The sequence below is a fragment of the Pseudomonas sp. FA-1 genome, assembly GCF_056856075.1.
Genome location: NZ_JBWXTH010000006.1, coordinates 163,213 through 217,311, shown reverse-complemented (window position 1 = coordinate 217,311; position 54,099 = coordinate 163,213). Strand labels below are relative to the sequence as shown.

The 54,099-nt window shown below is 64.3% G+C and carries 57 protein-coding genes and 3 tRNA genes (2 of these 60 cut by a window edge); 25 read left to right on the top strand and 35 right to left on the bottom strand.

Features of this window, described 5'->3' with window-relative positions; genetic code table 11:
• The 6 genes from pheT to thrS form a co-directional block, all read right to left on the bottom strand.
• Window positions 1–1,936, bottom strand: partial view of a phenylalanine--tRNA ligase subunit beta gene (gene pheT / locus AC1MHZ_RS13520; RefSeq protein ID WP_482966484.1) — the 5' portion only. The gene continues 446 nt to the left of window position 1, outside the view; the window shows 1,936 of its 2,382 coding nt (coding positions 1–1,936); its start codon is at window positions 1,934–1,936; the stop codon falls past the left edge of the window.
• 31 nt (window positions 1,937–1,967) lie between these two features.
• Complete coding sequence (gene pheS / locus AC1MHZ_RS13515) at window positions 1,968–2,984, bottom strand: phenylalanine--tRNA ligase subunit alpha (protein ID WP_084855587.1); 1,017 nt, start codon at window positions 2,982–2,984, stop codon at window positions 1,968–1,970.
• 111 nt (window positions 2,985–3,095) lie between these two features.
• Window positions 3,096–3,452, bottom strand: coding sequence for a 50S ribosomal protein L20 (rplT, locus tag AC1MHZ_RS13510; protein WP_003250671.1), 357 nt, complete (start codon window positions 3,450–3,452; stop codon window positions 3,096–3,098).
• Window positions 3,453–3,480: 28 nt separating this feature from the next.
• Window positions 3,481–3,675, bottom strand: coding sequence for a 50S ribosomal protein L35 (gene rpmI / locus AC1MHZ_RS13505; RefSeq protein ID WP_003250667.1), 195 nt, complete (start codon window positions 3,673–3,675; stop codon window positions 3,481–3,483).
• 60 nt (window positions 3,676–3,735) lie between these two features.
• Window positions 3,736–4,287, bottom strand: coding sequence for a translation initiation factor IF-3 (infC, locus tag AC1MHZ_RS13500; protein ID WP_172402975.1), 552 nt, complete (start codon window positions 4,285–4,287; stop codon window positions 3,736–3,738).
• Entirely contained in the window at window positions 4,287–6,209 is a 1,923-nt protein-coding gene (thrS, locus tag AC1MHZ_RS13495) for a threonine--tRNA ligase (RefSeq protein WP_084855588.1), read from the bottom strand. The genes infC and thrS overlap by 1 nt, the downstream gene beginning before the upstream one ends.
• A gap of 337 nt (window positions 6,210–6,546) precedes the next feature.
• On the opposite strand from thrS, the gene AC1MHZ_RS13490 reads away from it, so the two are divergent.
• Both AC1MHZ_RS13490 and AC1MHZ_RS13485 read left to right on the top strand, forming a co-directional pair.
• Window positions 6,547–6,849, top strand: coding sequence for a hypothetical protein (locus AC1MHZ_RS13490; RefSeq protein ID WP_084855589.1), 303 nt, complete (start codon window positions 6,547–6,549; stop codon window positions 6,847–6,849).
• A gap of 161 nt (window positions 6,850–7,010) precedes the next feature.
• Window positions 7,011–7,223, top strand: a complete 213-nt coding sequence (locus tag AC1MHZ_RS13485; RefSeq protein WP_084855590.1) for a cold-shock protein — start codon at window positions 7,011–7,013, stop codon at window positions 7,221–7,223.
• 148 nt (window positions 7,224–7,371) lie between these two features.
• On the opposite strand, the gene AC1MHZ_RS13480 is transcribed toward AC1MHZ_RS13485, so the two are convergent.
• On the bottom strand, window positions 7,372–7,695 hold the full coding sequence (locus AC1MHZ_RS13480) for an I78 family peptidase inhibitor (RefSeq protein WP_084855591.1): 324 nt from the start codon (window positions 7,693–7,695) through the stop codon (window positions 7,372–7,374).
• A gap of 263 nt (window positions 7,696–7,958) precedes the next feature.
• Between AC1MHZ_RS13480 and AC1MHZ_RS13475 the strand changes: the two genes are divergently transcribed.
• Window positions 7,959–8,171: a hypothetical protein gene (locus tag AC1MHZ_RS13475; RefSeq protein ID WP_084855592.1), complete on the top strand. Its 213-nt coding sequence runs from the start codon at window positions 7,959–7,961 to the stop codon at window positions 8,169–8,171.
• On the opposite strand, the gene AC1MHZ_RS13470 is transcribed toward AC1MHZ_RS13475, so the two are convergent.
• From AC1MHZ_RS13470 to AC1MHZ_RS13440, 7 genes are all read right to left on the bottom strand, one after another.
• Window positions 8,143–9,150: a nucleoside hydrolase gene (locus tag AC1MHZ_RS13470; protein ID WP_324812627.1), complete on the bottom strand. Its 1,008-nt coding sequence runs from the start codon at window positions 9,148–9,150 to the stop codon at window positions 8,143–8,145. The two genes, AC1MHZ_RS13475 and AC1MHZ_RS13470, sit on opposite strands and share 29 nt — an antisense overlap.
• A 138-nt stretch (window positions 9,151–9,288) precedes the next feature.
• Entirely contained in the window at window positions 9,289–9,687 is a 399-nt protein-coding gene (gene rbsD / locus AC1MHZ_RS13465; protein ID WP_084855594.1) for a D-ribose pyranase, read from the bottom strand.
• Window positions 9,684–10,592, bottom strand: coding sequence for a ribokinase (rbsK, locus tag AC1MHZ_RS13460; protein ID WP_324812630.1), 909 nt, complete (start codon window positions 10,590–10,592; stop codon window positions 9,684–9,686). Before rbsK ends, rbsD begins: the two co-directional genes overlap by 4 nt.
• A gap of 9 nt (window positions 10,593–10,601) precedes the next feature.
• Window positions 10,602–11,624, bottom strand: coding sequence for a LacI family DNA-binding transcriptional regulator (locus AC1MHZ_RS13455; protein ID WP_084855596.1), 1,023 nt, complete (start codon window positions 11,622–11,624; stop codon window positions 10,602–10,604).
• Window positions 11,625–11,628: 4 nt separating this feature from the next.
• Entirely contained in the window at window positions 11,629–12,624 is a 996-nt protein-coding gene (locus AC1MHZ_RS13450) for an ABC transporter permease (protein ID WP_084855597.1), read from the bottom strand.
• Entirely contained in the window at window positions 12,621–14,174 is a 1,554-nt protein-coding gene (locus AC1MHZ_RS13445) for a sugar ABC transporter ATP-binding protein (RefSeq protein ID WP_084855598.1), read from the bottom strand. Before AC1MHZ_RS13445 ends, AC1MHZ_RS13450 begins: the two co-directional genes overlap by 4 nt.
• Window positions 14,175–14,192: 18 nt before the next feature.
• Window positions 14,193–15,149: a substrate-binding domain-containing protein gene (locus AC1MHZ_RS13440; protein WP_482966483.1), complete on the bottom strand. Its 957-nt coding sequence runs from the start codon at window positions 15,147–15,149 to the stop codon at window positions 14,193–14,195.
• A 354-nt stretch (window positions 15,150–15,503) separates the two neighbouring features.
• Here AC1MHZ_RS13440 and AC1MHZ_RS13435 point away from each other — a divergent pair, with 354 nt between their 5' ends.
• The 3 genes from AC1MHZ_RS13435 to AC1MHZ_RS13425 all read left to right on the top strand — a co-directional run bounded on the left by AC1MHZ_RS13435 (window position 15,504) and on the right by AC1MHZ_RS13425 (window position 17,727).
• The gene (locus AC1MHZ_RS13435; RefSeq protein WP_084855600.1) at window positions 15,504–16,592 is read left to right on the top strand and encodes an asparaginase; all 1,089 of its coding nucleotides are present in this window, start codon (window positions 15,504–15,506) and stop codon (window positions 16,590–16,592) included.
• A 193-nt stretch (window positions 16,593–16,785) separates the two neighbouring features.
• Complete coding sequence (locus tag AC1MHZ_RS13430; RefSeq protein WP_084855601.1) at window positions 16,786–17,028, top strand: DUF1654 domain-containing protein; 243 nt, start codon at window positions 16,786–16,788, stop codon at window positions 17,026–17,028.
• Between the two features lie 6 nt (window positions 17,029–17,034).
• Window positions 17,035–17,727, top strand: a complete 693-nt coding sequence (locus AC1MHZ_RS13425; RefSeq protein ID WP_084855602.1) for an endonuclease — start codon at window positions 17,035–17,037, stop codon at window positions 17,725–17,727.
• 3 nt (window positions 17,728–17,730) lie between these two features.
• On the opposite strand, the gene AC1MHZ_RS13420 is transcribed toward AC1MHZ_RS13425, so the two are convergent.
• The gene (locus AC1MHZ_RS13420; RefSeq protein ID WP_084855786.1) at window positions 17,731–18,156 is read right to left on the bottom strand and encodes a GTP pyrophosphokinase; all 426 of its coding nucleotides are present in this window, start codon (window positions 18,154–18,156) and stop codon (window positions 17,731–17,733) included.
• 133 nt (window positions 18,157–18,289) lie between these two features.
• Window positions 18,290–18,859, bottom strand: a complete 570-nt coding sequence (locus tag AC1MHZ_RS13415; RefSeq protein ID WP_084855603.1) for an SPOR domain-containing protein — start codon at window positions 18,857–18,859, stop codon at window positions 18,290–18,292.
• A gap of 179 nt (window positions 18,860–19,038) precedes the next feature.
• Here AC1MHZ_RS13415 and AC1MHZ_RS13410 point away from each other — a divergent pair, with 179 nt between their 5' ends.
• The 5 genes from AC1MHZ_RS13410 to AC1MHZ_RS13390 all read left to right on the top strand — a co-directional run bounded on the left by AC1MHZ_RS13410 (window position 19,039) and on the right by AC1MHZ_RS13390 (window position 25,133).
• A complete protein-coding gene (locus AC1MHZ_RS13410; RefSeq protein WP_324812649.1) occupies window positions 19,039–20,460 on the top strand; it encodes an MFS transporter in 1,422 nt (473 codons plus the stop codon).
• A gap of 83 nt (window positions 20,461–20,543) precedes the next feature.
• Window positions 20,544–21,950, top strand: coding sequence for an NAD(P)/FAD-dependent oxidoreductase (locus AC1MHZ_RS13405; RefSeq protein ID WP_482966482.1), 1,407 nt, complete (start codon window positions 20,544–20,546; stop codon window positions 21,948–21,950).
• Between the two features lie 10 nt (window positions 21,951–21,960).
• Complete coding sequence (locus AC1MHZ_RS13400) at window positions 21,961–22,296, top strand: cupin domain-containing protein (protein WP_084855606.1); 336 nt, start codon at window positions 21,961–21,963, stop codon at window positions 22,294–22,296.
• Between the two features lie 45 nt (window positions 22,297–22,341).
• Complete coding sequence (locus AC1MHZ_RS13395; protein WP_324812658.1) at window positions 22,342–23,574, top strand: amino acid permease; 1,233 nt, start codon at window positions 22,342–22,344, stop codon at window positions 23,572–23,574.
• A 62-nt stretch (window positions 23,575–23,636) separates the two neighbouring features.
• Complete coding sequence (locus AC1MHZ_RS13390) at window positions 23,637–25,133, top strand: PucR family transcriptional regulator (protein ID WP_482966512.1); 1,497 nt, start codon at window positions 23,637–23,639, stop codon at window positions 25,131–25,133.
• A 23-nt stretch (window positions 25,134–25,156) separates the two neighbouring features.
• On the opposite strand, the gene AC1MHZ_RS13385 is transcribed toward AC1MHZ_RS13390, so the two are convergent.
• From AC1MHZ_RS13385 to AC1MHZ_RS13375, 3 genes are read right to left on the bottom strand one after another with little or no spacing between them, the layout of a single operon-like run.
• Entirely contained in the window at window positions 25,157–26,032 is an 876-nt protein-coding gene (locus tag AC1MHZ_RS13385; RefSeq protein ID WP_482966481.1) for a metal ABC transporter substrate-binding protein, read from the bottom strand.
• A gap of 9 nt (window positions 26,033–26,041) precedes the next feature.
• Window positions 26,042–26,902, bottom strand: coding sequence for a metal ABC transporter permease (locus tag AC1MHZ_RS13380; RefSeq protein WP_084855609.1), 861 nt, complete (start codon window positions 26,900–26,902; stop codon window positions 26,042–26,044).
• The gene (locus tag AC1MHZ_RS13375) at window positions 26,903–27,571 is read right to left on the bottom strand and encodes a metal ABC transporter ATP-binding protein (protein ID WP_465002093.1); all 669 of its coding nucleotides are present in this window, start codon (window positions 27,569–27,571) and stop codon (window positions 26,903–26,905) included. It abuts the gene before it with no gap.
• Between the two features lie 190 nt (window positions 27,572–27,761).
• Here AC1MHZ_RS13375 and AC1MHZ_RS13370 point away from each other — a divergent pair, with 190 nt between their 5' ends.
• Window positions 27,762–28,253, top strand: coding sequence for a GNAT family N-acetyltransferase (locus tag AC1MHZ_RS13370; protein ID WP_482966480.1), 492 nt, complete (start codon window positions 27,762–27,764; stop codon window positions 28,251–28,253).
• Between the two features lie 170 nt (window positions 28,254–28,423).
• Here the strand turns inward: AC1MHZ_RS13370 and AC1MHZ_RS13365 are convergent.
• From AC1MHZ_RS13365 to AC1MHZ_RS13340, 6 genes are all read right to left on the bottom strand, one after another.
• A tRNA-Val gene (locus AC1MHZ_RS13365) sits at window positions 28,424–28,500 on the bottom strand.
• Between the two features lie 107 nt (window positions 28,501–28,607).
• Window positions 28,608–29,543 (bottom strand): Dyp-type peroxidase, encoded by a 936-nt coding sequence (locus tag AC1MHZ_RS13360; RefSeq protein ID WP_084855612.1) that lies wholly within the window; start codon window positions 29,541–29,543, stop codon window positions 28,608–28,610.
• 73 nt (window positions 29,544–29,616) lie between these two features.
• Entirely contained in the window at window positions 29,617–31,131 is a 1,515-nt protein-coding gene (locus AC1MHZ_RS13355; protein WP_482966479.1) for a glucose/sorbosone family PQQ-dependent dehydrogenase, read from the bottom strand.
• 67 nt (window positions 31,132–31,198) lie between these two features.
• Entirely contained in the window at window positions 31,199–31,270 is a 72-nt protein-coding gene (gene pqqA / locus AC1MHZ_RS13350; protein WP_482966511.1) for a pyrroloquinoline quinone precursor peptide PqqA, read from the bottom strand.
• Between the two features lie 136 nt (window positions 31,271–31,406).
• Complete coding sequence (locus tag AC1MHZ_RS13345; protein ID WP_482966478.1) at window positions 31,407–32,333, bottom strand: SphA family protein; 927 nt, start codon at window positions 32,331–32,333, stop codon at window positions 31,407–31,409.
• 134 nt (window positions 32,334–32,467) lie between these two features.
• The gene (locus AC1MHZ_RS13340; protein WP_368829109.1) at window positions 32,468–33,106 is read right to left on the bottom strand and encodes a TetR/AcrR family transcriptional regulator; all 639 of its coding nucleotides are present in this window, start codon (window positions 33,104–33,106) and stop codon (window positions 32,468–32,470) included.
• Between the two features lie 293 nt (window positions 33,107–33,399).
• On the opposite strand from AC1MHZ_RS13340, the gene AC1MHZ_RS13335 reads away from it, so the two are divergent.
• The 6 genes from AC1MHZ_RS13335 to AC1MHZ_RS13310 all read left to right on the top strand — a co-directional run bounded on the left by AC1MHZ_RS13335 (window position 33,400) and on the right by AC1MHZ_RS13310 (window position 39,956).
• Window positions 33,400–34,266 carry a fumarylacetoacetate hydrolase family protein gene (locus AC1MHZ_RS13335; RefSeq protein WP_084855789.1) on the top strand — a complete coding sequence of 289 codons (867 nt, stop codon included), beginning with the start codon at window positions 33,400–33,402 and terminating at the stop codon, window positions 34,264–34,266.
• A 193-nt stretch (window positions 34,267–34,459) separates the two neighbouring features.
• Window positions 34,460–35,455, top strand: coding sequence for a 2,4,5-trihydroxytoluene oxygenase (locus tag AC1MHZ_RS13330; protein ID WP_084855616.1), 996 nt, complete (start codon window positions 34,460–34,462; stop codon window positions 35,453–35,455).
• Between the two features lie 20 nt (window positions 35,456–35,475).
• Window positions 35,476–36,087 (top strand): malonic semialdehyde reductase, encoded by a 612-nt coding sequence (locus AC1MHZ_RS13325; RefSeq protein ID WP_324812673.1) that lies wholly within the window; start codon window positions 35,476–35,478, stop codon window positions 36,085–36,087.
• A gap of 125 nt (window positions 36,088–36,212) precedes the next feature.
• On the top strand, window positions 36,213–37,445 hold the full coding sequence (locus AC1MHZ_RS13320; protein ID WP_324812676.1) for an MFS transporter: 1,233 nt from the start codon (window positions 36,213–36,215) through the stop codon (window positions 37,443–37,445).
• Window positions 37,446–37,523: 78 nt separating this feature from the next.
• Window positions 37,524–39,026, top strand: coding sequence for a CoA-acylating methylmalonate-semialdehyde dehydrogenase (locus AC1MHZ_RS13315; protein WP_084855619.1), 1,503 nt, complete (start codon window positions 37,524–37,526; stop codon window positions 39,024–39,026).
• 75 nt (window positions 39,027–39,101) lie between these two features.
• Entirely contained in the window at window positions 39,102–39,956 is an 855-nt protein-coding gene (locus AC1MHZ_RS13310) for a hypothetical protein (RefSeq protein WP_368829111.1), read from the top strand.
• 94 nt (window positions 39,957–40,050) lie between these two features.
• Here the strand turns inward: AC1MHZ_RS13310 and AC1MHZ_RS13305 are convergent, their stop codons facing one another.
• Window positions 40,051–41,475: an OprD family outer membrane porin gene (locus AC1MHZ_RS13305; protein WP_437176849.1), complete on the bottom strand. Its 1,425-nt coding sequence runs from the start codon at window positions 41,473–41,475 to the stop codon at window positions 40,051–40,053.
• An 11-nt stretch (window positions 41,476–41,486) separates the two neighbouring features.
• On the bottom strand, window positions 41,487–41,660 hold the full coding sequence (locus tag AC1MHZ_RS13300; RefSeq protein WP_482966477.1) for a hypothetical protein: 174 nt from the start codon (window positions 41,658–41,660) through the stop codon (window positions 41,487–41,489).
• A gap of 255 nt (window positions 41,661–41,915) precedes the next feature.
• Between AC1MHZ_RS13300 and AC1MHZ_RS13295 the strand changes: the two genes are divergently transcribed.
• Entirely contained in the window at window positions 41,916–44,474 is a 2,559-nt protein-coding gene (locus tag AC1MHZ_RS13295; protein WP_482966476.1) for an excinuclease ABC subunit UvrA, read from the top strand.
• On the opposite strand, the gene AC1MHZ_RS13290 is transcribed toward AC1MHZ_RS13295, so the two are convergent.
• Window positions 44,464–45,354: a LysR substrate-binding domain-containing protein gene (locus AC1MHZ_RS13290; protein WP_368829115.1), complete on the bottom strand. Its 891-nt coding sequence runs from the start codon at window positions 45,352–45,354 to the stop codon at window positions 44,464–44,466. The two genes, AC1MHZ_RS13295 and AC1MHZ_RS13290, sit on opposite strands and share 11 nt — an antisense overlap.
• Before the next feature lie 112 nt (window positions 45,355–45,466).
• Between AC1MHZ_RS13290 and AC1MHZ_RS13285 the strand changes: the two genes are divergently transcribed.
• Entirely contained in the window at window positions 45,467–46,189 is a 723-nt protein-coding gene (locus AC1MHZ_RS13285; RefSeq protein WP_465002086.1) for an FMN-dependent NADH-azoreductase, read from the top strand.
• Window positions 46,190–46,267: 78 nt separating this feature from the next.
• Here the strand turns inward: AC1MHZ_RS13285 and AC1MHZ_RS13280 are convergent.
• Window positions 46,268–46,344, bottom strand: a tRNA-Val gene (locus AC1MHZ_RS13280).
• A 204-nt stretch (window positions 46,345–46,548) separates the two neighbouring features.
• Here AC1MHZ_RS13280 and AC1MHZ_RS13275 point away from each other — a divergent pair.
• Complete coding sequence (locus tag AC1MHZ_RS13275) at window positions 46,549–47,832, top strand: NAD(P)/FAD-dependent oxidoreductase (RefSeq protein WP_084855626.1); 1,284 nt, start codon at window positions 46,549–46,551, stop codon at window positions 47,830–47,832.
• 114 nt (window positions 47,833–47,946) lie between these two features.
• Here the strand turns inward: AC1MHZ_RS13275 and AC1MHZ_RS13270 are convergent, their stop codons facing one another.
• Entirely contained in the window at window positions 47,947–48,621 is a 675-nt protein-coding gene (locus AC1MHZ_RS13270; protein ID WP_482966475.1) for a peptidase C39 family protein, read from the bottom strand.
• A gap of 213 nt (window positions 48,622–48,834) precedes the next feature.
• Between AC1MHZ_RS13270 and AC1MHZ_RS13265 the strand changes: the two genes are divergently transcribed.
• Window positions 48,835–49,011: a hypothetical protein gene (locus AC1MHZ_RS13265; RefSeq protein ID WP_172402976.1), complete on the top strand. Its 177-nt coding sequence runs from the start codon at window positions 48,835–48,837 to the stop codon at window positions 49,009–49,011.
• 135 nt (window positions 49,012–49,146) lie between these two features.
• On the opposite strand, the gene AC1MHZ_RS13260 is transcribed toward AC1MHZ_RS13265, so the two are convergent.
• Both AC1MHZ_RS13260 and AC1MHZ_RS13255 read right to left on the bottom strand, forming a co-directional pair.
• The gene (locus AC1MHZ_RS13260; RefSeq protein WP_084855628.1) at window positions 49,147–49,899 is read right to left on the bottom strand and encodes a TerC family protein; all 753 of its coding nucleotides are present in this window, start codon (window positions 49,897–49,899) and stop codon (window positions 49,147–49,149) included.
• A gap of 26 nt (window positions 49,900–49,925) precedes the next feature.
• Complete coding sequence (locus AC1MHZ_RS13255; protein ID WP_084855629.1) at window positions 49,926–50,165, bottom strand: hypothetical protein; 240 nt, start codon at window positions 50,163–50,165, stop codon at window positions 49,926–49,928.
• Between the two features lie 135 nt (window positions 50,166–50,300).
• Here AC1MHZ_RS13255 and nhaR point away from each other — a divergent pair, with 135 nt between their 5' ends.
• From nhaR to AC1MHZ_RS13240, 3 genes are all read left to right on the top strand, one after another.
• A complete protein-coding gene (gene nhaR / locus AC1MHZ_RS13250; RefSeq protein ID WP_084855630.1) occupies window positions 50,301–51,194 on the top strand; it encodes a transcriptional activator NhaR in 894 nt (297 codons plus the stop codon).
• 103 nt (window positions 51,195–51,297) lie between these two features.
• Entirely contained in the window at window positions 51,298–52,509 is a 1,212-nt protein-coding gene (gene sstT, locus AC1MHZ_RS13245; protein ID WP_084855631.1) for a serine/threonine transporter SstT, read from the top strand.
• 205 nt (window positions 52,510–52,714) lie between these two features.
• Window positions 52,715–52,885 carry a hypothetical protein gene (locus AC1MHZ_RS13240; protein WP_482966474.1) on the top strand — a complete coding sequence of 57 codons (171 nt, stop codon included), beginning with the start codon at window positions 52,715–52,717 and terminating at the stop codon, window positions 52,883–52,885.
• Between the two features lie 174 nt (window positions 52,886–53,059).
• Here the strand turns inward: AC1MHZ_RS13240 and AC1MHZ_RS13235 are convergent.
• The 3 genes from AC1MHZ_RS13235 to uvrC all read right to left on the bottom strand — a co-directional run.
• Window positions 53,060–53,135, bottom strand: a tRNA-Gly gene (locus AC1MHZ_RS13235).
• Window positions 53,136–53,199: 64 nt separating this feature from the next.
• Entirely contained in the window at window positions 53,200–53,760 is a 561-nt protein-coding gene (gene pgsA / locus AC1MHZ_RS13230) for a CDP-diacylglycerol--glycerol-3-phosphate 3-phosphatidyltransferase (RefSeq protein ID WP_084855632.1), read from the bottom strand.
• A gap of 33 nt (window positions 53,761–53,793) precedes the next feature.
• Window positions 53,794–54,099, bottom strand: the 3' portion of a protein-coding gene (gene uvrC, locus AC1MHZ_RS13225) for an excinuclease ABC subunit UvrC (RefSeq protein WP_480463219.1). It continues 1,518 nt past the right edge of the window; only the last 306 of its 1,824 coding nucleotides appear in the window; its start codon lies off the right edge, out of view; it ends in the stop codon at window positions 53,794–53,796.

Genomic DNA, 54,099 nt, shown 5'->3' with positions numbered 1-54,099 from the left:
GGCCAGGATGCAGAGCTGGGTGGTTGCCAGCGACGAAGGTGAAGTCGCCCAGGGCGCCCGAGTAGCCCAGCAGGGCTTCGACATCGGCCTTCACATCGAAGAAGTCGATGCTGTCACGGCCGTTGGCCCAGCCTTCCGGCAGGCGGCTGCCGGTGGCGACGCCGGCGATCATCGGCTGCTGCTTGAGGTCGCCCAGCTGGCCGACGAAGCGCAGGCCGCTTTCGAACAGGCGTACGCGGTCCTGCTGGCGGTTGAGGTTGTGTTGCAGCGCCTTGACCAGGCCCGGCCACAGGGACGCGCGCATGGCTGCCATGTCGCTGGAGATGGGGTTGGCCAGCAGCAGCGGCTCGACGCCTGGGGTGAACAGCTCGAACAGTTTCGGGTCGATGAAGCTGTAGGTGATGGCTTCTTGGTAGCCACGGGCAACCAGCAGGCGGCGCAGGGTCGGCAGCTCGCCACGGGCCTCCGGACGGGCCTGGGGAGCCAGGCGGGCCTGCGGGTAGCGTACCGGCAGGTTGTTGTAGCCGTACAGGCGGGCCAGTTCTTCGATCAGGTCGACTTCCAGGCTGATGTCGAAGCGGTGGCTGGGGACTTCGACGGTCCACTGCCCTGCTCCGCTGGCGCGGGTTTTCAGCTCCAGGGCATTGAGCAGCTGCTCGACCTGGGCAGCGTCCATGTCCATGCCGAGCATCTGGTTGATGCGTTCGGCGCGCAGGGAGACCGGCGCGACCTTGGGCAGGTGCTGCTCGCTCACGGCCTCGACGATGGGGCCGGCTTCGCCGCCGACGATTTCCAGTACCAGTGCGGTGGCGCGCTCCATGGCTTCACGGGCCAGCTGCGAGTCGACGCCACGCTCGTAGCGGTGCGAGGCATCGGTGTGCAGGCCGTAGGAACGGGCCTTGCCAGCCACGGAAATCGGCTCGAAGAAGGCGCTTTCCAGGAACAGGTCGCGGGTCTTCTCGGTGTTCACACCGCTGTGCTCACCCCCCATGACGCCGGCGATGGCCAGGGCGCGGGTGTGGTCGGCGATGACCAAGGTGTCGGCACGCAGGGCGACTTCCTGGCCGTCCAGCAGAACGAGCTTCTCGCCCTCCTCGGCCATACGCACGCGGATGCCGCCATTGATTTCGGCGAGGTCGAAGGCGTGCATCGGCTGGCCGAGCTCGAGCATCACGTAGTTGGTGATGTCGACGGCGGCGTCGATGCTGCGCACATCGCTGCGGCGCAAGCGCTCGACCATCCACAGCGGGGTCGGCTTGCTCAGGTCGACGTTGCGGATCACGCGGCCCAGATAGCGCGGGCAAGCAGCCGGGGCCGAAACTTCGACCGGGCGCACTTCGTCGTGGGCGGCCGGTACGGCCGGCACCACCGGGCGGGTGACCGGGGTGTCGTACAGGGCGCTAACGTCACGGGCCAGGCCCGCGATGGACAGGCAGTCGCCGCGGTTCGGGGTCAGGCCGATCTCGATGCTGGCGTCGTCCAGGTTCAGGTAGGCGCGAATGTCTTCGCCGACGGGGGCGTCAGCTGCCAGCTCCAGCAGGCCGTCGTTCTCTTCGCTGATTTGCAGCTCTGCAGCCGAGCACAGCATGCCGAAGGATTCGACGCCACGCAGCTTGGCCTTCTTGATCTTGAAGTCGCCTGGCAGTTCGGCACCGATCATGGCGAATGGGATCTTGATGCCAGGGCGTGCGTTCGGGGCGCCGCAGACGACCTGGAAGGTTTCCTGGCCGTTGCTCACCTGGCACACGCGCAGCTTGTCGGCGTCCGGGTGTTGTTCGGTGGTGAGGATCTCGCCCACCACGATGCCGCTGAACTGGCCGGCAGCAGGGGTTACGCTGTCGACTTCGAGGCCGGCCATGGACAGGCGGGCGACCAGTTCGTCACGGGAGACTTGCGGGTTGACCCAACCGCGCAGCCACTGTTCACTGAATTTCATGCTGTTCTCCTAGAAAGTGCGTCGATCGGGCCTAGCGGAATTGGGCGAGGAACCGCAGGTCGTTGTCGAAGAACAGACGCAAATCGTTGACGCCATAGCGCAGCATGGCCAGGCGCTCGGCGCCCATGCCGAAGGCGAAGCCCTGGAATTCTTCAGGGTCGATGCCAGACATGCGCAGCACGTTCGGGTGCACCATGCCGCAGCCCATGACCTCGAGCCAGCCGGTCTGCTTGCACACGCGGCAGCCTTTGCCGGAGCACATCACGCACTCCATGTCGACTTCGGCAGACGGCTCGGTGAAGGGGAAGAACGACGGACGGAAGCGTACCGCCAGCTCTTTTTCGAAGAACACCCGCAGGAATTCCTCGATGGTGCCCTTGAGGTCGGCGAAGTTGATGCCGCGGTCGACCAGCAGGCCCTCGACCTGGTGGAACATCGGCGAATGGGTGATATCCGAGTCGCAGCGGTACACGCGGCCCGGGCAGACAATGCGGATCGGCGGCTGGCTGGCCTCCATGGTCCGCACCTGCACCGGCGAAGTGTGGGTACGCAGCAGCATATTGGCATTGAAGTAGAAGGTGTCGTGCATCGCCCGGGCCGGGTGGTGGCCGGGGATGTTGAGCGCTTCGAAGTTGTGGTAGTCGTCTTCGACCTCAGGGCCTTCGGCGATGCCGTAGCCGATGTGGGTGAAGAACTGCTCGATGCGCTCGAGAGTACGGGTGATCGGGTGCAGCCCACCGGTGGTCTGGCCACGGCCTGGCAGGGTCACGTCGATGCATTCGGCGGCCAGGCGAGCGTTGAGCTCGGCTTCTTCGAAGGCGGCCTTGCGTGCGTTGAGCACGTCGGTGACGCGTTCCTTGGCGTCGTTGATCAGCGCGCCGACCTTGGGGCGCTCGTCGGCTGGCAGGTTGCCCAGGGTCTTCATCACCTGGGTCAGCTCGCCCTTCTTGCCGAGGAATTGGACCCGGATCTGTTCCAGGGCAGTGATGTCTTCAGCGCGTTCCACGGCCTCGAGGGCTTGGGCAACCAGCGCGTCCAGGTTTTCCATGTACAGACTCCAGATACGAAAATAGGGGAAGAGCTTTTGAAGGCTCTTCCCCTATCGATGACGTTTTACACCCGACGGCGCACAGCGCCGCCGGATGATTGTCGTGGGTACTTAAGCCAGGACGGCTTTAGCTTTCTCGACAATCGCAGCAAACGCCGCTTTTTCGTTCACTGCCAGGTCGGCCAGAACCTTGCGGTCGATTTCGATCGACGCCTTTTTCAGGCCAGCAATCAGACGGCTGTAGGACAGACCGTTGGTGCGGGCACCGGCGTTGATACGAGCGATCCACAGAGCGCGGAACTGACGCTTCTTCTGGCGACGGTCACGGTAGGCGTATTGGCCAGCCTTGATGACCGCTTGCTTGGCAACGCGGAATACGCGCGAACGCGCACCGTAGTAGCCTTTAGCCAGTTTCAGAATTTTCTTGTGACGCTTACGAGCGATGACGCCACGCTTTACACGAGCCATGAGTAACTTCCTCTATCGTTGACCAGAATTAACGTACGCGCAGCATGCGCTCGACTTTTGCCACGTCAGACGGGTGCAGCAGGCTGGCACCGCGCAGTTGACGCTTACGCTTGGTCGACATTTTGGTCAGGATGTGGCTTTTGAAAGCGTGCTTGTGCTTGAAGCCGGAAGCGGTTTTCAGGAAACGCTTCGCAGCACCGCTCTTGGTTTTCATCTTTGGCATGTTGGAACTCCGCATTCGATAAAATTACACATAATCATCAGGCCTGCCGTGCCCGGGAGATTACTTCTTCTTTTTGGGGGCGATGACCATCATAAGCTGGCGTCCTTCCATCTTCGGATGCTGCTCAACGGTGCCGTATTCAGCGAGGTCAGCTTCGACCCGCTTCAACAGCTCCATGCCCAGCTCCTGGTGGGCCATCTCACGGCCGCGGAATCTCAGAGAGATCTTGGCCTTGTCCCCATCGCTAAGGAAACGTACCAGGTTGCGTAGTTTTACCTGGTAATCCCCTTCTTCCGTCCCTGGACGAAACTTGATTTCTTTGATCTGGATCTGCTTCTGGTTCTTCTTGGCCTCGGAAGCCTGCTTCTTCTTCTCGAAGAGGTGCTTGCCGTAGTCCATCACCTTGCAGACAGGCGGTTGCGCGTCTGCAGAGATCTCCACCAGATCCAGCTTCGCTTCATCAGCGATACGCAGCGCTTCATCAATCGAGACGATGCCAATCTGCTCGCCGTCAGCGCCAATTAACCGAACCTCGCGTGCCGAGATATTCTCGTTGATCGGGGCTTTCGGTGCAGTTCGTTTATCGTTTCTCATTTCACGCTTAATAGTCATTACTCCGATTCTAGGCGACCGCGCTGAGCCACGGCTTCAGCGAGCAGTTGGGTGAATTGGGAGACGGGCATGGAGCCCAGGTCTTTGCCATCACGGGTACGCACTGCAACGGTCTGCGTTTCGACTTCGCGGTCCCCTATAACCAGAAGGTATGGGACCTTGAGCAAAGTATGCTCGCGGATTTTAAAGCCGATCTTCTCATTTCTCAAGTCGGACTTGGCACGGAAACCGCTTCCGTTCAGCGTTTTTTCCACCTCGAGCGCGAAATCGGCCTGCTTGTCGGTGATATTCATGATCACCGCCTGGGTTGGCGCCAGCCACGCCGGGAACACGCCCGCGTAGTGCTCGATCAGCATACCGATGAAGCGCTCGAAGGAGCCGAGGATAGCACGGTGCAGCATGACCGGGCGCTTGCGGTTGTTGTCTTCGGCAATGTAGCTGGCGTCCAGACGCTCAGGCAGGTTCGGGTCGTACTGCAGGGTACCGCACTGCCAGTTACGGCCAAGGCAGTCGCGCAGGGTGAACTCGATCTTCGGGCCGTAGAAGGCGCCCTCGCCCGGCTGGTATTCCCACTCCAGGCCCGACTCGTTCAGCGCATCGGCCAGGGCGCCTTCGGCGCGATCCCACAGCTCTTCGGAGCCCACGCGCTTGGCGGGACGGGTGGAGAGCTTCATGGCGATGTCGGTGAAGCCGAAGTCCTTGTAGACGTCCAGGGTCAGCTTGATGAAGTCGGCAGCCTCCTTCTTCACCTGGTCTTCGGTGCAGAAGATGTGCGCGTCGTCTTGCACGAAGCCACGAACGCGCATGATGCCGTGCAGGGCGCCGGACGGCTCGTTGCGGTGGCAGGCACCGAACTCGGCCAGGCGCAGCGGCAGGTCGCGGTACGATTTGAGGCCCTGGTTGAACACTTGCACGTGGCACGGGCAGTTCATCGGCTTGACCGCGAAGTCGCGGCTTTCCGACGAGGTGGTGAACATGTTCTCGGCGTAGTTGGACCAGTGGCCGGAGCGCTCCCAGAGGATGCGGTCGACGACCTGCGGGGTCTTGATTTCCTGGTAGCCGTTCTCACGCTGGACCTTACGCATGTACTGCTCGAGCACCTGGTACACGGTCCAGCCGTTGGCATGCCAGAACACCATACCCGGAGCTTCTTCCTGCAGATGGAAGAGGTCGAGCTGCTTGCCGATCTTGCGGTGGTCGCGCTTCTCGGCTTCCTCGATGCGCTGGATGTAGGCGGCCAGCTGCTTCTTGTCGGCCCAGGCGGTGCCGTACACACGCTGCAGCTGCTCGTTCTTGGCATCGCCGCGCCAGTAGGCGCCGGACAGCTTGGTCAGCTTGAAGGCTTTGAGGAAGCGGGTGTTCGGCACGTGCGGGCCACGGCACATGTCGACGTATTCTTCGTGGTAGTACAGGCCCATGGCCTGCTCGTCGGGCATATCCTCGACCAGGCGCAGCTTGTAGTCTTCGCCACGACGCTTGAACACGTCGATGACTTCGGCGCGCGGGGTCATCTTCTTGACGACGTCGTAGTCCTTGTCGATCAGCTGCTGCATGCGCTGTTCGATGGCGGCCATGTCTTCAGGGGTGAAGGGGCGCTCGTAGGCGATGTCGTAGTAGAAGCCTTCGTCGATCACCGGGCCGATCACCATCTTGGCGGTCGGGTACAACTGCTTCACCGCGTGGCCGACCAGGTGGGCGCACGAGTGGCGGATGATCTCCAGTCCCTCTTCATCTTTAGGGGTGATGATCTGCAGGGTGGCGTCGTTCTCGATCAGGTCGCAGGCGTCGACCAGCTTGCCGTCGACCTTGCCGGCCAGGGTGGCCTTGGCCAGGCCCGCGCCAATGGAGGCGGCGACTTCGGCAACGGTGACGGCCTTGTCGAACGAACGTTGACTGCCATCGGGAAGAGTAATTACGGGCATGGCGCCTCCTCTCCTAGTGGTGACCCCTACCAAAGGTCACATGGGTTGGGATGAGCCAGTACAAGATCCGCCCTGCCTTTCCCGCGGGAAAGCCTGCCTCACAGTGGCAGAGACCTTTCGGCCTGCCAGGGACGAACCAGAGTGACTGGAAAATGATAAATGGAATGCAGGCCGCGTATGGATGCGCTGCAAGCCGAGCATCCTAGCACGCGGCTTGGGCGCCAGGCAGAAATATTTGGAAATTACACCGCTTCGGTGAACTTGTTCGGAAAATTCCACCTCAGAGTCTCTGAAGCATCCTACTCTTGATGAGACTCAACCCAAGGAGTGTGTGGTTATGCGACTTCAGTCTCTTCTGGCGCTGACGGCTGCCAGCGCCCTACTGCTGCCGCTGGCGGCCCAGGCAGAATGGCCTGCTGGCAAGAAAGGCGCCTACATGGACCAATGTGTCCGGGTGGCCACCGCGCAAGGCGTCGATGCCAAGACGGCCGACCAGCATTGCGAGTGTGGCGCCGACGCCATCGAGAAAAACTTCACCAAGGCGGAAATCGAAGACCTCGACAGCAAGGACGGCGTGGACGCCAAGCTGATGCAGCGGGCCCAGAGCGCCGTGAAACAGGCCTGCGCGCCAAAAGGCTGAGGCCTTTTGGCGGGCGATTTATACATTGTTTGTCGCAGATCAGTATCCTGCGAAGGTAACAGGCGCTAGATGCGCAGAATTAGACTATGATGTGGCCGGTGCTGCGTAGCCTCGGCGACATTGCACCCTCGATAAAAATCATGTTTCTGGAGATTCACCCCATGTCCAATCGCCAAAACGGCACCGTCAAATGGTTCAATGATGAAAAAGGCTACGGCTTCATCACCCCACAAGGCGGCGGCGACGACCTGTTCGTACACTTCAAGGCCATCGAATCCGACGGCTTCAAGAGCCTGAAAGAGGGCCAGTCCGTTTCCTTCGTTGCCGAGCGCGGTCAGAAGGGCATGCAGGCTGCGCAGGTTCGTCCGGAGTAATTCGGATAGAAACGCAAAAAACCCGCCTTCGTGGCGGGTTTTTTGTGGGTGTCATGCTGGTATTGCTGTGGCGGCGAAACTGCCCTATCGCCGGCAAGCCGGCTCCCCCAGGTGGCGCTGCACCTGAGAAGCAGGCTTCACGGGCTCGCTAGCCGCAGTTGACGCGGGTGACGACGCCTTTGTCATCGACGTTCAGGTTCAGCCGCTCGGAGCGGTACTCCAGGGTGATGACGTCGTGGGGCTTGAGGATGCGCGCCAGCTGCGAGCCGCTGGCCTTGCGGGCCTGCTCGAGCAATTCGGGGGTGGCCTGCTTACCGAGGGTGAAGTCGGCCGCGCTGGCTTCGCAGCGCCCGCCATTGTCGGCCGGGGTGGTCGGGGCCTTGTCGCCACCGCCCGAGGAACCGCCTGTGCTGCAACCTGCCAGGACTGCAGCCGCCAGCAAGGTCGCCAGGTAAGCACGGGTACGGAACATGAATCCTCCTAATCGATCACGGGAACTGCCTAATGCGACAGTTCCATTCCACATTTGTTGCAAAACCGGACAAGTCTGCCTGAAGCGAGGCCCCCAGGCCAAAAGCCAATCGTGACCGGATTTTGCGACGGATGCCCGGCATGCCACTGTGCGCCCAAGGCCAAGGCATGATTTACTGCTGCAAGCGGAGCGCACCACGCCTCCCTTCGAATGCCAAGGTCAGGTGTTCGACCCACAGCCCGGGCCCGCCACGAGAGCCTTCCATGAGCAGCCACAGCATCGATGCCGACATCAAGGTCAAATGGGCCGAGGGCCAGAGCGCCTACAGCCCCGGTACCCCCGAGGAATTGCTACTGATCGCCATCGACCTGCTGGTGCGCGACCGCGGCAGCGAGGCGGCGCGCAGCTTCATCGAGCAGGTGTTCGAGCGCTACGCACCGCACGCGGCTATCGCAATCGAGCCAGGCGCGCGCTGAGCAGGTCGAAGAAACCCTGGGCGTCGCCTTCGTTCAACCACAAAACGTTGGCAGGTTGCTTGAGCACGGCGTACCAGTCCACCACGGTCTGGCCGAAGGTCGGCCCTTCGCGGCTGTCGATCACCATGTGCGCGCGGCGGCCGCTGAACAGCTCGGGCTCGAGCAGGTAGGCGATGACGCTGGCGTCGTGCACCGGGCCGCCGGGCATGCCGTACAGGTCCATGTCGTGCTTGACGTAGACATTGAGGATATCCACCACGCGCCGGCTGGCCTGGTTGTTGACGGCGGCCAGCTGCTTGAAGCGGGCCTCGCTGGTGATCACCTTGTGAGTGAGGTCCAGGGGTACATACGTGAGCTTCACGCCGCTGGCCAGCACCACTTCGGCGGCATGGGGGTCGGCATAGAGATTGAACTCGGCCACCGGGGTGATGTTGCCGCCGTTGAAGTGCGCACCGCCCATCACCACCACTTCCTTGATGCCCTTGGCGATCTCGGGCTTCTGGATCAAGGCCAGGGCCAGGTTGGTCTGTGGGCCGAGCATGGCGAGGGTGATGCTGTGGGGCTCGGCGCTGGACAGGGTGTCGACCAGGTACTGCACGGCGTTGCCCTGGGCCAGGCCTTGCCGGGGCTCATGGACCGTGACGCCTTCCAGGCCTTCTTCGCCGTGCACATCGGCAGCGTAGATCGGCTTGCGCACCAGCGGGCGCCCTGCCCCGGCGTAGACTGGGATATCCTCGCGACCCGCCCATTCACGGGCCAGGCGGGCGTTGCGCGAGGTCTTGGCCAGGCGCACGTTGCCGGCGACGGTGGTGATGGCGCGGATGTTGAGCTCGTCCGGGGAGGCCATGGCCAGGAACAGGGCCACCACGTCGTCAGCGCCGGGGTCGGTGTCGATGATCAGGTCGCGCGGGGCGGCCTGCAGGGGAGCAGTGGCGAGGATGGACATGAGGATGGCTCCTTGTAGCAGGTGCTTTAGCATGAGGCACTCCTTGTTGCCTTTGAGATGTTTTTGGGGCCGCGCTGCGGCCCAATCGCCGGCAAGCCGGCTCCCACCTGTCCTGCGCTGCTTCAAAGACACCGCCCTACCTGTGGGAGCAGGCTTGCCCTGCGCTGCGCCCTAGAAGGTAACGCCAGCTATCAGGGCAATATTGCTGTAGGGCTTGCACTCGCCGGTACGCACCACGGCCTTGGCCTGTCGGCAGAGCTCTTTGAACGCCTGGTGCGACAACAGTGCCTGCGAGCCGAGCTGCCCCGAGCATTGCTGCACCACCACCAGCGCTGGCGGTGCGATGTCGAGCATCTCTTCGGCCAGCACATGCCGCTCCACCTGCATCTCGGCCAACACCGCCCGCAGCACACTGGCGAAATCCGGCACACCCGGCACCACTGCCAGGTCGATCAACTCGATCCCAGGCGGTACTGGCAACCCGGCATCACCGATTACCAGCATATCGCCATGACCGAGCCCGGCGATCACCCGCGAAAGCGCGATGTTCAGCACCCCGGCCTTTTTCATGGCACCAGCTCCGCCAAGTAGGGAATCGAGGGCTGGGCACCGGCACGGGTCACCGACAAGGCCGCGGCACGCTGGCCAAAAACAATGGCGTCGCCCTCCTCCAGACCGCGCACCAGGGCCGCGGCAAAGCCGCCGATGAAGGTATCGCCTGCCGCCGTGGTGTCCAGCGGCTGCACCACCGGCGCGGGGAAGTGGCGGCTACCCGCCGGCGTGACGAACAAAGCCCCCTGCGCGCCCAGGGTGACGATCACCTTGCCCGCGCCGAGGGCCAGCAACCGTTCGCCGGCGCTACGGGCGCTGTCGAGATCGGTGACGGCTAGCCCGGTCAGGGCATGGGCTTCGCTTTCGTTGGGGGTCAGGTAGTCGATATGCGTGAACCAGTCCGCCGGCAACGGGCCGGTGGCTGGTGCCGGGTTGAGGATCACTGTCTTGCCCAGTTCGCGCCCGCGGGCCAGGGTCCAGGCCACCGTGGCCATGGGCACTTCCAGCTGGCAGATGATCACCTCGGCCGCCTGCAGCAACGCATCGAAACGCTGCACGGCCTCCGGCGTCAGCAGCCCGTTGCCGCCGGCAATGATGACGATGGCGTTCTGGCTCGCGGCATCCACGGTGATCAGCGCCACGCCACTGGAAACGCCCTCGCACACGCCGACCGCCCGGCAGTCGATGCCTTCGTGCGCCAAGGCCTGGCGCAATTGCTGGCCGTAGGCGTCGTCGCCGACGTTGCCGACCATCGCCACGCTCGCCCCCAGGCGTGCCACGGCCACCGCCTGGTTGGCACCTTTGCCGCCAGGCACGGTGAAGAAGCTGTCGCCGGCCAGGGTCTCGCCGGCCCGGGGCAGGCGCTGGGCGCGGGCCACCAGGTCCATGTTGAGGCTGCCGACCACCACCACCTTCGCGCTCATGGCACCTCCTTAGCGGTAATCATTGAACAGGTCCGGGCGCGGCCCGGTGGACTCGCGCAGCACGATGCGTGGGGCGACGATGCGTTGCTCGGCGTCACCACTGCGAGGCGTGGCGATGCGCGACAGCAGCAACTGCGCAGCGCTCTCGCCCAGCTCGCGAATCGACTGCCCGACCGTGGTCAACGGCGGGTAGACGTAGCGGCTGAGTTCGATGTCGTCGAAGCCGATCACCGATAGTTCGCCAGGCACGCTGATGTTGCGCTCGGCGGCGGCGCGCAATACGCCGAAGCCGATCATGTCGTTGCCGGCGAAGATCGCCGTCGGGCGCGCGCCGTCGAGCAGGCGCCCGGCGGCGACATGGCCACCGGGGCTGCTGAAGTCGCAATGCAGCACGCGGTCTTGCGGCACCTCCACTCCCTGCTCGGCCATGGCCCGACGAAAGCCCGCCAGGCGCAGCTGACTGGCACCGGTGTCCGCCGGCCCGCCGATGCAGGCGATGTCGCGATGGCCCAGGTCCAGCAGATGGCGGGTAGCGAGGTAGCCGCCCTGCTCGTGGTCGATGCGCACGAGGTCGGCATCCACACCTTCCAGGGCGCGGTCGACGATGACCATGGGCGTGCGTACGCCCGCCAGGCTCTCCAGCAGGTCGCGGTCCTCGCCCACCGAGGCGACGATCAGGCCGTCGATGCGTTTTTCCAGCAGCACGCGCAGGTAGCTACGCTGCTTCTGCGGGTTGTCGTCGGAGTTGCAGAGGATCACGCAGTAGCCGTTGCGTTCGCAGCCGTCCTCGATGCCCCGGGCCAGTTCGGCGAAGTACGGGTTGACGCTGTTGGGTACCAGCAGGCCGATGGTGGCCGTGCTGCGCGCTTTGAGCGAACGGGCTACGGCGCTGGGCACGTAGTCGAGCTCGGCGATGGCCGCCTCGACCTTCAGGCGCACCTGCTCGCTGACCGGGCGGGTCTTGTTCAGTACATGGGACACGGTGGTATAGGAGATACCTGCCAGTGCCGCGACGTCTTTGATGGTTGCCATGGGTTCAGTTCCGCCGGCCTGCACGCCGGCTACGGTAAGTGTCGAGCACCACGGCGATGACGATGACCGCCCCGGTGATGATGCGTTTGGTCGGCTCCGACGCGCCGATCTGCGCGAGCCCCGCGGCCAGCACGGAGATGATCAGCACGCCGAAGAAGGTGCTGATGACCGAGCCGCGCCCGCCCATCAGGCTGGTGCCACCGATCACCACGGCGGCGATCACCTGCAGCTCGAGGCCCGCGCCGGCATTGGGGTCGGCGGCCTCCAGGCGGGAGACCTGGAACAGCGCGGCCAGGCCCGCGAGCAGGCCCATCAGGGCGAACACCAGCACCTTGTACGGGCGCGGGTCGATGCCGGCCAGGCGCACGGCCTCCTCGTTGGTGCCGATGCCGATCAGGTAGCGGCCGAACACGGTGCGCGTCAGCACCAGCTGGGCGAGGACGATCACCAGCAAGGCGATGATGAAGGCTGGCGAGATGCCGAAGGCGATGGGGTTGGAGAACCAGGCGAAGGCATCGCCGATGTAAGCGGTGCGCGAGTCGGTGAATTGGTAGGCCAGGCCCCTGGCCATTTCCAGCACGCCCAGGGAGACGATGAATGAAGGAATGCGCCAGGCCACGGTGATGCCACCGGTAATGCTGCCGGCCAGCGCCGCCACGGCCATGCCCAGCAGCGCGGCGGGCAGCGGGCTCCAGCCCCAACCGAGGATCGCCACGCTGACCGCCGAGGCCGCCAGCGCCAACACCGAGCCGACCGACAGGTCGATGCCGCCGATGATCAGCACGAAGGTCATGCCCACGGCCAGCACCATCAGGTCGGGGATCTGGTTGGCCAGGGTGCTGAAGGTGGCGTAGGACAGGAAGTGGCTGCTCAGGAACGAGAACAGCACGATCATCGCCAGCAAGGCGCCGGCCAGGCCCAGGTAGGTGCCCAGGCCGAAGTAGCTGGCGCTGCGGCGCACGGGCGCGTTGCCCGGGGTGTCGAGGGGTGTGATTTTCATGGGGCCATCCTGGGCGCTGCCTCATGCAGCAGCGCGTCACGTTTCTGGTAGCCGGCGAAGGCTGCGGCGAGCAGTTGGTCCTGGCTCCAGCGGTCGCGGTCGAAGGTGTCGACCAGTCGGCCGGCGGACAACACCGCGATGCGGTCGCAGATCAACATCAGCTCGCGCAGGTCACTGGACACCACCACCAAGGCCTTGCCCTGGCGGGCCAGCTCTGCCAGCAGACCGTAGATGTCGAACTTGGCACCCACGTCGATGCCGCGGGTAGGTTCATCGAACAGCAGCACCTGGCAGTCGCGCTCCAGCCAGCGGCCGATCACTACCTTCTGCTGGTTGCCGCCGGAGAGCTCACCCACTGCCTGCGCGGGGCTGGCACTGCGGATGCGCATGGCATTGATCTGCCGCTCGGCCAGGGCCCGTTCGGCATCAGCGTCGAGGATGCCGGCACGGGACACGGCGCCCAGGTTGCCCAGGGCGATGTTGGCGCTGATCGACTGGCTCAGCAGCAGGCCTTCGCCCTTGCGGTCCTCGGTGATCAGGGCGATGCCGGCGCGCACGGCCGCCTTGGGAGAGTCCAGGTTCACGTTCTGCAACGGCTGGCCAAGCTCGACATGACCGCTGTCGGCACGGTCGGCGCCGTAGATCAGGCGCAGCAGCTCGGTGCGCCCGGCGCCGATCAGCCCGGAGATGCCGAAGATCTCCCCTGACCTGACCTCGAACGACACGTCGCGCACCTTGTCGCCCCGGCTCAGGCCTTGGACCTTGAGCAGCGTCTGGCCGATTTCGCGGCGCCCCAGGTCGATGTGCTCGCCCAGCTCGCGCCCGACCATCAGGTTGACCAACTCGGCGCTGCTGTAGCGCTGGATCGGCTCGACGCATACCAGCGTGCCGTCGCGCAGCACGGCGATGCGCTGGGCCACGCGCTGCAGCTCTTCCAGGCGATGGGAGATGTACACGATGGCTACGCCGCGCTGGCGCAGGCGCTCGATCTGGGTGAACAGCAGTTCCACCTCGCGGGCGGTGAGCATCGCCGTGGGTTCGTCGAAAATCAGCACATGGCAGTCGCCGATCAGGTTGCGGGCGATCTCGACCATCTGCTGGTGGCCGATGCCGAGTTCGCCGACCGGGGTGTCCGGGTCGATGGCGTCCAGGCCAACCTGAGCCATCGCTGCACGGGCCAGCTGGCGCAGGCGCGTGCGGCTGATCCAACCGAAGCGGCTGGGCAGGTTGTCGAGGAACAGGTTCTCGGCCACGGTCAGGGTCGGCAGCAGGTTGAGCTCTTGCATGACCATGCGCACACCCAGGCGCTCGGCCTCGCTGCGACTGCCAGGCGCATAAGGATCGCCGCGATAGCGCATCTGCCCTGTGGTGGGCGTTTCCAGGCCACTGATGAGCTTGGACAGTGTGCTCTTGCCTGCGCCGTTCTCGCCGGTGAGCGCCAGTACTTCGCCGGCACGCAGTTCAAGCGTCACATCGCCGAGCACCGGTTGGGTGTAGGTCTTGCCCAGGCCGCTGACGGCGAGGGTGGCGTGGTTGCCCGTGGCTGACATGGCCGACTCCTGCCTGGCTCAGAGGTGGGTAACCAGCTCGACCGGCGTCTGGATGACGTTGTCGGCATCCACCGCTGGCTTCTCGCCCTTGAGCATCTGCAACGCCGCCTGGATGCCGAACACCGCCTGGTCGGCGCCATGCTGTTCGAGGGTGGCGAGTACGCGGCCATCCTTGAGCATGGGCTTGATGGCGCGGATGTTGTCGTAGCCCACCACCTGCACCTGGCCGGTCTTGCCGGCAGCGCGAACGGCCGAGACGGCCCCCAGGGCCATGCTGTCGTTGCCGGCCAGCAGTGCCTTGAGGTCAGGGTATTCATTGAGCATGGCCGCGGCCACCGCATTGCCTTTGTCGATCTCCCAGTTGCCCGACTGCACCGAGACCACCTTCATCTGTGCGGCGTCCATGGCGTCCTTGAAGCCTGCGGTGCGCTGTTGGGCGTTGGTGGTGGTGGGCACGCCTTCGATGATGCCGACCTGGTCGCCCGCCTTGAGCTTTTGCTGGGCCAGGTAGTCACCGACCAGGCGTGCGCCCTTGCGGTTGTCGGGGCCGACGAAGGGCACGCTGATGCCCTTGCTCTCTAGCACGGCCGGGCCCAGGCGGTTGTCGATGTTGACCACGGTGATGCCGGCATCCATGGCTTTCTTCACCACCGGCACCAGGGCCTTGGAGTCGGCCGGGGCGATGACCAGGGCGTTGACGCCGGAGACGATCATCTGCTCGACGATGCGGATCTGGTTACCGGTGTCGGACTCGTCCTTGATGCCGTTGGCCACCAGGTCGAAGTCGTCGGGGTGTTGCTGCTGATAGGCCTTGGCGCCGTCTTCCATGGTCCGGAAGAACTCATTGGCCAGGGACTTCATCACCAAGGCGACCTTGGGTTTCTCTTCGGCATGGGCACCGGACAAGGGCAGTGCGAGGGAAAGCGTGGAGAACACAGCCAGGGCCAAAACGCGGCCAGGGAATGGCAGTTTCATGGAATTGACTCCGAATCTTGTGGTTTTTATCGGATCGCAAACGTTTGCGTTGCCTAACTATGGAAACAAGACCTGCTTTTGTCAAATTCCGCACGCGGTTTGGCTCGGGTCACGTACGTCGGGATTATCGGGAATATTTCCGAAAAACCGAACACCTTTTCCTACGCTTGTTCGGTGCTCCGAATGGAATACACCCTGCAGGAACGGCCTTGTGCCGCAATGGGGTGCCTAGCAGCCCCGGCAGTTCGTGGTGGGGCACAAGGCCGTTCCTGCAGGGCCAAGCTGGTATGAAACCTGCCTGACAGCCTATGCGTTACAGCAACAACCTCAACAGGAAGAGAGAGAACAATAACGATGAATGCTGCACTCAAAACCTTCGCCCCCAGCGCACTGGCCTTGCTGCTGGTCCTGCCCTCTACCGCGTCTGCCAAGGAAGCCGAAACCCAGCAGAAGCTGGCCAACGTGGTCATCCTCGCCACCGGCGGCACCATTGCTGGTGCTGGCGCCAGCGCTGCCAACAGCGCCACCTACCAGGCCGCCAAGCTGGGCGTCGACAAGCTGATCGCCGGCGTGCCGGAGTTGGCCGACCTGGCCAACGTACGCGGTGAGCAGGTGATGCAGATTGCCTCCGAGAGCATCTCCAACGACGACCTGCTCAAACTGGGCAAGCGCGTCGCGGAACTGGCCGACAGCAAGGACGTCGATGGCATCGTCATCACCCACGGTACCGATACACTGGAAGAGACCGCCTATTTCCTCAACCTGGTGGAGAAGACCGACAAGCCGATCGTGGTGGTCGGCTCCATGCGCCCGGGTACCGCTATGTCCGCCGACGGCATGCTCAACCTGTACAACGCCGTGGCCGTGGCCAGCGACACGCAGTCCCGCGGCAAGGGCGTGCTGGTGACCATGAATGACGAGATCCAGTCCGGCCGTGACGTGAGCAAGTCGGTCAACATCAAGACCGAAGCCTTCAAGAGCGCCTGGGGCCCGATGGGCATGGTGGTGGAAGGCAAGTCGTACTGGTTCCGCCTGCCGGCCAAGCGCCACACCGTCAACTCCGAGTTCGACATCAAGCAGATCAACAGCCTGCCGCAGGTGGACATCGCCTACGGCTACGGCAACGTGACCGACACGGCGTACAAGGCGCTGGCCCAGAACGGTGCCAAGGCGTTGGTCCATGCCGGTACCGGCAATGGCTCGGTGTCCTCGCGCGTGGTGCCGGCCTTGCAGGAGCTGCGCAAGAACGGCGTGCAAATCATCCGTTCCTCCCACGTCAACCAGGGCGGTTTCGTGCTGCGCAATGCCGAGCAGCCCGACGACAAGAACGACTGGGTCGTGGCCCATGACCTGAACCCGCAGAAAGCGCGCATCCTGGCCATGGTGGCGATGACCAAGACCCAGGACAGCAAGGAGCTGCAGCGGATCTTCTGGGAATACTGATACTCGCAAGGTCTGGCCGGTGTGCACGGCATGCCGGCCAATCGCGGGTTTCTGTGGGAGCGGGTTTGCGTACCCGCAACTACGGAACCAACCGCTCTACCACGGTCATATAGGCTTTTCACCTTACACGCTGTTGCGAAAATACCTACAGTGAAATACTGTATGCGCATACAGCAAAACAAGGAAAAGCCCCGTGGCCAGTACCTCCGCAGCAACCCCCAGCAGCTATGAACAACTGGGTATCCGTATCCAGAAGATCATCAACAGCCCTATCGCCCAGCGCAGCCGCGCCGCCTTGATCTTCCGCCTGGAGCACGAGTCCCCCGACGATTGGGAAACCCTGCTCGAGGAGATCGCCGAGAACGACAACGTCACCCTCGCCCATCGCGACGACGGCGGTGTGCAGATCTTCTGGACCGTGCCCAAGGAAGACTGACCCCGCATGAGAGTTTCGCTTTTCGCTGTCGCTTGCCTGCTGTTCACCGCCACCACCGCCCACGCCGACGCCCCACGCACCTTCCAGGAAGCCAAGAAGGTCGCGTGGCGGCTGTACGCGCCGCAGTCCACAGAGTTCTATTGCGGCTGCAAGTACAAGGGCAACAAGGTCGACCTGGCCTCCTGCGGCTATACCCCACGCAAGAATGCCCAACGCGCCTCGCGCATCGAGTGGGAACACATCGTGCCGGCCTGGCACATCGGCCACCAGCGCCAGTGCTGGCAAAACGGCGGGCGCAAGAACTGCTCGCGCCATGACGAGGTGTACAAGCGTGCCGAGGCCGACCTGCACAACCTGGTGCCAAGCATCGGCGAGGTCAATGGCGACCGCAGCAACTACAGCTTCGGCTGGCTGCCCCAGCAGCAAGGCCAGTACGGCAGCTGCCTGACCCAGGTGGATTTCAAGGCCAGGAAGGTGATGCCGCGCCCATCGATCCGCGGGATGATCGCGCGCACCTACTTCTACATGAGCAAGACGTACAACCTGCGCCTGTCCAAGCAGGACCGCCAGCTGTTCAACGCCTGGAACAAGACCTACCCGCCACAGCCGTGGGAACTGCAGCGTAACCAGCGGGTGGCCTGCGTGATGGGGCACGGCAATGACTTCGTCGGGCCGGTGAACCTCAACGCCTGCGGTTGAGCCTCAGGCCAGCGTCTGCAAGTAGGCGCTGGCCTGCTGGTAGCGGCTGAGCCGGGCCAGGTCGGCCGGGCCTGGGCACGGGATGCGGGACAGGTCGCTGTTGTCGGCAAGGTCGGCCAACTTGACCTGCCGCGCCAGCGGGTCGACGCCCAGACGCATGACGAAGGCCTCGTAGCTTTCCCCATCGCGCCGGCTCAGGGCCAGCACGGCGGCGAGGATCTTCAGGGGGAACCCTTCACGGGCGAGGTCCGAGAGAGTCAGAGGGGTGTCTTCGAGTACGTCGTGGAGCACCGCGACGATCCGCTGCTCCGGCGTGGTGACCCGCGCCATCACCCGCAACGGGTGGAGGATATAGGCCGCACCACCCTTGTCGAACTGCCCTTCGTGGGCCTTGGTCGCCATGGCAATGGCCCGTTCCAGCGTAGACATGAGCCCCTTCCCCTCAGCAGCCTGCTTGACCACAAGCATAGCTGCACAATCCTGCCTATCCCTGTGCGCCCCCTTGTAGCTACTTGCATCCACTTATGGGAGCGGGCTTGTCCTGCCCCTGCCTAGGGCTCTTTCAGCGCTTGGCCCCGTGCTGGATGACGATCGAGTCAGTACCCAGGCGTGCCATGACGTCGGCCTTACGCGCCTCGGCCTCGGCCTTGGTGGGGAACGGCCCCATCAGCACCACCGGCTTGCCGTCACGGTACTCGACCGACGACGGGATGCCCTTCTCGATCAGGCGTGCGGTCATGTCGCTCAGTGCGCCCATGTTGGCCCCCTGGATCACCTCCACATCCCAGCCTTCCGGAGCCGGCTGGTCGGCCAGGGCGTCGGCACGACGCTGCAGGTCGGCACCGCCGCACACTTCGCGGATGCGCAGGTTGTTGCCGGTTTCATCGACGATGATCTCGTATTGGCCGTCGTGCTTGATCGCCACGTAGCTGCGGTATGCCTCGTACTGCCCGGCGTCGTCCTTGCCGCGGACCTGGCCGCAGATGGAGCCCTGGGTGTCGATCCGCACGTTGGCGAACTTGGCCGTCTTGGGGTTGTGCAGGTATTCGGCAACCTGCTTGTGTACACCCTCGACCTCGTTCTCACAGCCGGCCAGGGCCAGCACTGCCATTACCACCGCCAGTTTGCGCACGCGTCTACCTCCTGATTCGAAGGGGCGGATTCTAGCATGACCGCTGCCCCGATCAGGGTGTCGGTGTCGCAGGCGCGGGCGAGATTCGAATTCCCACTGCAGGCGATGCCGATATTTAATTTCTGCCCTCGGCGATCTTTTCCTACCATGGGCCCGCGCTTCATTGCCCTGACCTGCCCATGAGTTTCGCCTTGTTCGCCTTCAAGCAGACCGCCCTGTCGCCCCCTGGTGAAGGGGTACCCCGACCGCAACGGCTGATCGCCGTGATCGCGATCATGCTCAACATCGCCATGGCCAACCTGGAAACGGCGATCGCCAATACCGCCCTGCCGACCATCGCAGCCGACCTGGGCACCACCGACGCCCAGGCGATCTGGGTGGTGAGCATCTATCACCTGGCCATGATCGCGGCCCTGCTGCCGCTGGCATCGCTGGGCGACATCATCGGTTACCGGCGCATCTCCATGGCCGGGCTAGTGCTGTTCATCCTGGCTTCGCTGCTCTGTGGGCTGGCGCCTTCGTTCGAATGGCTGCTGGTCGGCCGCCTGGTGCAAGGCCTGAGCGCCGCCGGGATCCTCGGCGTCGGCGTGGCGATGACGCGCTTCGTCTTCCCCAACCACATGCTCGGCCGTGGCATGGGCGTCAACGCCCTGGTGGTGGGGGCGTCGCTGGCGGCCGGGCCGAGCGTGGCGTCCCTGATCCTGAGCCTGGGCAGCTGGCACTGGCTGTTCCTGATCAATGTGCCCCTGGGGTTGGTCGGGGTGGCCCTCGGCCTGCGCTCGCTACCACCCACGCCCACCAGTGGGCGGCCGTTCGACTGGCTGGCCGCCGGGCTGTGCGGGGTGTTTCTTGCAGCTCTGGTCTATGCCATCAATGGCCTGGCCCAGGACGCACCGTGGCGTCTGACACTGGGCAGCATGGGGCTGGCCGGGTTGGGGCTGTACCTGCTGCTCAGACGCCAGGCCGGCACCCCCGCGCCCCTACTGGCGCTGGACCTGCTGCGCGAGCCACGCTACGCGCTGTCGGCGACCAGTGCCGGGGCCTCCCTCACGGCCCAGAGCCTGGCGTTCGTCGCCCTGCCCTTCATGTTGCAATACCAGTTGGGTTTCTCCCAGGTGCAGACCGGCTATCTGATCACCCCGTGGCCGGCGATGGCCGCGATCATGGCGCCCATTGCCGGGCGGCTGTCCGACCGCTATGCCACCGGCACCCTTACGGCGCTGGGCATGGCCATCCTCGGCCTGGGCCTGGTGCTGCTTTGCACCTTGCCACCCTCACCCGGGCCGTGGGAGATCGCCCTGCGCATGGCGGTGTGCGGCGCCGGCTTCGGCTTTTTCCAGTCACCCAACATGCGCGACATGATCGCCTCGATCCCGGCCGAGCGCAGCGGCGGCGCCGGCGGCCTGTCGAGCACGCTGCGCATGCTCGGGCAGGTATTGGGCGCGGCACTGGTGGCAGGGTTCTTCCAGGTGTATTCGGCACGCGGCGCTTCCCTGGCGCTGTGGGTCGGCGTGGGGTTCGCGGTGCTGGCGTGCGCCGCGAGCCTGTGGAAGCTGCTGGGCTGCGAGCGCGATGCTTTGTACGAGCGTATGAAGTGCTAATACGAATTCTTATGTGCGTCTAATTGTCGCCCCGGTGGGTAGTGGAAACACTAGAGCCTTCCAACCACCACCAGGGGCCAACAATGAAACTGACACCCACCCCGCCTTTGAAACCCAGCCACTGGATGACGGCGACCTCCTTGCTGCAACAGGCCACGCAGCCGCTGCAAGGCAACCATGACGCCGATGTGGTGATCATCGGCGGCGGCTTCGTCGGCCTGTGGACGGCCCTGACCCTCAAGGAGCAGGAGCCTGGCGCGCGGGTGATGGTGATCGAGCAGCACGTCTGTGGCGGCGGCGCCTCCGGTCGCAACGGCGGCTTCGTGATGTCCTGGTGGCCGAAGATCGGCACCCTGCGCAGCTTCTGCGACCCCGACCAAGCGCGCCTGCTGGGCGAAGCCGCTGAACACGCCATCACCGAGCTGGGCACGTTCTGCGAGCGCCACGGCATCGAGGCGCATTTTCGCCAGAGCGGCTGGTTGTGGACCGCCACCACGCCCCAGCATGTCGACACCTGGAACGCCACCCTGGCCGCCTGCGAGCGCCTGGGCGTGCAGCCGTTCGAACGCCTCGACGCACGTGAGGTAGCCCGGCGCACGGGCTCATCGGTGCACCTGGCGGGCGTGTTCGAGCGCAGCAATGCCACCGTGCAACCGGCCCTGCTGGTCGAAGGCATGCGCCGCGTGGCGCTGGCCAGCGGCGTCGAGATCCACGAGGGCACCGCCGTGCACCACATCGAGCCCGGCCAGCCCGCCAGCGTGAAGACGGCCCTAGGCTGCGTACGCGCAGGTTCCGTGGTACTGGCCGTCAACGCCTGGGCCGCCGCCCTGCCCTCGCTGTCCAAGCTGATCGTACCGGTCAACAGTTCGATCGTGGCGACCCAGGCCATACCTGGCCGCCTGCGGGATATCGGCTGGACGGGCGGCGAATCGATCACTGACTCGCAACTGATGGTCGACTATTACCGCACCACCCATGACGGGCGCATCGCCTTCGGCAAAGGCACCGGCGCCATCAGCTACGGCTCACGTATCAGCCAGGTGTTCAGCGAGGACGAGGCCAGCCTGGCACTGACCGAAGCCGACCTGCACCGGACCTACCCGATGCTCCGGGGCGTACCGGTGGAGGCGCGCTGGTCCGGGCCGATCGACCGTACCTACGACAGCCTGCCGGTGTTCGGCCGCCTCGACGGCCACCACAACATCCACTATGGCATCGGCTGGAGCGGCAACGGTGTGGGGCCCAGCCGCCTGGGCGGGCGCATCCTCGCCAGCCTGGCGCTGGGCCGCAACGACCCTTGGAGCCAGTGCCCGCTGGTAGAGCGCAGCTGCCGCACCTTCCCACCGGAGCCGGTCCGCTACCTGGGCGGCTCGCTGGTACGCAACGCCGTCTTGCGCAAGGAGCGCTCGGAACTGGCCGGGCAACGCCCGGCCGCCATGGACCGCTACCTGGCCCGGTTCGCCCCGGCCGGCCTCGAAGACAAAGCCTGAGGAACCTTTCATGTCCCTGATCCGTATCCGCCTGGACGACCAGCCAGGTTTCAGCCAACCCACCGTCCTGGGCGACGATGGCGCCCAGGCGCGCACTGCCGCGCACCGCACCTTGCCAGACGGCAAGGGCACCACCGGCGTATGGGAATGCACCCCCGGCACCTTCCGCCGCCAGGTGGCCCAGGCCGAATACAGCTATATCGTGGCCGGCGAAGGCAGCTTCACCCCCGAGCATGGCCAGCCCATCGCGTTCAGGGCGGGCGATGCACTGTACTTCGAGGCCGATACCCAGGGCACCTGGGACATCCGCACCACCGTGCGCAAGACCTACCTGATTCTCGACTGACCACACACCAGCCGCTTTCCCACAGACAAATACGAGGTACAAGAAGTGGGTGTACAACAACAGACGCTCCAGGAGTCCGGCCTCAAGGCCCACGCGCTGGGGCGCTTCGAAACGCTCGGCATCATCATCGGCACCAACATCGGCGCGGGCGTGCTCAGCATGGCCTTCGCCGCCCGCAAGGTCGGCTACATCCCGTTGCTGGTGTGCCTGCTGGTCACCTGCCTGTTCTGCGTAGTGACCATGCTCTATGTGGCCGAAAGTTGCCTGCGCACGCGCCAGAACCTGCAGTTGAGTGGCTTGTCGCGCAAATACCTGGGCACGTTCGGCGGCTGGTTGATCTTCTTCGCGGTCGCCGCCAACAGCTATGGCGCGCTCATCGCCTACATCAGCGGCAGCGGCAATATCCTCGCCGATTTCTTCGGCCAGTACGGCCTGACCCGGCAACAAGGCAGCCTGCTGTTCTTCATTCCCGCAGCGCTGGTGCTGTACCTAGGCCTCAAGGCCCTGGGCGTGGCGGAGAAGCTGATCAGCTCGGGCATGGTACTGATCGTCTGCCTGCTGATCGGTGCCACCGTGCTGCATGAAGACTCATCCCTCGTGCACCTGTGGCAGAGCCAGTGGCAGTACGTGGTACCGATCTTCAACCTGGCCGTGTTCGTGTTCGGTGCGCAGTTCCTGGTGCCGGAGATCGTGCGCGGCAACCTGGAGACGCCCAGGCGCATCCCGGGGCTGATCATCGGCGGCATGCTGTTGACCCTGGTACTGGTGGCGGCCATCCCGGCGTCGGTGATCGCACTGGTGGGCACCGAGCACTTGAGCGAAGTGGCCACCCTGAGCTGGGGCAAGTCGCTCGGGCAGTGGGCCTACTATGTGGCCAACGCCTTCGCCTTGCTGGCCATGCTGACCTCCTACTGGGGCCTGGGCGGCTGCCTGTTCACCAATATCTTCGACCAGATGCGCCTGGGCGATGAGGGTAACAAGCGCAAGCGCCTGATGGTGCTGGCCATGGTGACCCTGCCGCCGATCGTGGTGGCGTACTCGGGCTTCAGCGGCTTCGTCAATGCGCTGTACTTCGCCGGCACCTTTGGCGGCGTGCTGATGGGCATCATTCCGATCCTGTTGCTCAATGCCGCGCGCAAGGCAGGCGATCAGCAGCCGGCATTCACCTGTGGCTGGTATGCGCACCCGGTGATGCAGGGGCTGATCGTGCTGATCTTCGTTTCCAGCGGCGTGTACGCGGTGCTGTCGGCCCTGGGCATGTTGCCCGCCAGTTGGTGACACCGCACGCTTGAGGCAGTATGGGAGGCCTACCCTTGACCACCGCCTGGAGCGGCCTGCGCATGTTGCAACGCGTTCGTGACCTGATTGCGATACCGGAACTCCGTTCGCGGCTGCTCAGTGGTGCCAAGGGACTGGACCACAACGTGCGCTGGGCCCATGTCTGCGAATTGCCTGACCCCACCGAATGGCTGGGTGAAGGCGACGTGCTGATGACCACCGGGCTGGGCATCCCCAAGGCGCCGGCCGAGCAGCAGGCCTATGTCGCGCGGCTGGCCCAGGCAGGCATCGCCGGCATGATGATCGGCGAACACATGCAGGCCCCTGCGGACATCAGCGCCCTGGCCGAACAGGCCGAGGCGCTGGGCCTCCCGGTGATCCTCACCGAATACGGGGTGCCCTTCGCCGCGGTGACCCGAGCCATCATCGATGCCAACCAGCAGGATGAATTCGCCCGACGCGGGGCCCTGGCCAAGGTCTACGAAAGCGCCCGCCTGAGCATCCAGGGCCTGGGCCTGCCGGCCCTGCTCACGCGCCTGCAGGCGGATATCCAATGCCATCTGTACCTGGTATCGATGGGGAAGTTCACCCCCTGGGCTCCCGGTCTGCCTGAACTACCGTCGGCATTGGTGGCCAGCCTCGGCGCGGCACGCCAACGCCAAGGCGGCCATCAACCGATGGTACGTCGTCATGCCCTGCCAACCGGCGAAGCCCTGAGCATCGAGCTGCCCAGCGAGCCGGGCTGCCTGCTGGTGGTCAGCGGCACACGGCTGCCCGACTACGGCATGCTCCACCACCTGACAGCGGTGCTGGGCCTGGAAGTGCAACGCCTGCAGGCTGAGCGGGAGCGGCGCCTGCGCCTGGGCTCGGAGCTGCTCGATGACCTTTTGCAGCAGCGCCTGCAAACGGATGCATTGCTCGAGCGTCTGGGTGCCCATCTGCCAGGCGTGACGCTGGCCGACACGGTGATCTCGGCAGCGCGCCTGCCAGCCAATGGCAACACCTGGGAAGATCAGCTGCGCCCTCTGGACGAGTGCGCGTTGGTCCGCGCCCAGGGGCAGGAGCTGATCCTGCTGCACCGCGATGGCCTGCAGGAGGGCTACAGCGCCCAGCTCGACCTGCAACTGGGCTCCAGCACCGCGCTCGGCCAAGCCCAGCGTGGCCCGGACGCCCTGCGCGAAGCCCGCCTGGCCCTGGCGCATACCCATGGCCAGCGCCGGGTGTGCCGCTACGCACAGCTGGAAACCGACACCCCCTGGCTGCCGCGCACGCCCGACGAGGCAGACCGCGCATTCCGCGCCGTGCTCGGCGCGCTGCATGATTACGACCAGGCCAACGGCACCTACCTGTTGCACACCCTGCAGGTGTTTCTCGAAGAGAACCGCTCCTGGGTCAATGCTGCCCAGCGCCTGCATGTGCACAAGCAGACGCTGGTGTACCGGGCGCGCCGCATCGAAGCGATCAGCGGCCGTTCGCTGGACAGCACCGCCGACGTCGCCACGTTCTGGTTCGCCTTGCAAAGTGCGCGGGTGCTTGGGGTGTCGTTGCAGCCGAGGTAGATGCACCGCAGGTCACTTGGCAATCACTGGCCTCCCAAGGCCTGGGTAATGGTCTGCACGTTCAGCCGATACATCCCCAAGTAACTGCTAGCCGGCCCTTGGGCTGCGAGCGCATCGGAGTGCAGCGTGCCGCCGATACCCGCCCCCGTCTCATCGGCGATCTGCTGCAGCAGCCGCGGGTCCTTGATGTTCTCGATGAACACCGCCTTGATACCCTCTTTGCGGATCAGCGTGATCAAGTCCGCCACCTCCCGTGCCGAAGCCTCTCGTTCAGTGGACAGCCCCTGGGGCGCGACGAAGGTGATGCCGTAGGCTTGCCCGAGGTAGCCGAACGCATCGTGGGACGTGACGATCTTGCGATTGCCGGGCGGCAGTGCCGCGAAGCGCTTGCGCACCTCGAGCAGCAGCGCATCGATCTGCTGCGTGTAGGCCGCCAGGTTCGCGCGGTAGGCCTGCGCATGGCCAGGGTCCACTTGTTCCAGCGCCTTGGCGATGTTGCTGGCGTAGAGCTTGGCATTGGCCAGGCTGCTCCAGGCATGGGGGTCGGCCACCGCGTGGCCGTCTTCCTCCAGGGTACGTGGGATGATCCCCTGGCTGGCGCGGATCACCTTGGCCTGGGTGTCGCTGCTACGCACCAGCCGCTCCAGCCATGGCTCGAAATGCAGGCCGTTCTCGACGATCAGGTCGGCAGCTGCGACATGCCTGGCATCGTCGGGGGTCGTTTCATACACATGCGCATCGCTGTCGGGGCCCACGAGATTGATGATCTCGACATGCCTGCCTCCCACCTGCTGTGTGATGTCGGCAAGGATGCTGAAACTGGTGACGACCTTGACCCGCTCGCCGGCAGACAGCACCGGCGACAGCAGCAGGATGATCAGAAAGAGCGATAGGCGCATACAGGTTCCTCAATGAACGACCGGCGAATAATGGCGACGCAACAGGCCATGCACCGGCCCGCCCATCACCGACAACAGGTACGCGGCCCCCGCCATGACGACGATTGCCGGGCCACTGGGCAACGAAACGTAGAAGGAAAGCAGCAACCCCAGCCACACCGAGGCCATGCCGATCACCGCCGCGATGGCAATCAACCGAGGCAGGCTCTGGCTCCAGAAGCGCGCGGCGATGGCCGGCAGCATCATCAGGCCCACCACCATCAACGCCCCGATGGCCTGGAAGCCGACCACCAGGTTGAGCACCACCAAGCCGAGGAACAGCCCATGGGCCAGGGCACCATGACGGCTGACGGTGCGCAGGAACACCGGGTCGAGGCTGTCGAGCAGCAAGGGGCGGTAGATCACGGCGAACAGTACGAGGCTGCCAGCCGCCACGCTGTACATGACGTGCAAGGTCGCTTCGTTGACGGCCAGTGCCGAGCCGAACAGCAACCCCAGCAAGTCCAGGCGCTTGCCGGCCAGGCCCAGCAGCAGCACGCCAGAAGCCAAGGAGATCGGGTAGACCGCAGCCAGGCTGGCGTCCTCGCGCAAGCCCGTGTGCCGACTGACCAGGGCCGAAAAGCCCGCCACCACCAAGCCGGCCATGAGCCCGCCGAGGGTCATCGTCATCACCGACAAACCGGCCAGCCAGAAGCCCAGTGCCGCCCCCGGCAGGATGCCATGGGAAATCGCATCACCGATCAGGCTCATGCGCCGCACCACCAGGAACACCCCGAGCGGCGCGACGCTCAGCGCCAATGTCAGGCCGCCGAGCAATGCGCGGCGCATGAAGGCGAATTCGGCGAAGGGCTGCCACAGTAGATCGACCATTCAACCCACCTGGGCCAGGCCGGGCTGGGCGATCAACGCGCGGCTCGGCCCATGCCGGCAGCCTTGCCGGTCGATCACCAGGCACTGCTCTATCGATGCTTGCACTCGGGCCAGGTCGTGGCTGACGACGACAAGTGTACAACCGGCCTTGTGCCAAGCCTCGATGTGCCGCCAGAGCAGGGCCTGGCCATTGTCGTCGAGCGCCGCATCGGGCTCGTCGAGCAGCATCAGGGAAGGCTTGGTCAGGCTCAGCCTGGCCAGCAGGGCACGTTGCAGCTCGCCACCGGAAAGCGCCTGCAAAGGCTGGGACTGGAGCTGGCCGAGTTCCCACGCCTCCAGCACCTGTTCGAGTTGGCAATTGCGCTGCGAGCGCGTGAGGCGCTGCCCCCAGAAGCCGCCGCTGACCAGCCCGGCCAGGTCGATGGGAAACTGGCGGTCGATGGCCGATTGCTGAACTAGATAGCCGATTCCCCCAGCATCTGGAAGCGCCACGCGCACGCGGCCCGACAAGGGCATCTGCAACCCCGCGATCACCTTCAACAGGCTGCTCTTGCCACTCCCGTTGGCGCCCACCACCGCAGTGAGGCTGCCGACAGGCAGCCTGAGGTTGAGGCATGGCGTCAGTGGGCGATTGACGGCGCCCCATTGCAGGTCTTGGCACAGGATCACGGGCAAATTCCCAAGGTGGAGACACGGAATAGCCATGTCGGCATGGCCGCCCACAACAATATGTTATGTTATAACACCATGCAACGATGTTTTTTCTTTCGCCACGCTTGATCTTGAGGCTGGCAAACGGACAATCGGCGGTCTTCGACGGCACTTGCCAAGACCGTCAGATCACCTGAACGAGACCGCCATGAGTACACCTTCCTTCCGCACCGCCAGCCCGTCGGATGTCGACCGTTGCTTCCAGATCGAGACCGAGGCCTACGAAGGCGACGAGGCGGCCACCCGCGAAAAGATCGCGACGCGCATCGCCCAATACCCGCAAGGCTTCCTGATCATGGAACTCGATGGCCAGACCATCGGCTTCATCAACTGCGGCTGCGCCCACGACGTGGTCATGTCCGACGAGGCATTCAAGGAGCTGGTGGGCCACGATAGCCAGGCGCCCAATGCCGTCATCATGTCGGTGGTGGTCGACCCCGCGCACCAGGGCAAGGGCTATGCCACGACGATGATGGACACTTTCATCGAGCGCATGCGGGCCGTGGGCAAACGCACCATTCACCTCATGTGCAAGGAGCGCCATGTGCCGCTGTACACGCGCATGGGCTACCGCTATGTGAAGCCTTCGGCCTCTGACCATGGCGGCATGGCGTGGCATGAAATGGTGATGGAGCTGTGAAAGCGCTGGATTGAAGCAGAGGCGTTCGTGCACGCCTTGCAAAGAGGACAGGGCCGCGTTGCGGTCCTTTCGCGGCACAAGGTCGCTTCTGCAAGCGGCCTGGAGCGAAAGCAAAAAGGGCGACCCCTTCGGATCGCCCTTTTCGTGCCCGGAACACCGGGACTTGTATTTGGTAGGCACAATTGGACTCGAACCAACGACCCCCACCATGTCAAGGTGGTGCTCTAACCAACTGAGCTATGTGCCTGTCGTGTGGCGCGCATATTAAGGGGGTTGCGAAAGCCTGTAAAGCGTTTTTTTCAAAAAAATCAAAAACTTTGCGCCAGCCCCCTTCGCCGTGTTTTGGCTCGTTTATTACGCCAGGCCATCCAGGAACGTGGCGGAAGGCACGAAGAACAATCCACCCGTGACCGCGCGGCTGTAATCGAGCAAGCGGTCATAGTTCCCGGGCGGCTTGCCGATGAACATGTTCTCGAGCATCTCCTCGATAGGCGCGGGCGAGCGGGCGTAACCGATGAAATAGGTGCCGAACTCCCCTGCCCCCGGACGCCCGAACGGCATGTTGTCGCGAAGGATCTTCACTTCCTGGCCGTCCTTGTCCAGGGTGGTCAGGGCGCTGTGGGAGCAACTGGGCTTGACCGAGGCATCCAGCTCGATATCCGACAGCTTGGTGCGGCCAATGATATTTTCCTGATCGGCGGTGGACAGTGCGTTCCACCCCGTCATGTCATGCAGGTACTTCTGCACGAGCACATAGCTGCCCCCCACGAACGACGGGTCTTCGTTGCCAACCAGGGTGAACTTGGCGACTTCGCGGCCGCTGGGGTTCTCCGTGCCGTCGACGAAGCCGATGATGCTGCGCATGTCGAAGTAGCGAAAACCCTGGACTTCATCGACGACCGTCACAGCCGCCCCCAGGCGCTTCATGACCTGCGCCGCCAACTCGAAGCACAAGTCCATCTGTTCGGCACGGATATGCAAGAGGATATCCCCGGGTGTGGCGACTGCCACGCGCTCCCCGGTACCGATTTCGCGAAACGGGTGCAGCGATGCCGGGTATGGCGCACCGAACAGCACACCCCAGGCCGTGGCGCCAAAACCCAGTACACAGGAAAGGTTGCCCGACGGTACGCGCTTGCCGACCGAACGGACCAGCCCGGCCAGGTCGCCACACAAGGCGCGCACGGTGTCACGGTGTTCGTTGCCCGGCATCAAGGTCGCCACGAGGAAGATCGCACTGCGGGTGATCGCGGTGTCGACCGCTTGGGGTTCGATCTCGGAAACGTTCATTGCATGCCCACCGCCTTGAGTGATCGTCAGGCGTTAGACGCTACACGCCATGGCGGGAGCATGCAATCAGGCCCTACCGCGACTTGCCCGTACTGCGAAACGCCAGGATGGCACCAGGGTTCTCGAACTTCGCTGCCGCGCTGCCCTTGTCATTGGTGGCCAGGCTGCTTTCGATATCCGTGGCCACGTAGATCACCTCACCGCTGGGGTCGACGGCGATATCCCGGTAGCGGTTCAACGAGCGGAACACCGGCGTTGCATCGCCCATCGGCACGGTCTTGGAGCCATCGAGCTGGACCCGGTACACCACGCCACGCTTGAGGCTGGTGATCAGCAACGAGTTGCCCCAGCCTTTGGCTGCATTACCGGACGCGGGGTAATAGGTGACCGAGGACGGCGCGATGGTGGGCCAGCAGATGTAGAACAGGTTGTTCTCCTTGCAGGCTGGCTGGTTGTAGACGTAGTCATTGCCGACGCTGAACAGGGTCTTGAGCGGCTCGACGAACGCCGTGGAAGACCATTGGGTTTCCTGCTGCACCGGAATGCCTTCCGGGACTTTCAGGCCGTTCTGGTACTGGTCTTCGTTGCCCTTGCAGCCACCTTTGGCAGCGCTGTAATTGGCGTAGGCGTAACCCTGGCCATCCTTGAAACCGGCCACGTAGGGCCAGCCGTAGTTGCCGCCCTTGACGATGAGGTTGAGCTCGTCATCGCTGTTGGGGCCCTGCTCGGTGGCGAATAGTTTGTCACCGACGAACACCATCCCCTGGACGTTGCGGATCCCATAGGCATAGACGTGGCTCTTCACACCGTTGATCACCGGGTTGTCGTCAGGCACCGACCCGTCCAGGTTCAGGCGCAAGATCTTGCCTGCGTAGTGAACCCAGTCGCTTTTGCTGACGTCTGCAGCGGTCGGCGTCATCTGCGCCTTGTTCTGTTCGCAGAGGTAGGAAAGCTGGTTCGCGCCCTGGTCGCCGATGGAGTAGTACAGCTTGTCGTCCGGGCCGAAGAGCAGGCGTGCGCTCTGGTGGTCGCGGGCCGAGGGCAGGCCTTTGAGCAGGTCCGTAGCTTCGCCCAAGGTGTTGGTCTTGGCGTCGTAGGTGTAGCGGCGGATCAGCGTGCGGTTGGGGAAGGCCTCGGAGTCGCCGCCGGCGTAGGTCAGGGATACGTAGACATAGTCCTGCCCCGTGCCCTTGAGCAACTGCGGGTGCAGGGCGATCCCGAGCAGGCCGTCCTGTTCATGGTGCCCGTTGGCCGCCTGGGAGTGCACGGCATCGGCAACGGCAAGGGCGACTTTCACCTCACCGGTCTTGGGGTTCACGCGGGTGATCTTCCGGCTGACCTGCTCGGTCAGCCACAGGTAGCCGTCGGGGCCCAGGACCATATTGTGTGGGTTCGCCAAGCCCGTGGCGACAACGCGCTTCTCGAAGCCTTCGGTAGCCGGAATCGGCGTTCCCGGCGCCGGCGGGGTATCGGCCATGGCCGTCAGCGACATGCCCGCCAGGTTGGCAACCAACAACAATGACCCCAGCCTCGCGAAGGTACGGGCTTCGCCGAGGCGGTTTTCAGACGTGCAATGGTTGAGCTTCATGCGATTTCCTCAGGGCTTTAGGCAAGCACCACGACACCTATGCCCCGGCAAGCCGGGGCTCGGCCTGTCAGCGACTGGCGAAGTACATCGTCACTTCGAAGCCAATGCGCAAGTCGGTATAGCTGGGTTTGCTCCACATCTCTCGATCTCCTCTGCTTGGATAAAGACGCGCTGGCGTCGTTGGGAAATTAGTGGACCCATTCCCGCTTCGCCAGGGGGGTGAATGGCACACAGCGTTCCATTTCCTGAACGAAAAACCCGAACGCCCGTTCGCGCTAGAACGGCAAGAGGTAACGCAAGGTGAGCTGGTTGCCTTCGGAACGGTTCCTCGCGCCCTGCTCGACATAGTAATTGGCGTAGAACATATGCCGCGCATGGTGGTACATCACCCCCGGACCAAAGGCCAGCACGCGCTCGCGGGAGTCGCTCTGCCGGTGGCCATCGACCCGGTCGGCCGATATCTGTTCCAGCTGATAGCCGGCAAGGCCTACGCGCCAGGCGTCGGACACCGCGTAGGAGACCGAGAAATTGCTGTGGATCGCTTCTCCCGGCTGGACGTTGTCGGCCTGCAGCCGGCTGGCCGGATCGTCGTTGCGGCTGGACCAGGCATAGTGAAGGCGCCCGCTGACTTCGAGGCGGTCGGTCAGCTCCCAGGTAAAGGCGTAGTGCGGGCTGACCACCCACAGGTTGCTGCCGGTGTTGAGGCTGGCGTCCCGGTCATAATCACCGGTCGGTGCAGTGATCACCAGGTTCAGGCGCTGCCAGTAGGGTCGCCCGAACAGTTGCACGGGGTCCCACTGCAGCAACAGGGGGCTGAAGATCAGGTCACCCTGGCGCGTGCGTGACGCGTCCGGGCCGTCGTCGATATCGACGTCCAGGTGCACCAGCGGCAACAGCACTTCCATCCCGTAGTTGGCGCCCAGGATCTTGTGCTCGGTGATATAGGCCAGGTGTGGCAGGACCGTGGTGCTGTGCACTTTCTGCCGCCCCGGCACCGCGCTGCCATGGGCGTCGGTGGCGTCTTGCGCACGGTAATGCTGGATCGGCAACTCGAACAGCATCCCGGGTCGCACGATCCCGTCCATGAAACTGGTATTGCCCAGCGGCAAGGGTGGAAGGCTGATGGCATCGGCGACGACCTCGGCACTGCCCAGGGCCGTGGCCAGTGACAACAGCGCGGCGGATTTTCTGCAAGGCCTCATCCAGGTCTCCTGAAGGCGTTCATGTAACGGTGCCAAACAGAAAACGTTAGTGATCTCTCACAACGGCCGCTAGAGCCCCTGGATGGGCCACAGCGTTCCGCCTGCAGAACGCGCTGCCAACGAAGCTCCGGACCTTAGCTCGACGGCAGGCCGGTCGCGGGTTTCAGCCCATCCAGGAACACCACGATGGCATCGTCGATGCGGCGCTGTCGTTCGACCTGGGTGGGCGTTTCCATGAAGCCCAGCAGGCAACGCAGCTGGAAGTCCCCCGTCAGCGCGTCGAGAAAGAGCACGGCGCGGGTCTGTGCATCCCCTGGGCACACGAGGCCTTCTTGGGCTGCCCATTCGAAATAATCCTGCAAGCAACCGTAGGCCGCACCCGGCGCAGCCTCGAAGAATGCCTTGGCCGCCTCCGGAGCCCGCAGCGCCTCGGCCACGATCAAGCGGTGGATGGCGATCGTGCGCGGGGCGAGCACCACCCCGAGGAAGGTTTCGGCAATGATGCGCAAAGCTTCGGCCAAGGGCTTGCGGGCCAGGTTCATGTGTTTGAGCGGATTGACGATCTCGTCACACAAGCGGGCGATAATCGCGGCGAACAGGCCATCCTTGTCACCGAAATAGGCATACAGCGTGCGCTTGGAGCCGCCGATGCGGGCAATGATCCCATCGACGCTGACGCCCGCGTAGCCCTCTTCCAGGAACATCTCCGTCGCCGCGGCGAGAATGCCTTCACGCTTTTCGACCTGCCGCTGACTCTCCACGCGCTCGCTCAAGCAACACCTCTTCATCGAATAACACATCACTATTTGATTTTGCGCCCCTTCCCACAGGCATCAGCGCTAGCGGCCTGTACTGCGCGCGCGGGCTCGCTTCATAGCCTACCTGCACCACGACTGGAGCTCCAGGCATGTAATGAAATCGAAGCGTCCACCACCCGCTCTATTCGAAAAACGTCTTAGCGCATTGATTGACACCCGCCACGACTAATGGGAATCTCGACGAAACGGTACGGTACCGTACCCTTTTACTGGAAACCTTGAACAACAATAACAGCGAGGTACAGATCATGCGTTTCGTACATTTTGTCCAAGGCACCACCAAGGGCCTGGCTGTGGAAACCGACAGTGGCTTGCGTGGCCTTACCGAGAACCTGCCAGGTTACCCCGGCTCGCTCCTGACGCTGCTCGGCCGTGGCCAGGAGGCGCTGCGTGAGGCCCATCAGCAACTGAGCCAGGCGCCCCAGCTCGATACCTCACGCATCCGTTACCTGCCCCCCATCGAGCGGCCTGGCAAGATCGTCTGCGTCGGCCTGAACTATGCCGACCACACCAAGGAAAGCCCCTACGAGCAGCCCAGCTACCCCACCTTCTTCCCGCGCTTTGCCACTTCCTTGGTTGGCCATGGCGAGGCCATCGTCCGCCCGCACGTTTCCGAACAGCTCGACTACGAAGGCGAGCTGGCCGTGATCATTGGCCGCCACGGCCGCCATATTCCGCAGGACCAGGCGCTGGAGCATGTCGCAGGCTATGCGATCTTCAACGAAGCGTCGGTGCGCGACTACCAGTTCAAGTCCCCGCAATGGACCATCGGCAAGAACTTCGATGCCACCGGTGCCTTCGGCCCGACCTTCGTCAGTGCCGATGAACTGCCGCCCGGCGCCCGCGGCCTGACCCTGACCACACGCCTGAACGGCAAGATCGAACAACAGGCCAACACCGCCGACATGGTCTTCGATGTGCCGCAGCTGATCAGCGTGCTCAGCGAGGCGGTGACCCTGGAGCCTGGCGATGTGATCGTCACCGGCACCCCGGCGGGCATCGGTTGGGCCCGCCGGCCGATGCTGTTCATGCAGCCTGGCGATGTCTGCACCGTCGAGATCGAAGGCCTAGGCACCCTGAGCAACCCGATCGTCGCCGAGACGCCGCCGGCCTGAGGCCGCGCCACAGTCGTTCGCCCAACCCCGTTCGCTTCCCGCAGGGACTTCCCCGACCGGCCCAGTGCCGTGTCGGTGATCCCGGCTGCCTGCGCCCGGACCGATTCGCGGTCCGCGCCTGCGGCCGCCTGGAAAAAGGCCCTGCCCGCGAATGCCCGAACCTGTCGACGGCCCTCTGCCAAGGAGCGCAGCCATGTTGCACATCAAAGACATCAACCATGTGGTCTACCAGCACACCGATCTTGACCGCCTCGAACGATTTTTGGGCGACTTCGGCCTGGTCGTCAGCCACCGAACCGAACAGCGCCTGTACCTGCGGGGCACCGGCCCCCTGCCCTACGTCTATATCGCCGAACGCGCCGATACCCCCGCGATGGGCGCCATCGCCTTCGCGGTCGAGTCCTTCGCCGACCTGCAGGCTGCCGAACGCCTGCCCGGGGCGTCGTCGATCCAGGCGCTGGCGCACCCGGGCGGTGGCCAGTGCGTGGTACTGCACGACCCCTCCGGTCGTCGCATCGAGCTGGTGCATGGCATCCAGCCCGTGGAGGCCCTCCCCCAACGCAGCGCGCTGGTGCTCAACTCGGCGGTGGAGAAACGCCGCTTCGGCGAAGTCCAGCGCCCCGGCAAGGGGCCGGCGCAGGTCATGCGCCTGGGCCATGTCGCCATCGGCGTAGTCGACATGCCCCGGATGATGGCCTGGTACCGCGATGTGCTCGGCATGCTGCCCTCGGACCTGATCGTCGAAGGCGACCAACAGTGCCCATCCGCTGCCTTCCTGCGCCTGGACCGTGGCGAGAACTGGACCGACCATCACACCATCGCACTGTTCCAGGCCGGGCGGGACGTGGTCCATCACGCCTCGTTCGAGGTGCAGGACTTCGATGCCCAGTGCCTGGGGCACGCCTGGATGAACGAGCAAGGCTGGACACCATTCTGGGGCGTCGGGCGCCATGTGCTCGGCAGCCAGATCTTCGATTACTGGCGCGACCCCTCGGGCAACCTCATCGAGCATTTCACCGACGGCGACCTGTTCAACCATGCCTCGCCCATGAACTGCACCCAGGCCTGCGACTCCAGCCTCTACCAGTGGGGCCCGCCGATGTCGGTGGAGTTCTTCCTGGGCGGTAGCAACGAAGGCGAAACCGTCACCCCCCGTTCGCTGGCCGAGCGCCAGCGCCATACCCGCTGACCACCAAGGAGTTCGGCACCATGAGACAGACACTGTCGGAACAGGGCCTGGACCTGCTGTTTCGCGAAGCCCGCAGCCAGAACGGCTGGCTCGACAAGCCCGTCGAGGACCACACCCTGCGCGCCATCTACGACCTGGTGCGCTGGGGCCCAACCAGCACCAATGGCTGCCCGGCGCGCATCGTCTTCCTGCGCAGCGCCCAGGCCAAGGCCCGGCTGCTGCCGGCGCTCGCCGCGGGCAACGTGGACAAGACCCTGAACGCGCCGGTCACCGCCATCATTGGCTATGACGCGGACTTTCACGAGCAACTGCCGAAGCTGTTCCCGCACAACCCGGGCATGCGCGACTGGTACGCCGCGCAGCCACACATGATCGAGGCTGCGGCGCTGCGCAACGGCTCGCTGCAAGGCGGCTACTTCATTCTCGCCGCCCGTGCCCTGGGCTTGGACTGCGGGCCGATGTCGGGCTTCGACCATGCCCAGGTCGAGGCCGAATTCTTCGGCGATGGCGGCAGCTTTCCCGGACAACGCGTCCGGGTCAATTTCCTCTGCAACCTCGGGTACGGCGACCCCGCCAAACTGTTCCCGCGAAGCCCGCGCCTGAGCTTCGAGGAAAGCTGCACCCTGCTGTAGACACCTCCTGGCCGGCGCCATGTGCGCCCGATGCCGTACACAACAAGAACAAGGAGAACACCATGCGGCACACCGACCCGACCCTTTCCTCCCACCACCGGCCGAACCGCTGAAGGAGCCCGACCATGCGCAGCATCTCGAAATGGCATGTGCTGGTGGGCGGTTTCCTCGCCTACCTGTTCGACGCAATGGAAATCATCCTGCTGACCATCGCACTGCCGGTGATCCAGCAGGACCTAGGGCTGACCATCGGCCAGGCCGGCATGCTCGCCTCGGCCACGCTGTTGGGCATCGGCATGAGCAGCATCACGACCGGGTGGTATTCGGACAACCACGGCCGGCGCAAGGCCTTGCTGCTGTCGCTGGTGAGCTTCGGCGCACTGACCATGGCGGTGGCCTGCACCCGCAACTGGTACCTGCTGCTGGCATTGCGCTTCCTCTCGGGCCTTGGCCTGGGTGGCGTCTGGGGCATTGTCTCGGCCTACATCGCCGAAACCTGGCCTGTACACCAGCGGGCCCGCGCCACCGGTTTCGTGCTCAGCTCGTTCCCGGTGGGCGCTGCCATCGCGGCAATGGCGGGCAAGGCGTTCCTGCCGAACTGGCAGATGCTGTTCCTGGCGGCGGGGGTTTCGACCCTGATTCCGGTGCTGTACCTGTGGCTGTTCGTGCCCGAGTCTCCCGAATGGAAAGCGCAGAAGGACGCGGCCCGCGCGGATGCGCCGGTGAATGCTTCGGTGCGTGAGATCTTCGGCCCAGGCCTGCTGCGCATAACCTTGCTGGGCACTGCCGCAGCCAGCTGCTCGGTGATCGGTTTCTGGGGTGCCAGCACCTGGTTGCCGACCTACCTGGTGCACGAACGAGGGCTTGCGATCGGCATGATGGCGCATTTCATGACCATCCTGAACATCGGCGCCTTCATCGGGATCAATGCCTTTGGCCTGATCGCCGACCGTATCGGCAAGCGCAACGCCACCTTGCTGTCGCTGCTGGGCAGCGCGGTGATGCTGGCACTCTATGCACTGACCACCGACAACCAAGTCCTGTTCTGGCTGGGCCCGGTGTACGCCTTCTTCTATGCCTTCGCCAGCCTGTTCGCCTCGTACTTCAGCGCCTTGTATCCCGTGCGTGTGCGCACCATCGGTGCCGGCTTCTGCTTCAACTTCGGTCGCGGCCTCGCCGCCTTCGCGCCCCTGTTGCTCAGCGGTATCGCCACCCAGCACAGCCTGGGGCTGGGGCTGCTGGTATGCGCAGGCTTCTTCGCCATGGGCATGCTGATCATGTGCTTCATGCCCCAAGCCGATGTACCGCTCGGCAGCCGGGCAACCCCGCTGAAACCGGCCGACACCGCTTCATCCTGATCACCACTCGTAATCGCAGCCCGCAAGCCCGGCACCTGTGACGTGCCAGGAAGGAGCTGCTCGCCTGGAGAAAACCCCATGATCACCTTGCAGCACTTCATCGATGGACACCTCAGCGAAGGCCGCAGCGGCCGCTTCGCCGACATCTGCAACCCCGCCACCGGCCAGCGCAGCGCCCGGGTTCCATTGGCCAGCGCCGAGGAACTGGACCAGGCGGTTGCCGCAGCCAAGGCCGCCTTCCCGGCCTGGTCGGCCACCACGCCCCTGCGCCGCGCACGCATTCTCAGCCGCTTCAAGGAACTGCTGGAACACAATGCCGAACGGCTCGCCGCGTTGATCACCGCCGAGCACGGCAAGGTGCACTCCGATGCCATGGGCGAGGTCGTGCGCGGTATCGAAGTGGTCGAGTTCGCCTGCGGCGCACCGCACCTGCTCAAGGGCGAAGTCAGCGAAAACATCGGCAGCCACATCGACTCACACGCCATGCGCCAGGCGCTGGGCGTGGTCGCGGGCATCACGCCGTTCAACTTCCCTGCCATGGTCGCCTTGTGGATGTTCCCGGTGGCCCTGGCCTGCGGCAATACCTTCGTGCTCAAGCCCTCCGAGCGCGACCCCTCGGCGGCCCTGCTGCTGGCACAGCTGCTGGCCGAGGCGGGCTTGCCGGCTGGCGTGTTCAACGTGGTCAACGGCGACAAGGCGGCGGTCGATGCGATCCTTGCCCACCCCGACGTGCAGGCCGTGAGCTTCGTCGGTTCCACGCCCATCGCACGGCACATCTATGCCACCGGCGCGGCCAACGGCAAGCGCGTGCAGGCACTGGGCGGCGCGAAGAACCACATGGTGGTGATGCCCGACGCCGACCTGGACAAAGCCGCCGATGCGCTGATGGGCGCCGCCTATGGCGCCGCCGGCGAGCGCTGCATGGCGATCTCGATTGCGGTGGCAGTGGGCGATGCCACCGCCGACGCGCTGATCGAGCGCCTGGCGCCACGGGTCCGCGCGCTGAAGGTCGGCCCCGGTACCGACCCAAGCGCAGAAATGGGCCCGCTGATCACCCGCGAACACCTCGAACGCGTACGCGGCTACGTCGATATCGGCGTCGCCGAAGGCGCCACGCTGGTGGTCGATGGCCGCCAGTTCCGCATGCAGCAACCTGGCTTCGAGGGTGGTTTCTACCTCGGTGGCAGCCTGTTCGACGACGTCACCTCGCACATGCGCATCTATCAGGAAGAGATCTTCGGCCCGGTCCTTGGCGTGGTGCGGGTGCAGAGCTACCAGGAGGCGGTGGCGCTGATCAACGCGCACCAATACGCCAACGGCACCGCCATCTTCACCCGCGACGGCGACTCGGCGCGCATGTTCGGCCATGAGATCCAGGTCGGCATGGTCGGTATCAACGTGCCGATCCCGGTGCCCATGGCCTTCCACAGCTTCGGTGGCTGGAAGAACTCGCTGTTCGGCGACCACCACATGCATGGCCCTGAAGGCGTGCGCTTCTACACCCGCCTCAAGACCATCACCTCGCGCTGGATGAGCGGCATCCGCACCGGTGCCGACTTCGTCATGCCGACCATGAAGTGACCCCTGGGCAGTCCTGGACTGCCCTTCCCCCGCCACCTCACATGCAGGCGGCAACCAACCCGGAAACGCACCTAGATGAACGCAGAACAATTACAAGAACGCATTTGCAAGGTACTGACCGCACTCTCCCTGGGCACGCTCGCCACCACCTGCCAAGCCGCCGAATGGAGCGACACATTCATCGGCTTTCGCTACGGCCAGCACTTCAGCGAACCGCCCGTGGGCAAGAAGATTCAGAAGGAGATCTACCAGCTCGGCCATACCCGCGGCAACGACTGGGGCATGGATTTCTTCAACCTCGATGTGCTCAAGTCCGACGCCAACGACCCGAAGAAAGACAGCGACTCCGGCGCCGTGGAAGCCTACCTGGCCTACCGTCACCAGCTGTACCTGAGCAAGGTCTTCGACCGTTCGCTGCGCTACGGCCCGATCAAGGACATCGCCCTGAGCGGCGGCGTCGAGCTGAACTACAAGAACACCGACTTCTCCACCCGCAAGCGCCAGCTGCTGGTAGGGCCCACGCTCAAGTTCGACGTGCCCGGCTACCTGGACCTGAGCCTGTTCTACTCCATGGAGTGGAACCATTGCGGGCTGTCGGCCTGCAAGACAGAGAACATCGAGTTCGACCCGTACTATGTGGTGCACTTGGCATGGGGCTACCCGTTCCAGGTGGGCGAGGTGCCATTCAAGTTCCACGGTTTCGCCAGCTACAAGACCGAGAAAGGCAAAGACTACTTCCACGACGATACCGGTGAAGAGAGCCTGGTGCGCGGTGCGTTGATGGTCGACGTCGGCAAGCTGGCCGCCGGCGTCAGGAACACCTTCTGGGTCGGGCCCGGATACGAGTGGTGGCACCACAAGTACGGTGCGGTGAACAAACCTGGCGTCAACACCCGGGCACCGACGCTGCATATGGAGTGGCACTTCTAGCCCGATGCCCCCTCTGGTCTGCCCCAAGGGTTGGATTGGGTGTCCAACTTCCTGGGGCAGTCCACTCTACAGGAGCGTGCGAGCCCAATAGCCGTCAGAACAGGCTGATCGGATAGTCGACGATCAACCGGTACTCATCGGCGCTGGAGTTGCCCCGGGTATTGCCCGGTGCGGTATAGCCACCCCCTTCGCGATGGGCCGCCCAGCGCAGGGTCAACGACAGGTCCTTGGCCGGCCCCGATGGCACCTGGTATTTGAGGGCAAGGTCACGCTCCCAGTGTTTGGCGTGCTTGCCATCGGGGTTGTAGATATAGCCATAGCCGATGCTGTCCGGGTCCACTCGGGTCAGGTCCGCCTCACCCCGTGTGTAGGTCGCGATGAACTGCAGCGACGGCGCCCCGAGCACCGCCAGGTTCGTTTCGTACTGCAGCCGCCAGGACTTTTCGCCCGGGCCATTGAAGTCGGCGAATTGCTGGGAATTGCTCAGGTACAGGAAGATCCGGTCGTTCTGGGTGATGTAGTCGAACGGCGTACGGCCATCGACCTTCTGCAGGCCCAAGGTCAAAGTCTGGCCATAGGCCGTCGCACTGATACCACCGCTGTAGGTATCGTTGTCGATGGCGCCCAATTGGCTACGCCCTTCGTCCCGGGTCTTGTAGTAATGCAGGTAGGGCTTGAGCACGAGCGCATCATTGACCCGAAACACGTGCGATATCCCCAGGTAGTACTGGTTCCACATGTCCTCGAGCTGGCCACCATAGGCCGTCAGCTGCAGCCCTCCAGGATGGTCGTAGACACCCCCAACCCAGCCGATATGCGGGCTTTCGCGGTCCGCAGCCACGCCTGCACGGTTGCGTGCGCCATAGGCCGTGACCAGGTGGGAATGGCCGCTCTGGTTGCGCAAGCGTGTGGACTCGACGAACCCCGCATCCAACCACAGGCCCTGGACGCTATGGTTCTTCAGCGTGACGCCACGATACGACTGGGGAAACAGCCGGCTCGTCCCACTCGCCACGATCGGCGTCTCGACCAACTGGTCGCCCGCCTTAACCAAGGTGTCGTGGTACCTGAGCTTGAGCGCCGCACCGGCACTGGAAAACTCACCCCCAGGCCTGAGCGAGGCGTCCAGCGGGAGCAGGCCGGCGCCGCCACTGCCGCCGCCGCCATCGAGCTTGACCCCGAGGAAGGCATGGGCGTCCACGCCCACCCCGACCGGCGTATCGGTGAAGCCGGATCTGAACGAAAACAGAAAACCCTGGGCCCACTCCGTCGGGTCGCGGCTGACCAGGTCGGAGTGGTTGTCGCGCTGGAAATAGTAGTTCCTGACCAGCGCATCCAGGCGTGCGCCTTCGACCAACCCTGGCGCGATGCCGAGCTCCACCGCCTGCCGTTCGTTGATGCCGGTGAAGATGGTGTCCTTCTGGCCCAGGGCGTTATCGGCCTGGGCCGGTGACGCCAGCACCAGGCCCAGGCTCAACGGGCTGAACAGCCAGTACCTGCCGAGCGCAAGAGCCGCCATCGCCGAGCGCCTCATGCTTGCCAGGGAATCATTCGCCGGTGCCGAGAAGGCAACAGGCGGCTGACGGGAATGCCGCCGCCGACTTCGGCACTGCGCGAGGTGATCCGCTGGATCGCCCGGCCCCCATCGCTGATCGGACAATCGCGCGAGGGCGACAACTCACTGTGGGTTTCGTGGGTGCTCATGTACTGCTCCTGTGGCGTGCAAGTCGCATGTTCCTGCGAAGGTGTGGCCATTCGCCTTGCAACGGCCCCGACCCTGTACAGTAGATGCCCAACGGGCCCCACGGTAGATCGATACACCACCCCTCTGCGTTCCATTTGGTGAACACCCACGCCCACATAAAGGGCGCTCCTCGTCTCACCATTGACGGCCTGGGGTAGGCGCACCAGAGGGTTATTGGCTAACGTAGACCTTTTTGCCGCATACCGAGCGCCTCCATGACCCAGAAGCTGTCTTCAGCCACCGGTGCCCCCTGCGTCCCGACCGAAGACGGCTACGTCGTGGTGCGGGGCGCCCGTGAACACAACCTGAAGGACGTGGATGTGGCCATCCCGCGCAATGCGCTGGTGGTGTTTTCCGGCGTGTCCGGCTCAGGCAAGTCTTCGCTGGCCTTCGGCACGCTGTACGCCGAGGCCCAGCGCCGCTATTTCGAGTCGGTGGCGCCCTACGCCAGGCGCCTGATCGACCAGGTGGGTATTCCGGACGTCGATGCCATCGAGGGCCTGCCGCCGGCGGTCGCGTTGCAGCAACAGCGTGGGGCGAGCAACGCGCGCTCTTCGGTCGGCAGCGTGACAGGCCTGTCCAGCCTGGTGCGGATGATGTACTCACGCGCTGGCAGCTACCCGCCCGAGCAGCCCATGCTGTATGCCGAGGATTTCTCGCCGAACACCCCACAGGGAGCCTGCCCGGCCTGCCATGGCCTGGGCCACGTGTATGAAGTCACCGAAGCGACCATGGTACCTGACCCGACCCTGAGCATCCGCGACCGGGCCATCGCCGCCTGGCCACCGGCCTGGCACGGGCAGAACCTGCGTGACATCCTGGTCACTCTCGGCTACGACGTGGACCGCCCCTGGAAGGACCTGCCGAAGAAAGACCGCGAGTGGATCCTGTTCACCGAAGAAACACCCACGGTGCCGGTGTATGCCGGGCTGTCCCCCGCCGAAACCCGCGAAGCGCTCAAACGCAAGCTCGAACCCAGCTACATGGGCACCTTCACCGGAGCCCGGCGCTATGTGCTGCATACCTTCGCCAATACCCAGAGCGCCCTGATGCGTAAGCGCGTGTCACGCTTCATGGAGGGCCAACCCTGTGCCACCTGTGGCGGCAAGCGCCTGAAGCCCGAGGCGCTGTCGGTGACTTTCGCCGGGGTGGATATCGGTACCCTGGCGCACATGCCGCTGGACCAGGTGGCAGGCCTGCTCGAACCGACCAGTCGCGGCGAGGCCGACAGCCACGACGCGCTGTCGGCAGAAAAACAGCTGGCCGCCCGGCGTCTGGCCGAAGGCGTACTGGGTCGTCTGCGCACCCTGCAACACCTGGGGCTGGGCTACCTTACCCTGGACCGTGCCACGCCGACCCTGTCGACAGGCGAGCTGCAGCGGCTGCGCCTGGCCACCCAGTTGAGTGCGCTGCTGTTCGGTGTGGTCTATGTGCTCGACGAACCCTCGGCAGGCCTGCACCCGTCCGACAGCCAGGCGCTCTACGACGCCCTCGACCGCCTGCGCGACGCCGGCAACTCGGTGTTCGTGGTGGAGCACGACCTGGAACTGATGCGTCGGGCCCAATGGCTGGTGGACGTGGGCCCGGATGCCGGTGAACGCGGCGGACGGGTGCTCTACAGCGGCGCCCCGGCAGGCCTGCGCGAAGTGGCCGGCTCACACACCGCCCGCTACCTGTTCGACCAATCGCCCGCACCTGCCAGCCGAGCCCGTGTGCCCACGGGTTGGTTGGCCCTGAACACTATTCATCGCCACAACCTGGCGGGGGTAGATACCCGTATACCGCTGGGCGTGCTCACCGCGGTCACCGGTATCTCCGGCTCCGGCAAGTCGAGCCTCGCAGCCCAGGCGTTGCCAGAGCTGATGCTGCTGCATCTTGGGCACGAGCCGGAAACCGACAATAGCGATGCTGCGCCCGAAGGGCCCACGGTGATCGAGCGCACCCACGGCCACCTGGGCGGCGACGTGGATGCCGTACAGCGCGTCGTACAGGTGGACCAGAAGCCGATCGGCCGCACCCCACGCTCGAACCTGGCCACCTACACCGGCCTGTTCGATCCGGTCCGCAAGCTGTTCGCCGCCACCGCCGAAGCCCGTCGCCGCGGTTACGACGCGGGCCGCTTCTCGTTCAATGTGGCCAAGGGCCGTTGCGATACCTGCGAAGGTGAAGGCTTCGTCAGCGTCGAGCTGTTGTTCATGCCCAGCGTCTACGCCCCCTGCCCCACCTGCCATGGCGACCGCTACAACGAAGACACCCTCGCGATACGCTGGCACGACCGCAGCATCGCCGACGTGCTGCGCATGACCGTCGAGCAGGCCTGCGACTTCTTTGCCGGTGAAGACGCCGTGCTGCGCTCGCTGCAGGTGCTGCGCGAAATCGGCCTGGGCTACCTGCGCCTGGGCCAGCCGGCCACCGAGCTGTCCGGCGGCGAGGCGCAGCGCATCAAGCTGGCCACCGAGCTGCAACGCAGCCAGCGCGGCCGCACCCTGTATGTACTCGACGAACCCACCACCGGCCTGCACGTGGCCGATGCCGACCGCTTGATGGCGCAATTGCAACGCCTGGTCGAGGCCGGCAACAGCGTGGTGATGATCGAACACGACATGCGCATGGTGGCGCAGGCCGACTGGGTCATCGACATCGGGCCAGGCGCCGGCCACGCCGGCGGGCGCATCGTGGCAGCCGGCCCCGCACATGAGGTGGCCCAGGCTCAGGGCAGCCGCACGGCACCTTACCTGGCCCAGGAACTTGCACGCGGCGCGACTAAGCGCTGACGGAGCCCGCCACGTCCATCAACCAGGCATGCACCAGCGCCGCCGCTTCCGACAGGGGGCGGCGGTCGGTATTCAGCAGGTGATAGGACATACCCTCCAGCACCGGCTCGTCTGCCACCTGCAACACGCCCATGCGCAGTTCTTCCTCGACCAGCAGCACGCTCAACAGCGCCACACCCTGCCCGGCCACGGCAGCCTGGATGGCATGGCTTTCCTCGGAATAGCGTATGCCCGTCGACATGTCTCCGGCCGCGCGCCCCTTCGCCCGTGCCCAGGCGCGCCACGTGAGGTCCAGCGCTTGCGGTCGATGCCAATCGAAATGAATCAAAGGCCATTGCGCCACATCCTTGCCAACCCGAGCGAGCAGGGCCGGGTTGGCGACCGGCGCAAAGCGGTCTTCGAGCAGCAACCTGGCCGTGACACCCGGGTAGCGGCCGTGCCCATAGCGGATCGCCAGGTCGACGGTTCCACTATCCAGATCGACCGGCGCGTTGGACGCCAGCACATGCAGGTCGATCTGCGGATGCGCGTGCTGGAACGCCGCCAGCTTGGGCACCAGCCACTTGGTGGCGAACGCGGGCGTCGCCGACAAGGTGACCGACGCCCGGCGAGGCCTGCGTATCTGCTCCACTGCACCGGCCATTGCCTGGAACCCGCTGCTCACCGCCGCGGCCAATACCAGCCCGTCTGCTGTCAGCTCGACCGCACGCACCTTGCGCACGAACAGCGGGCGCTCGAGGTCATCTTCCAGCACTCTGATGCGGTGGCTGATCGCCGTCGCGGTCACGGCCAGTTCATCGGCAGCCTTCTTGAAACTGCGCAGCCGCGCTGCCGCTTCAAAGGCTCGCAATGCACTCAGGGACGGAAGGCGAATGGCCATTATGGATGACTCCAGATCATCTGTTGACTGAACAATCATCGTTTGTAGCCCGAGAGCTTTCAACACAGACTCCTCATCAATGAACAAACGTCATCCATAAGGAGTCTTGCCCATGACCACGCTTCTACACATCGATGCCAGTGCCCGTCCGGGCGCATCCGACACGACGCCCCACGGCTCGCATACCCGGCGACTGAGCGCACGCTTCGTCGAGCAGTGGATTACGCGCCACCCAGATACGAACGTGATCTACCGTGACGTGGGCCAGCAGCCCCCTCCCCCTGTCTCCGGTCGCTGGATACATGCGGCGTTCACCCCCGAAGCCGCACGCCAGGACTGGATGCACGAGGTATTGCGCACCAGCGACATGCTGATCGACGAACTGCTCCAGGCCGACCTGATCGTGGTCGGTGTACCTATGTACAACTTCGGTCCGCCGGCACAGTTCAAGGCCTATATCGATAACATCGTGCGGGTGGGGCGCACCTTCGGCTTCGACCGCAGCCGCCATGGCGAGCCCTACTGGCCCCTGCTGGCCGAGGCCGGCAAGCGCCTGGTGATCCTGTCGTCACGGGGAGACTACGGCTACCAAGCGGGTGGGCGCCTGAGCGAGCGCAACCATGTTGAGGCCTCGATCCGCACGGCGTTCGCCTACATTGGCGTGACCGATACCCATGGTGCGTACATCGAATACGACGAGTTCGGTGACGAGCGCCTGGCGGAATCGATCAGGCAGGCGCAGGCGAATGTGGACCGGTTGGTGGAGAAGCTGGGTAGCGGTTCACCGTCTCCCGCCCCCACGTCGGCCTCTCGTGAGATGGGTGTACCGGCGTAATAACGACAGCTGAAAAAGCAAAAAAGGGCGACCCTTTCGGGTCGCCCTTCTCACGCCCGGAAAACCGGGGCTTTTGTTTGGTAGGCACAATTGGACTCGAACCAACGACCCCCACCATGTCAAGGTGGTGCTCTAACCAACTGAGCTATGTGCCTGTCGATGTGGGCGCATTCTACGCGTTCCCAAACGGCTGTCAACTGTTTTTTTCACGCTAACCTACTGAATCCTAAAACTATTTAGCGAAAGGAGCCTGCCCAGGGGCCGAGTAAAGGATTTTCAACGGACGACTAGCGGGTGTTTATTATTATTGATAGCATCGGTACATTCGTTAAAAATATAAAACACGAGGTTTCCTTAGCATGGCCAACACCCCCTACCCCCAGTCCTACTACGCCGCCTCGGCCAACCCGGTGCCGCCACGTCCGGCGCTGCAGGGTGAGGTGGAAACCGATATCTGCATCATCGGCGCCGGCTACACCGGCCTGTCCAGCGCCTTGTTCTTGCTGGAGAACGGCTTCAAGGTGAGCATCGTCGAAGCGGCCAAGGTCGGCTTCGGTGCGTCGGGCCGCAACGGCGGCCAGATCGTCAACAGCTACAGCCGCGACATCGATGTCATCGAACGCACCGTCGGTCCCAAGCAGGCACAACTGCTGGGCCAGATGGCCTTCGAAGGCGGCCGCATCATCCGTGAGCGCGTGGCCAAGTACAACATCCAGTGCGACCTGAAGGACGGCGGTGTCTTCGCCGCCCTCACCGCCAAGCAGATGGGCCACCTGGAGTCGCAAAAGCGCCTGTGGGAGCGTTTCGGTCACACCCAGCTGGAGCTGATGGACCAGAAGCGCATCCGTGAAGTGGTGGCCTGCGACAACTATGTCGGCGGCATGCTGGACATGAGCGGTGGCCACATCCACCCATTGAATCTGGCCCTGGGCGAAGCCGCCGCAGTCGAGTCGCTGGGCGGCATCATCTATGAACAGACCCCGGCCGTGCGCATCGAGCGTGGCGCCAACCCGGTCGTGCACACCCCGCAAGGCAAGGTGCGCGCCAAGTTCATCATCGTCGCTGGCAACGCCTACCTGGGCAATCTGGTGCCGGAACTGGCCGCCAAGTCCATGCCATGCGGCACCCAGGTGATCACCACCGAGCCGCTGGGCGAAGAACTGGCTCGCACCCTGCTGCCCCAGGACTACTGTGTCGAGGACTGCAACTACCTGCTCGACTACTACCGCCTGACCAGCGACAAGCGACTGATCTTCGGCGGTGGCGTGGTGTACGGTGCCCGTGATCCGGCGAACATCGAGGCGATCATCCGCCCGAAGATGCTCAAGGCCTTCCCGCAGCTCAAGAACGTGAAGATCGACTACGCCTGGACCGGTAACTTCCTGCTGACCCTGTCGCGCCTGCCGCAGGTCGGCCGTATCGGCGACAACATCTACTACTCCCAGGGCTGCTCCGGCCATGGCGTGACCTATACCCATCTGGCGGGCAAGGTGCTGGCCGAGGCCCTGCGCGGCCAGGCCGAGCGCTTCGATGCCTTCGCCGGCCTGCCGCACTACCCGTTCCCGGGTGGCCAGCTGTTGCGCGTGCCGTTCAGCGCGCTGGGTGCCTGGTACTACAGCCTGCGGGACCGCCTGGGTATCTGATTTGTCGCCTGCCTAGGCCCGACCTCGGCGCTTCGGCGCCCCGGACAAGCCCGCCCCTACAGGCCGATCCAAGATCCTGTGGGGGCGGGCTTGCCCGCGATGAGGCCAGCGCGATTACTGCCCTATGCTGCGAACGGCCTGCTTCGCCGCGATCTCCTGGCCCGCCCTGGCCAGCTCATCGGCCGCCTGCAGCCAACGCTGCCGGTCCACCTGGGCCGGCAGTTGCCGCGGTGGTTGTACCAGCACCGCCCAATTCCCCTCCTTCGCCCACGCAGCTTCGAAGTCATCGAAGGCCATCAACTGGCGACGCTGCATCCCCGAGCGCAACAGCACGCGCTGCTTGTAGCTGTCATAGCCGATCAGCACCGCATAGCGCGGTTCGCTCCACCAGGCCGACCCCTCCTCGTAGCGCAGCAGCACCGGATTGCCCGCTGCCACCTGGGTCAGCAAGGCATCCAGGCGTTTGTCCAGGGGATAGACCACCATGCCGTATTCACGGGCCACCTTGGGAATGCGCTGCCCCAACGCATCGGCGCCCTGCGGCAGGTTCAAGGGCTTGTCCAGCAGACCGGGGGTCACCACTACGCCCTGTTGCGACAGCAATGCCGCCAAGGCCATGGCGCCGCTGTGGTTGGCCTTGCCACGGTAGAACGGCATGCTGCTGATCTCGACCCGCTGCGGCAGGCCCTTGGCGATCGGCGACGGGCCGCCGGCGCAACCGGCCAGGCTGGTGGCGACCAGGCAAGCGGCCAGCAGGCGGCGTGTGGAAGTGAAGGTTCGTTGCAACATGGACACTCGCTTGTTCCTCGCCAGGCAGGCAGCGCCCGGCCCCGGGCTCCGATCATAGGCCTGGCGCGTGCCTGGGTATAGCCCGGGGCCTGCTTGGAACGAAACGGCCCAAGGGAATAGACCTTCGGTCAATGGAACGTCACGGGCTGCGAGCTAGACTAAAGCAGTGTCTGGAAGGCGAGCCCCGCGCCCGCCCGAGCGAAGGAGGCACATATGAGCCTGACCATGGCAATCCTGATGCTGGTGGGAATGTGGTTGAGCGTCGCCGCCGCCATGCTGTGGGGTGTATTGCGCATCGTGCGCCGCCACGCCCATCACCACCTGCCGCCACAGACCCCGCCCAAGCCACAACCTGCGCGCCATGCGCGGCGCCATGCAGGGGCGCACTGACCGGATGATCTCGGGCTCCCATGCAGCCCTATCACGACACAAAGCCGCTGCCACAGGTACAACACACCCCATCGTGCTGTACCTGTGGCAGCGGCTTTGTGTCGCGAAAAGGGGCGCCGTGCGCCCCTTCTTGCATCAGCCTTCGGCAGCCTCACGCTTGAGCCGCGCCCGACGCGCCATGATGTTGAGCACTTCGATCGCCGTCGAGAATGCCATCGCCGCGTACACATACCCCTTCGGCACATGGGCACCGAAACCTTCGGCGATCAGGGTCATGCCGATCATGATCAGGAAGCCCAGGGCCAGCATCACCACGGTCGGGTTGTCGTTGATGAACTTGGCCAGCGGGTCGGCCGCCACCAGCATCACCACCACGGCACTGATCACGGCGATGATCATGATTGGCAGGTGTTCGGTCATGCCCACGGCGGTGATGATGCTGTCGATCGAGAAGACGATGTCGAGCATCAGGATCTGGCCGATCGCGGCGGCGAAGCCCAAGGTCACGGTCGAGCCGGCCTTGGCTTCTTCCTTGGCGCCGTGAGGGTCGACGTTTTCATGGATCTCTTTGGTCGCCTTCCACAGCAGGAACAGGCCACCGGCAATGAGGATCATGTCCTTCCACGAGAAGCTGTGGCCGAACACGTCGATCACCGGCTCCGTCAGCTGGACGATCCAGGCCACGGTCGAAAGCAGCGCCAGGCGCATGACCAGCGCCATGCTGATACCGATGCGTCTCGCCTTGGAGCGGTAGGCCTGCGGCAGCTTGTTGGTCAGGATGGAAATGAAGATCAGGTTGTCGATGCCCAGCACGATCTCCATGGCCACCAGGGTGGCCAGAGCAACCCAGGCGGCGGGGCTTGCAGCCAGTTCCAGCAAATATTCCATTATCAAATCCTTTCAGCGGGCCGGGCTCAGATGCCCTGGGTCTCGTCTTGGTTGGCGTCGGCCTTGGGCTGGGTACCCTCAGGGTGAAGGGTATCGCTCAGGGCTTGCTGGGCAGCCTCGTTGGTCTTGTCGATGGCCTGTTTGGCCGACTCGGCAGCCTGGTTGAGCATCTGCTGGGCGGATTTCTCGGCCTGGTCGCAGCCTGCCAGGCTGAACAGGGCCAAGGCCAGCACCAGCGGCGTGCCAATGGATTTGAATTGCAACATGGGGTCCTCGCTTGTCGATATCCCGGCGGCGCACGAAACGCCTGATGGGGTCGCATTCTAAAGACCGCGATACATCAGGAAAATTCGTATTTTCAGCGGTTATACTTCGGTTTTTACGAACAGAGACCCCAGCGGATGCTCAACTACCGCCAACTCCACTACTTCTGGGTGGTGGCCAAGACCGGCAGCATCGCCCGCGCCAGCGAGCAACTGAACCTCACGCCACAGACCATCAGCGGGCAGATCAGCCTGTTCGAGCAGACCTACAGCCTGGAGCTGTTTCAGCGGGTCGGCCGGCAATTGGAGTTGACCGAGACCGGCCGCCAGGCCCTGGGCTACGCCGAGCAGATGTTCCAGATCGGCAGCGAACTCGAAGCCCTGCTGCGGGCCGGCCCCCAGGAGCAGATCCTGTTTCGCGTAGGCGTGGCCGACGTGGTACCCAAGTCCATCGTCTACCGCTTGCTGGCCCCGACCATGGAGCTGGACAACGTGCTGCGCATCAACTGCCGTGAAGACAAGCTCGAGCGTCTGCTCGCCGACCTTGCGATCCAGCGCCTGGACCTGGTGATCTCCGACAGCCCTATGCCCAGCCATCTGGATATCAAAGGCTATAGCCAGAAGCTCGGCGAATGCGGCCTGAGCTTCTTCGCCACCCCGGCACTGGCCGACCAGCACGACCAGCCCTTCCCCGCCTGTCTGGATGATGCGCCCTTGCTGATTCCCGGCCAGGAAACCGTGCTGCGCAGCCGCCTGCTGCGCTGGCTGGCGGAACAGCACGTACAACCACGCATCATCGGCGAGTTCGACGACAGCGCATTGATGCAGGCCTTCGGGCAGTCCGGTAGCGGTATATTCGTCGCGCCCAGTGTGATTGCCGAGGAAGTCTGCCGGCAATATGGGGTGCGCCTGATCGGCCAGACCGAAGCGGTGAACGAGTCGTTCTATGCCATTTCGGTGGAACGCAAGGTGACCCACCCCGGGATCGTGGCCATCACCGAGGGGGCACGGCGGGAGCTGTTCCATTGGTGATCCGTGATACCCCCACTCGCCGGCAAGCCGGCGATGGGTTCGGAACAGGCCTACACCGGTCTGTGCTAAAGTGGCCGGTTTTACAAGAACGAGATTCTGCTGCATGACCCCCGTCCTTCGCTTCATCAACCGCACCAGCCTGGTGACGCAGATTTGCATCGGCCTGGTGGCCGGTATCGCAATCGCTTTGCTGTCACCCGCCACGGCGATCACGCTGGGCTTCCTGGGCAAACTCTTCGTTTCAGCGCTCAAGGCCGTGGCGCCGATCCTGGTGTTCATTCTGGTAATGGCCTCGATCGCCAACCACAAGCACGGCCAGGAAACCCACATCCGCCCTATCCTGGTGCTGTACCTGCTCGGCACCTTCGCTGCCGCTGTGGTGGCCGTGGTCGCCAGCATGGCCTTCCCGTCCCAGTTGGCCCTGCGCGCCAGCGAAGCCGCGCTCACGGCACCGGGCGGCATCAGCGAGGTTCTGCAGAACCTGGTGCTCAGCGCCGTGGACAACCCGGTCAATGCCCTGTTGAACGGCAACTTCATCGGCATCCTGACCTGGGCCGTCGGCCTGGGCGTAGCGCTGCGCCACGCCGGCCAGACCACCCGCACCGTAGTGGAAGACCTGTCCAACGGCGTCACCCTGATCGTACGCATGGTCATCCGCTTCGCGCCACTGGGGATCTTCGGCCTGGTGGCCGCGACCTTGGCCGAATCGGGCCTGGACGCCCTGCTCGGCTACGCGCACCTGTTGGCCGTGCTGATCGGTTGCATGCTGTTCGTGGCCCTGGTGGTCAACCCGCTCATCGTCTTCTGGAAGATCCGCCGCAACCCCTACCCATTGGTGCTGATGTGCCTGCGCGAAAGCGGCATCACCGCCTTCTTCACCCGCAGCTCGGCGGCCAACATCCCGGTCAACCTGGCCCTGTCGGAAAAGCTCGGCCTGCATGAGGACACCTACTCGGTATCGATCCCCCTGGGCGCGACCATCAACATGGCCGGCGCGGCGACCACCATCACCGTCCTCACCCTGGCTGCGGTGCACACCCTGGGCATTCCGGTGGACCTTCCCACCGCTGTGCTGCTCAGCGTAGTGGCGGCCGTATGCGCCTGCGGCGCCTCGGGCGTGGCCGGCGGCTCGCTGCTGCTGATCCCACTGGCGTGCAGCCTGTTCGGCATTCCCAGCGAAGTCGCCATGCAGGTGGTGGCGGTCGGCTTCATCATCGGCGTGCTGCAGGATTCGGCAGAGACTGCGCTCAACTCGTCCACCGACGTGCTGTTCACTGCCGCGGCCTGTATGGGCGAGGAGCGTCAGCGGGCCTGACGTGCCCACAGGCACGCGCCTTCGGGCACTGCATCAAGGACGGATGCAGTGCCACACACTTCTACCTTGAGGCCAAGCGGCCGCATCCTGCGGGACCAATCGGCCATTTCAGATGGATGGACTGCCATCCTCCCCAAATTCGGCTGCGTAATTGGAGCCCGAGCGTTATCGTTGAGGCCTCACCTCAACTGCCAGGGAGGCAGCCATGACCACTTTTTTCCGCCTGAGCCTGATGCTGCTGATCGTCGGCATGATCCTGGGCGATATCGTGCTTGCCACTGTAGGGCTGTGCGGCGTGTGTGGCCTGGCTGTCTACAACACCATTCAGCAGGACGCGCAGGCAGAGCCGCCGGCCGAGTCGGACTTTATTGCGTAACGGAACAGAAGAGAACCAGGCCAAGCCCATGAGGACGTCCGGCATCGCGACAGCGCCTTGTGCGGCTGTGCAATGGAGCCTGACGGCAAGCCCTGCTGCAAAATCGCAGGCATAAAAAAAGAGGCCATCAGGCCTCTTTTCCGGTGACCCTACAAGAACTTGAAGGATCGAATTTGGAGCGGGAAACGAGACTCGAACTCGCGACCCCGACCTTGGCAAGGTCGTGCTCTACCAACTGAGCTATTCCCGCGTCGTGATGGCTGCCATTTTAGCGATCTGCCAAACGACGTCAACCCCTTGATTCAAAAAAACTTTTACTTCTGCTCGGTGCCTTCGCGCAGGTGCGGCCAGGCAGCGACCAGGTAGTGGACCATCGACCACAGGGTCAGGCCCGCCGCGACCAGCAGCAGCCCATAGCCGAGCACCACCCAGGCGTTGAGCACCGGCGGGTTGGCGAGCAGGATCACCAGCGCCAGCATCTGCGCGGCGGTTTTCCATTTGCCGAGGTTGGACACCGCCACATGCGCCCTCGCCCCGAGCTCGGCCATCCACTCGCGCAGCGCCGAGACGACAATCTCGCGGCCGATGATCACCGCAGCCGGCAGGGTCAGCCAGAAGTTGGCATGCACCTGCACCAGCAACACCAGGGCCACCGCAACCATGAGTTTGTCTGCCACCGGGTCGAGGAAGGCGCCGAAGGGCGTGCTCTGCTGCAGGCGACGGGCCAGGTAGCCGTCGAGCCAGTCGGTGGCGGCAGCGATGGCGAACACCGTGCTGGCGGCGATATAGCTCCAGTGATAGGGCATATAGAACAACAGGATGAAGATCGGGATGAGCAGGACGCGAAGAACGGTGAGCAGGTTTGGAATATTCATCGGCACGACTGGCTGCAGGTTGAGGGTGGCATTCTACTCGCTATGCAGGCTGGCATAAATCGACTCGGCAAGCTTTTTACTGATGCCTGGCGCCTTGGCAATTTCGTCGATGCTGGCGCGGTTGAGTTCCTGCAGGCCGCCGAAATGTTTCAGCAGGTCGCGGCGGCGCTTGGGCCCTACCCCGGCTACATCCTCCAGGCTCGAGGTGCGACGGGCCTTGCCGCGGCGGGCACGGTGGCCGGTGATGGCGAAGCGGTGGGCTTCATCACGGATCTGCTGGATCAGGTGCAGCGCTGGGGAATCACCCTTGAGGGTGAACTCATGAGCCACGTCGTTGAG

Excerpts from the sequence above, each read along its gene's own strand:
- AC1MHZ_RS13260 (WP_084855628.1), bottom strand. The coding sequence starts at position 49,899 with ATGGAATATTTGCTGGAACTGGCTGCAAGCCCCGCCGCCTGGGTTGCT.
- AC1MHZ_RS13305 (WP_437176849.1), bottom strand. The coding sequence starts at position 41,475 with ATGGCGGCTCTTGCGCTCGGCAGGTACTGGCTGTTCAGCCCGTTGAGC.
- rpmI (WP_003250667.1), bottom strand. The coding sequence starts at position 3,675 with ATGCCAAAGATGAAAACCAAGAGCGGTGCTGCGAAGCGTTTCCTGAAA.
- AC1MHZ_RS13380 (WP_084855609.1), bottom strand. The coding sequence starts at position 26,902 with ATGGTCGATCTACTGTGGCAGCCCTTCGCCGAATTCGCCTTCATGCGC.
- rbsK (WP_324812630.1), bottom strand. The coding sequence starts at position 10,592 with ATGAGCGCGAAGGTGGTGGTGGTCGGCAGCCTCAACATGGACCTGGTG.
- AC1MHZ_RS13445 (WP_084855598.1), bottom strand. The coding sequence starts at position 14,174 with ATGTCAGCCACGGGCAACCACGCCACCCTCGCCGTCAGCGGCCTGGGC.
- AC1MHZ_RS13440 (WP_482966483.1), bottom strand. The coding sequence starts at position 15,149 with ATGAAACTGCCATTCCCTGGCCGCGTTTTGGCCCTGGCTGTGTTCTCC.
- AC1MHZ_RS13300 (WP_482966477.1), bottom strand. The coding sequence starts at position 41,660 with ATGAGCACCCACGAAACCCACAGTGAGTTGTCGCCCTCGCGCGATTGT.
- AC1MHZ_RS13370 (WP_482966480.1), top strand. The coding sequence starts at position 27,762 with ATGAGTACACCTTCCTTCCGCACCGCCAGCCCGTCGGATGTCGACCGT.
- AC1MHZ_RS13315 (WP_084855619.1), top strand. The coding sequence starts at position 37,524 with ATGATCACCTTGCAGCACTTCATCGATGGACACCTCAGCGAAGGCCGC.
- AC1MHZ_RS13240 (WP_482966474.1), top strand. The coding sequence starts at position 52,715 with ATGACCACTTTTTTCCGCCTGAGCCTGATGCTGCTGATCGTCGGCATG.
- AC1MHZ_RS13405 (WP_482966482.1), top strand. The coding sequence starts at position 20,544 with ATGAAACTGACACCCACCCCGCCTTTGAAACCCAGCCACTGGATGACG.
- AC1MHZ_RS13425 (WP_084855602.1), top strand. The coding sequence starts at position 17,035 with ATGAGAGTTTCGCTTTTCGCTGTCGCTTGCCTGCTGTTCACCGCCACC.
- thrS (WP_084855588.1), bottom strand. The coding sequence starts at position 6,209 with ATGCCCGTAATTACTCTTCCCGATGGCAGTCAACGTTCGTTCGACAAG.
- AC1MHZ_RS13450 (WP_084855597.1), bottom strand. The coding sequence starts at position 12,624 with ATGAAAATCACACCCCTCGACACCCCGGGCAACGCGCCCGTGCGCCGC.
- AC1MHZ_RS13360 (WP_084855612.1), bottom strand. The coding sequence starts at position 29,543 with ATGAACGTTTCCGAGATCGAACCCCAAGCGGTCGACACCGCGATCACC.
- AC1MHZ_RS13310 (WP_368829111.1), top strand. The coding sequence starts at position 39,102 with ATGAACGCAGAACAATTACAAGAACGCATTTGCAAGGTACTGACCGCA.
- AC1MHZ_RS13385 (WP_482966481.1), bottom strand. The coding sequence starts at position 26,032 with ATGCGCCTATCGCTCTTTCTGATCATCCTGCTGCTGTCGCCGGTGCTG.
- AC1MHZ_RS13480 (WP_084855591.1), bottom strand. The coding sequence starts at position 7,695 with ATGTTCCGTACCCGTGCTTACCTGGCGACCTTGCTGGCGGCTGCAGTC.
- sstT (WP_084855631.1), top strand. The coding sequence starts at position 51,298 with ATGACCCCCGTCCTTCGCTTCATCAACCGCACCAGCCTGGTGACGCAG.
- AC1MHZ_RS13490 (WP_084855589.1), top strand. The coding sequence starts at position 6,547 with ATGCGACTTCAGTCTCTTCTGGCGCTGACGGCTGCCAGCGCCCTACTG.
- AC1MHZ_RS13455 (WP_084855596.1), bottom strand. The coding sequence starts at position 11,624 with ATGGCAACCATCAAAGACGTCGCGGCACTGGCAGGTATCTCCTATACC.
- AC1MHZ_RS13345 (WP_482966478.1), bottom strand. The coding sequence starts at position 32,333 with ATGAGGCCTTGCAGAAAATCCGCCGCGCTGTTGTCACTGGCCACGGCC.
- nhaR (WP_084855630.1), top strand. The coding sequence starts at position 50,301 with ATGCTCAACTACCGCCAACTCCACTACTTCTGGGTGGTGGCCAAGACC.
- AC1MHZ_RS13435 (WP_084855600.1), top strand. The coding sequence starts at position 15,504 with ATGAATGCTGCACTCAAAACCTTCGCCCCCAGCGCACTGGCCTTGCTG.
- AC1MHZ_RS13255 (WP_084855629.1), bottom strand. The coding sequence starts at position 50,165 with ATGTTGCAATTCAAATCCATTGGCACGCCGCTGGTGCTGGCCTTGGCC.
- AC1MHZ_RS13475 (WP_084855592.1), top strand. The coding sequence starts at position 7,959 with ATGAGCAGCCACAGCATCGATGCCGACATCAAGGTCAAATGGGCCGAG.
- AC1MHZ_RS13410 (WP_324812649.1), top strand. The coding sequence starts at position 19,039 with ATGAGTTTCGCCTTGTTCGCCTTCAAGCAGACCGCCCTGTCGCCCCCT.
- AC1MHZ_RS13325 (WP_324812673.1), top strand. The coding sequence starts at position 35,476 with ATGAGACAGACACTGTCGGAACAGGGCCTGGACCTGCTGTTTCGCGAA.
- rplT (WP_003250671.1), bottom strand. The coding sequence starts at position 3,452 with ATGGCTCGTGTAAAGCGTGGCGTCATCGCTCGTAAGCGTCACAAGAAA.
- AC1MHZ_RS13400 (WP_084855606.1), top strand. The coding sequence starts at position 21,961 with ATGTCCCTGATCCGTATCCGCCTGGACGACCAGCCAGGTTTCAGCCAA.
- AC1MHZ_RS13335 (WP_084855789.1), top strand. The coding sequence starts at position 33,400 with ATGCGTTTCGTACATTTTGTCCAAGGCACCACCAAGGGCCTGGCTGTG.
- rbsD (WP_084855594.1), bottom strand. The coding sequence starts at position 9,687 with ATGAAAAAGGCCGGGGTGCTGAACATCGCGCTTTCGCGGGTGATCGCC.
- pgsA (WP_084855632.1), bottom strand. The coding sequence starts at position 53,760 with ATGAATATTCCAAACCTGCTCACCGTTCTTCGCGTCCTGCTCATCCCG.
- AC1MHZ_RS13470 (WP_324812627.1), bottom strand. The coding sequence starts at position 9,150 with ATGCTAAAGCACCTGCTACAAGGAGCCATCCTCATGTCCATCCTCGCC.
- pheS (WP_084855587.1), bottom strand. The coding sequence starts at position 2,984 with ATGGAAAACCTGGACGCGCTGGTTGCCCAAGCCCTCGAGGCCGTGGAA.
- AC1MHZ_RS13295 (WP_482966476.1), top strand. The coding sequence starts at position 41,916 with ATGACCCAGAAGCTGTCTTCAGCCACCGGTGCCCCCTGCGTCCCGACC.
- AC1MHZ_RS13270 (WP_482966475.1), bottom strand. The coding sequence starts at position 48,621 with ATGTTGCAACGAACCTTCACTTCCACACGCCGCCTGCTGGCCGCTTGC.
- AC1MHZ_RS13390 (WP_482966512.1), top strand. The coding sequence starts at position 23,637 with ATGTTGCAACGCGTTCGTGACCTGATTGCGATACCGGAACTCCGTTCG.
- AC1MHZ_RS13285 (WP_465002086.1), top strand. The coding sequence starts at position 45,467 with ATGACCACGCTTCTACACATCGATGCCAGTGCCCGTCCGGGCGCATCC.
- AC1MHZ_RS13420 (WP_084855786.1), bottom strand. The coding sequence starts at position 18,156 with ATGTCTACGCTGGAACGGGCCATTGCCATGGCGACCAAGGCCCACGAA.
- AC1MHZ_RS13330 (WP_084855616.1), top strand. The coding sequence starts at position 34,460 with ATGTTGCACATCAAAGACATCAACCATGTGGTCTACCAGCACACCGAT.
- AC1MHZ_RS13290 (WP_368829115.1), bottom strand. The coding sequence starts at position 45,354 with ATGGCCATTCGCCTTCCGTCCCTGAGTGCATTGCGAGCCTTTGAAGCG.
- AC1MHZ_RS13265 (WP_172402976.1), top strand. The coding sequence starts at position 48,835 with ATGAGCCTGACCATGGCAATCCTGATGCTGGTGGGAATGTGGTTGAGC.
- AC1MHZ_RS13355 (WP_482966479.1), bottom strand. The coding sequence starts at position 31,131 with ATGAAGCTCAACCATTGCACGTCTGAAAACCGCCTCGGCGAAGCCCGT.
- infC (WP_172402975.1), bottom strand. The coding sequence starts at position 4,287 with ATGACTATTAAGCGTGAAATGAGAAACGATAAACGAACTGCACCGAAA.
- AC1MHZ_RS13275 (WP_084855626.1), top strand. The coding sequence starts at position 46,549 with ATGGCCAACACCCCCTACCCCCAGTCCTACTACGCCGCCTCGGCCAAC.
- AC1MHZ_RS13320 (WP_324812676.1), top strand. The coding sequence starts at position 36,213 with ATGCGCAGCATCTCGAAATGGCATGTGCTGGTGGGCGGTTTCCTCGCC.
- AC1MHZ_RS13485 (WP_084855590.1), top strand. The coding sequence starts at position 7,011 with ATGTCCAATCGCCAAAACGGCACCGTCAAATGGTTCAATGATGAAAAA.